Here is a 57,671-nt window from a genome sequence, read left to right as displayed (position 1 = left end):
GCCATGGGCCGCAGCGGCTCGGGCAAGACGACGATCACCCGGCTCTTACAGGGGCTGCACCAGAACTATAGCGGCCTGATCCGCATCGATGGCGTGGAGCTGCGCGAAATCGAGCTCTACCACCTGCGCACCCATATCGGTGTGGTCCTGCAAGACAGTTTCCTGTTCCGCGGTTCGATCCGCGACAATATTCTGGTCGGCAAGCCCGATGCGTCGCCGGAGGAAATGGTCGAGGCGGCGCAACTGGCCGGCGCCGACGAATTCATCGAACGGCTGCCGCGCGGCTATGACACGATGCTGGAGGAGCATGCCAGTAACCTATCCGGCGGCCAGCGCCAGCGCCTGGCGATCGCCCGCGCCCTTGTCGCCAATCCGCCAGTCCTGGTTTTCGACGAGGCGACCAGCGCGCTCGACCCGGAAAGCGAGGCGATCATCCTGCGCAACCTGCAGCGTATTGCCGCCGGGCGCACCGTGTTGATGATCTCGCATCGGCTGTCGTCGCTGGTCGATTGCGACCAGATCCTGGTGCTCGATCGCGGGCACCTGAAGGATTGCGGCACCCATGGCGAATTGCTGCGCCGCTCGACCGACTATCGCCATTTGTGGAACCAGCAGAACCGGCATCTCGGCCCAGGAATTGACCATGACCAAGACCTTATCGCTGTCGCCTGACGAACACCGCTATGCGGTGCGCACGACGGCGGAGTTTCTGTCGGAAAGCGCCGGGATCCTGCATGCGACGCCGCCGCGCAGCGCGCGGCTGACCATCACAGCTCTTGCCGCCCTGATCGCCTGCGCCATCGGCCTTGCCGTGGTCATGCCGATCGAGCGGGTCGTCAGCGCCAAGGGACGCGTCGCCTCGCAGGCGCCGCATACGGTCGTGCAGCCGCTCGAGACTTCGATCATCCGGCAGATCCATGTGCGCGAAGGACAGGTGGTGAAGGCCGGCGATATGCTGGCGACGCTGGATCCGACGTTCTCGCAGGCCGACCAGACCACTATTCGCCGCGAAGTGGCAAGCCTTACGGCCGAAGTCCTGCGACTGCGCAGCGAGATCGACGGCACCGACTATCTTCCCGCCGACGGCGACAGTTTCAGCCTGCTGCAGCGGCGGTTTTTCCAGGCGCGGCGGTCCCAGTACCGGGCGGCGCTTGAGAGCTATCGCAGCCGGTCGGCGGCTCTCTCCACCAATCGGGCGCAGCTGCAATCGGAACTGGACCTCTATCGCCAGCGGCTGGCGCTCAGCCAGGAAAGCGAGGCGATGAAGGCCGAGCTGGTCAAGAAGAAGTTTGCCAGCCGTGCCGATGCGCTGCAGGCGGCCGACCTCAGGCTTGACGTGCAAAGCACGATCGCCGAGCTTGACGGACAGCTGCAGAGCAATGTTCACGAGCTTGGCGCTCTGAAGGCCCAGGAGGAGAACTATGTCCAGCAATGGCGTTCCGATGCCATGTCCATGCTGGTCACCCAGGAGGGCAAGCTGAATACGGCGCTGGAACAGCTGTCCAAGGCCGACAAGCGCCATGATCTGATCGGCCTTCGCGCGCCGCAGGATGCGGTGGTGCTGCAGATCGGCGATATCTCAATCGGCTCGGTGGTCGAGACGGCGCAAAAGATGTTCATCCTCGTGCCGGCCGATTCGGATCTTGAGGTCGAAGCGGAAATCTCCACCCAGGAGCAGGGGTATATCCAGGTCGGCCAGGAGGTCGAGATCAAGCTCGATGCTTGGCCCTATGCGCGCCATGGCTCGCTACGCGGCCGGGTCCGCACGATCAGCGCCGACAGCCTGACGGTGTCGCAGGGCAATAGCGCCGACCGGTCCGTCTATCTGGCCAAGATCGACATCATCGATCCGACGCTGAAGACCCATCCGTCCGACTTCCGGCTGATTGCCGGCATGACGCTGACGGCCGACGTAGTGGTCGGGGACCAGACCGTGGCGGCCTATCTGTTCGACCGCGTCGTTCCGGTGGTGACGGAAGGCATGCGGGAGCCATGACGCTCAATCCCGGGCTCACAACCCAATGGGCAGCCGCCTTCCGGTTTCGCCGCGCCAAGGCAAAGCTTGCCAGCGGCAGACGGGCGCAGGCCGCCGGTCTGCTGACCCGTGCCGCCAAGGCCGGGCATGCCGAGGCGGCCTATGAACTGGCCCGACTCTACGAAAGCGGCAAGGGCGTGATCTGCGACCTGTCGATGGCGCGGCACTGGGCGAAATCGGCCGCCGACGCGGGCTTCATACCCGCCATGGCGCTGCTTGCCCGGCTTTATCTTCTGACACCGCATCCGGCCCTTGGTTCTTCGCCGGCTGCCGCACGGCTCTATCGGGGTGCGGCAAGACTGGCCGCCGAGCCCGAGGCGGCGCGGGCCTATGCGCTGAAAGCCGCAGAGGCCGGCAATGTCGATGGCATGGCGCTGGCCGGCTATCTCTTCGCCTCCGGCATCGGTGGCGAGGTCTGCGCGCAGACGGCGCTTGGCTATTACCGACCGGCGGCCGGGGCGGGCCAGATCGAGGCGCATCTCGGTCTTGGAACGCTTTTGGCCGGCGGCCATGTCGGTGAGCCGGACTATCCGGCGGCACGGCTGCATTTCCGGATTGCCTCGGACGGCGGCAACCTGACGGCACGGCACTATCTGGCCCTGCAATTGCTGAAAGGTCTTGGCGGCGAACAGGATGAACGCGGCGCGCTGCGGCTTCTGCATTCCTGCGCCCTCAAGGGCTATCGCGCTTCGATCGAGGAGCTTGCGAAAGTCTATCTTGCGCCCGGACGAACCGATGCCGACAAGGCCCGCGGCATTCGCTGGCTGTCGACCCTTGGGCGCATGGGGGACCGGCGGGCGTGCCGCGATCTGGAGCAGCGCTATCGGCACGGGATCGACGTCGCTGCGGATGCGGTCGAGGCCTTGTTCTGGCTCGAAAAGGCCGCCCTTTGCGGCGATACGGCCGCACAGTTCCAGATGGCGGTGGCCGCTGCGACGGGTGCGGCTGAGGTCAGCGAGAACCATCAGCAGGCCCGGCACTGGTTCGCCATGGCGGCGCGTAGCGGCCATACCATCGCGATGATCAATCTCGGACGTTTCCTGATGAAGGGTATCGGCGGCCCGGTGGATCTTGCCGCGGCGCGGGCGCTGCTTGAGGATGCGCTTGCCGCCGGCGACCTGGCAGCCCTGTCGGCGCTCGGCGAATTCTACTGCTTCCATGCCAATCCGCCCGAGCCGGATGCGGCCCGTCGGGTCCTCCAGCAGGGGGCGGATCTCGAGGATGCCCTGTGCCGCCAGCTGCTGCAGCGCATGGAAAACAGCCAAGCCTCCCGGGTGGCCTGACGCGGTCCATCGGTCATGCGATTGCGCTTTTCCCGCCGCTGTTTCATGATGGGCGACCGGAGACATCTGCAGGAAGTAACGTATGCGCATAGCTCTCCTGCAGATGCAGGCCGCCCTCGGCGATATCGACGGCAATCTCAAGACAATCGAACAAGCTGCCGCGGCCTCCGTCGCAGCGGGGGTGAGTTTGCTGGTTTCGCCGGAACTCTCGGTGACCGGATACGGGCTGGGCGAGACGATAAAGATCATAGCGCAGCCGCGCGACGGGGAGATCGTGTCACGTTTGCAGGGGCTGGCGGATCGGTCCGGGCTGGCAATCTGCGCCGGCTTTCCGGAACGTGACGGTGCGGACATCTATAATACCGCCGTTGTTGTGCAGCGCAGCCGATCCGCCGAATTCTATCGCAAATGCCATCTCTACGGGCCGATGGAAAAGGCTGTCTTCAGGCCGTCCGATGCCGCCCCGCATGTTTTCGATCTGGGCGGACTGAAGGCCGGGTTGCTGATCTGCTACGATGTCGAGTTTCCCGAAATGGCAAGGCATCTGGCGCTTGCCGGTGCCGACCTGCTGATCGTGCCGACAGCCCTTCCTGCCTCGCCCAACAACAGGCGGGTGTCGGAAATGATGGTGCCGAGCCGGGCGATGGAGAATCAGGTTTTTGTCGCCTATGCCGATCTGTGTGGCCGGGATGCGCTGTTTGACTATGAGGGCTGCTCGGTGATTGCGGCGCCCGATGGCGATATCCTGGCGCGGGCCGGACGCGGGCAGACGCTGCTGTTTGCCGACCTCGACCTGCAGGCCTATGCCGATTGCAAGGCCGAGCTGCCCTATCTTGGCGAGCGGCGACCCGAGCTATACGGGGCGCTTGCCAGGGTGCCTTGAGCGCACGAAGGGCGGATTGTCGGTTCCGCGCGCCCTTGCCCGGCCCGCTTGGCGAACCTACATCAGCCTTGCTGTCGAACGGAGGCCAGACATGATACTAGACGCGGCAAGGCTTGCATTGTCCAATCTTCTGGCGCCCGAGACCCGCTCGGTGTTCTGGAAGGTGATCGGCCTGACGGTCGTCGTGCTGCTCGGTCTGTGGTTCACGCTGCGGGGATTTTTCGTCAGCTTCATCCTGCCGATGTTTGACGGATTTTTTACCGGCATGCCGGAATGGGCCGGCTGGCTGACATTCCTGTTCGGCATTCTGGCGAGTATCGGGCTGGCGCTGGCTTTGGCGCTGCTGCTGTCCTCGGTGACGGCGATCATCGCCGGCCTGTTCCTCGACGATGTGGCCGAGGTTGTGGAAAAGCGGGACTATCCGACCGATCCGCCAGGGATGGCCATGCCGCTGGGCGATGCGCTTCTGTCATCGCTGAAATTCTTCGGCGTCGTGCTGATCGGCAATATCATCGCGCTGTTTCTGCTCTTCGTTCCGGGCATCAACATCATCGCCTTCTTCCTGGTCAACGGCTATCTGCTTGGCCGGGAATTCTTCGAATTCGCCGCTATGCGCTTTCGCACGCCGGCGGAAGCGCGGCTGTTCCGCTCCAAGCATTCCGGCACCGTGTTCGTCGGCGGCCTGGTGATCTCCGGTTTCCTGGCGATCCCGATCGTCAACCTGCTCACACCGCTGTTTGCCGCCGGCATGATGGTGCACCTGCACAAGCTGCTGTCGAAGAAGGATCCGCTATTCGCCGATCAGCTGCGCCGGTAGCTCGACCAGCGGGGCCGGCACGTCGCAGGTCTTTTCCGGCGATTTGCAGATGTCGGCAATGACGCAGCGCTCGCATTCCGGCTTGCGGGCCTTGCAGCAGTAGCGGCCATGCAGGATCAGCCAGTGATGGGCATGGAACAGGTAGGGTTTCGGGATGATGCGCATCAACCCGTCCTCCACTTCGTCCGGCGTCTTGCCGGGTGCCAGCCTGATGCGGTTGGCAATGCGGAAGACATGGGTGTCGACCGCCATGGTGGGGATGCCGAAGGCCATGGACATCACCACATTGGCGGTCTTGCGGCCGACACCGGGCAGCGTCACCAGCTCCTCGCGGCTCATGGGGACTTCGCCGCCATACTCGTCGATCAGCCGGCGACAGAGGGCAATGACGTTCTTGGCCTTGTTGCGGTAGAGGCCGATGGTCTTGATATAGTCGCGCACCGTGTCCTCACCGAGCGCCAGCATCTTCTGCGGCGTGTCGGCCACCTTGAACAGGGCACGGGTCGCCTTGTTGACGCCGGCATCGGTGGCCTGGGCCGACAGCGCCACGGCGACGATCAGCGTGAACGGATTGACATGCTCCAGCTCGCCCTTCGGCTCCGGCCGCTGGATCGAAAAGCGCCGGAAGATCTCTTCCAGCTCGGCCTTCGAATAGGCGCTGCGCGGCATCTGCTTCTTTCGAGCGGCGGCGGGATTTGACTTTTTCAAAGTTTGGGTGCTGGATTTCTTGATGGGAACCGTCATCCTCAATCTATAATCGCGCAGGCCAAGGGAAGGCAACGTGGACCAGACGATCGAACAACCGATTTTTGCAGCCGAACTCGTGCCGCACCGCTCGCTCGGCCGAAAAGGCTTCCGGATCCTGCTGCTGTTGACCGGCACGGTCTGCCTTGGGCACGGGCTTTTCTTCGTGATGACCGGCGCCTGGCCGATCGGCCTGTTCTTCGGCCTCGATTTCCTGCTGCTCTACGGCGCTTTTCTGCTCAACTACCGCTCCGGCCGGGCGCGGGAGGAAGTGGTGGTGTCGCGAACCCGTCTTTTGATCCGCAAGTTCACGCCGTCGGGCCGCATGACCGAGCATCGGTTCAATCCATTCTGGGCGCGCTTCTTCGTGCGCCGCCACGACGAGATCGGCATTACCTCCATGCTGGTGACCGGCGAGGGACGGCGCACCGATGTCGGATCTTTTCTCAATCCGGACGATCGCGAAAGTTTCGCCAAGGCCTTCCGCTCGGCCTTGGCCACGGTGAAACAACGCATCTGAGGCTATTCCTGCGGCAAGAAACGGGTGGCGCTTGCTGCCGGGCCGTGTTGAAGTCCTGAGACGATAGAGGACTGCACCATGACCCTTGCCCACCAGATCGACCTGTCCGCCACCACCGACATCACGCCCGACGGCGATGACTACGAGACCGTTCGCCGCGTCATCGAGATGCTGACAGTCGAATACCAGAGCCAGCCGTCGCTGGAGACGATTGCCGCGGCACTGCGCCAGTCGCCGACTCAGTTGCAGAAGACGTTTACCCGCTGGGCGGGCCTGTCACCCAAGGCCTTTCTGCAGGCGGTGACGCTCGATCACGCCAAGCGGCTGCTGCGGCAGGAAGACCTGCCATTGCTTGAGACATCGATCGAACTCGGCCTGTCAGGCCCTAGCCGGCTGCATGATCTGTTCGTCACCCATGAGGCCATGTCGCCCGGCGAGTGGAAGTCGAAAGGGGCGGGGCTCACCATTCGCTACGGCTTTCACCCGTCGCCCTTCGGCCAGGCGCTGGTCATGGCGACCGATCGCGGGCTGGCCGGCCTTGCCTTTGCCGATGCCGGCGGCGAGCAGGCCTGTTACGACGACATGGCCTGCCGCTGGCCCAATGCCCTGTTCGTGGCCGACCAGATCGCCACCGCGCCCTATGCTGCCCGGGTGTTCGATCCCGGTCGCTGGTCGCAGGAGGAGCCTTTGCGCGTCGTGCTGATCGGCTCGGATTTCCAGGTGCGGGTCTGGCAGAGCCTGCTGCGCATTCCGCTCGGCCGCGCCGTCACCTATTCCGATATTGCCCAGCAGATCGGCCAGCCCACCGCCAGCCGCGCGGTCGGGGCGGCGGTCGGCCGCAATCCGATCTCCTTCGTGGTGCCCTGCCACCGGGCGCTCGGCAAGAGCGGCGCGCTCACCGGCTACCACTGGGGCCTCACCCGCAAACGCGCCATGCTCGGCTGGGAGGCGGGGAAGGTCTAGTCGGAGAGTTTCGTCTTCAGGCAGATATTCCTTCCGCCAGCCGCAACAATTCCCGTGCTGCGCTCTCGTCGGTGATCAGGGTGTTGCAGCCGATGCGGTTGATCGTGGCGCGGATGGCGAGCGCCCGGTGGGCGCCGCCGGAGCAGATGACGATGTGTTTGGCCTTTTTCAGCGTATCGAGATCGACGGACATGACGCGCTCGTTGATCGGGTGATCGACGGAGCGGCCCTCGGCGTCGAGGAAATTGAACATGGTGTCGCAGACGCAGCCCGCGGCAATCAGCTCTTCCAGCGTCTGCCGGGAAATGAAGCCCTCCGACAGGGAGGTCGAATGGGGACCGATGTCGCCGCAGGAGACAATGGCAAGGTCGAGGTCCTCGGCAAGGTCATAGATGGTCTTCAGGCCGCATTGCTCGATCAGGGCGCGCTTGGTGGCGACCGAATCGACCAGCAATGGGGCGAGGAACATGTAGCATTCGGCGCCCAGCTGGCTGGCGAGCCGCCAAGTGTAGTCGATCGGGTTGGTCTGGTGCACGGCGACGATGCCGCCCAGCAGGGAAACGACCTTACAGTTTTCCCGGCGGGGCGGGCGGAAGCCGGCCAGCGAGGCGGTCATGGTGCGACCCCAGCCGACGCCGATCGTCGCATTGTCGGTGACCACTTCGGTGAGGAATTGGCCGAGCGCCAGCCCGACCGCCTTGGCAATGGCGCTGGCATCCTGAGCGACCGGTGCCGGCACGACGACCGCCTCATCCAACCCCAAGGCCTTTTCCAGCCGGACGGCCAGTTCCACGCAATCACCGATGCCGTCGCTGATCCAGATCTGCACCTCGGCGCGCTTCAGGGCCTCATCGAGCAGGCGGATGACGGTGCTGCGGCTGATGCCGAGACGATCGGCCACATCCTTCTGCGTCAGGCCTTGGTTGTAGTAGAGCCATGCCGCGCGCAGCCGCAGGGATGCAGCCTCCGAATAGGCGATGTGGGTTTCGCGCCTGAGCTTTGCCACGTCGTTGACGGCTCCTGTTGCAGGTGTCCGTATTATCGCTATTTGTGAGACTTATGTCAAATGAGATGCACAAATGTCTTGACTTCCCATGGGTGGAATGGCGATAATCGGGATAATGGCGCAGTGCGCATTGAGCCCGTTGCTGTGGAACAATGTGCTGGCCTGTCGGTTCAAGCACGTACCCGAAGGAAATTTGAGAATGACCTCCAAACTTGATCAGCTTCGCGCCATGACGACGGTTGTCGCCGACACCGGCGATATCGAAGCCGTCGCCCGTCTGAAACCGGTGGATTGCACCACCAATCCGTCGATCGTTCTGAAAGCACTCGGCACCGAAGCCTTTGCCGAGGCCTTCGAGGAAGCGATCACCTGGGGCAAGGCCAAGGGCGGCAAGGATGATGCGGTGGTCGGCGCGATCGCCGATCGGCTCGCCATCTCGGTCGGCGCGGCCCTGGCCGGCATCGTGCCGGGCCGTGTGTCGACGGAAGTGGATGCCGACCTGTCCTTCGACACCAAGGCCTCCATTGCCAAGGCGCATGGCATCATTGCCGGCTACAAGGAGCGCGGCATCGAGCGCGAGCGCATCCTGATCAAGCTGGCCTCCACCTGGGAAGGCATTCGCGCAGCGGAAGTGCTGCAAAGCGAAGGCATCGACTGCAACCTGACCCTGCTGTTCTCAAAGGCCCAAGCCATTGCCTGCGCGGATGCGAACGTTTTCCTGATCTCGCCCTTCGTCGGCCGTATCCTCGACTGGTACAAGAAGTCGACGGGCCAGGACTACACGCCCGAAACCGATCCGGGTGTCGTCTCGGTGCGGTCGATCTACAACTATTACAAGGTCAACGGCATCAACACGATCGTCATGGGCGCGTCGTTCCGCAACGCCGGCGAGATTATCGCCCTGGCCGGTTGCGACCGCTTGACGATCAGCCCGGCGCTGCTCGATGAGCTGGATGCCGCAACCGGCGATCTGCCGCGCGCCCTGTCGCCGCAGTCGACCACGCCGGACCCGCGGGTCTCGCTGGACGAAAAGGCGTTCCGCTGGGCCATGAACGAAGATGCCATGGCGATGGAAAAGCTGGCCGAAGGCATTCGCGGCTTTGCCAAGGATCTCGGCACGCTGCGTGGCCAGATCGCCCAGAAGCTGTCGGCCTGATCAGGCACGATTGTCTAAGAAGGTCAGAGGCGCAACGGGCAACCGTGGCGCCTTTTGTCGTCAATCACCCATCATCGCATCAGGACAGACACGGCAACGCCGTTGTGGAAAGTGACGATGGCGTTGCGACTTGGTATTAGTTGCAATCATCCAAGGGGCGGTTGCCGGACTGGTGGCAGCGGTGCGGGCTGATGGCGTCATAAATCCCTTCGGCCACGTAGTCGTCCGTGCTTGGACCCCTGTCATGCGGTATGTCGTCTTCATACAAAGCGCGGCCGATCACCCAGCCGGAGACGCGCGGCCGGTCGGTGGTGGCGATCCGGCACCAGTAGCCGCGGCTGTCTTCATTGCAGCTAAGCTTTTCGACCGGGGCGCCATCGGCAAGTGTGCCGATGATCCGGAAGTTTGTGCCGGCGCCCGAGCGGATATTGACCGGCTCGCCCGGACGGGTGCCGTAGACGTGAAAGAGATAGGGATCATCCTCGAGGGTTCCCGGCAGAGTGCCCGGCGATGCGGGCGCGGGAACGACCTGCTGTGCTACAGCCGGAAAGGCAAGGGCGAACAGCAGACAGGTTGCCAGGGCGGAAAGAGTGGGTGTCGCCTGCATGATGTACCTTTTGTCGTTTCGCTTTCCGCATCAGCATAGTCCGGCATAGGCAGGCACGCCAGCGGCGCCCCTGCCTATGGTTTACGCATTGGCGGCGATCATGCGGTGCAGAACTTTCGCAGGGCTGATCAGGCTGGCCGAGTGGCCCGCGCCTAATACCATCGATCAGATCTCCAGCGTCCGCACGACCTCGTAGAGTCCGGGATTTGCCACTGCGAGCGCTTGGTTGCGCTGCAGATACCCTTCCTCACGCAACCGGTCGATAATGCGTTTAGAAGCATCAAGGCTGTCGCTCTGGGCGTAGTTGACGACCCGGGTGCCGTCGAGGCTGCGGTGGATGCTCGCCGACATCCAGCCGGGGATGGATCTGGCAAATTCCGCTGACTCGACCAGCAGGTCGATCAGCGGTTGCTGGTTGCCCGGCGGCACGGTGAAGACATTGATCTGGGTGATGACGCCGGAATGGGCGCGGATGATCGGCATGGTTTGCTCCTTGCGTGTGGGGCTATGCCGACGGAAAGAGAGGTTCGAAGAGCCACAAGCCACAACAAGCCTCCGGCGGCAAAGCCGGTTTGCTTGTCGTGGGTTCGCCAATGCGGCGACACGGAGCTTCCCTGCAAGAGAAGCGGCCGGAATGACCTGTGCCGGCCGATATCCTTTTCGACAGCCCGATGATGCCAGACCCGGCACGCAGGGTCAACGAGAGGGCGCGGAAAGCTCTTCAATGGGCGATCATCACATGGCGTACGGCGGTGTAGTCCTCCAGCGCATAGACCGACATGTCCTTGCCATAGCCGGACTGTTTCAGGCCGCCATGGGGCATTTCGTTGCAGAGCATGAAATGGGTGTTGATCCAGGTGCAGCCATAACGCAGCTTGGCGGCGGTCTGCATGGCGCGGGAAATGTCCTTGGTCCAGACGGAGGAGGCTAGGCCATAATCGCTGTCATTGGCCCATCTGACCGCATCGCTGCTCTCTGAAAAGCGGGTGACGGAGACCACCGGGCCGAACACTTCGCGGCGCACGATCTCGTCGTCCTGCAGCGCACCGGCAATCACCGTCGGTTCGTAGAAGAAACCCTTGTCGCCGGATACCTTGCCGCCGGTGACGATTTCCATGTGCTTGTGCTCGGCGGCGCGGGTGACGAAGCTCTCGACCCGGTCGCGCTGGCGCCTGGAGATCAGCGGGCCGATTTCGTTCTGGGTGTCGTCGGCCAGGTTGAATTTCAGCGTCGAGACGGCGGAGGCGAGATCAGCCACCACATTGTCGTAGATCTTGTCGGCGACATACATGCGGCAGGCGGCCGTGCAGTCCTGGCCGGCATTGTAATAGCCGAAGGCACGGATGCCGGCGACGACGGCGTCGATATCGGCATCGTCGAAGACGATGACCGGCGCCTTGCCACCCAGTTCCAGATGGGTGCGCTTCACCGTCTTGGCGGCGGCCGCCAGAACCTTCTTGCCGGTGGCGATATCGCCGGTGATCGACAGCATGTTGATCTTGGGATGATTGATCAGCGCATTGCCGGTGCTCTCGCCGCGGCCGAGTACGACATTGACCACACCTTCCGGAAGGATATCGGCCATCACCTTGGCCATTTTCAGCGCGGTCAGCGGCGTCTGCTCGGAAGGCTTGAAGACCACCGTGTTGCCGCCGGCAATGGCCGGGGCCAGCTTCCAGGCCATCATCATCAAAGGATAGTTCCACGGTGCGATCGAGCCGATGATGCCGACCGGATCACGGCGGATCATCGAGGTATGGCCGGGCAGATATTCGCCGGCCACCGGCGCGTGCAGCGAGCGGATGGCACCGGCGAAGAAGCGGTAACAATCGACGATGGCCGGGATCTCATCGTTTAGAACCGCATTGATCGGCTTGCCGCAATTGAGGCTCTCCAGCGTGGCAAATCCCACCGCATCCTTCTCGATCGCGTCGGCAATCTGCAGCAGATAGGCCGAGCGCTGGGCCGGCGTGGTTGCCGACCAGGTGTCGAAGGCCTTTTCCGCCGCATCGACGGCGGCATCGATCTGCGCCAGCGAGGCTTCCGGCAGATCGAGAATGGTCTCGCCGGTCTTCGGGTTGAGGATCTTTTCCTCCGTTTCGGTGCCGGCCTCGAATGTCGAGCCAATCAGCATTTTCGTGTCCATACCGTTCTCCCTTGTCTTTTTAGATGTAAACGGGGCGACGCGCGGCGTGCGGCGTCGCAAGATTGCTTGTCGTCATTTGCCGCTGCCGGAAATCTGGTCGGTGTCGCGGGTCAGGTAATAGGCCGCCAGGATCGGCAGGAAGGTGACGATCACCACCACCATGGCCACCACATTGGTCACCGGGCGCTGGCGGGGACGGATCAGTTCCTCAAGCATCCAGATCGGCAGCGTTGCCTGCTGGCCGCCGGTAAAGGTGGTGACGATCACCTCGTCGAAGGACAGCGCGAAGGCCAGCATGCCGCCGGCCAGAAGTGCTGTGGCGATATTCGGCAGGATCACATAGCGGAAGGTCTGGAACCCGTCGGCGCCGAGATCCATCGAGGCTTCGATCAGCGAGCCCGAGGTGCGGCGGAAGCGGGCGACCGCGTTGTTGTAGACCACCACGACGCAGAAGGTGGCGTGGCCGAGGATGATCGTCCACATGGAATAGGGGATCTCGGCCAGCGAGAAGGCCGAGCGCAAAGCAATGCCGGTGATGATGCCGGGGAGCGCGATCGGCAGGATGACCAGCAGCGAGATTGCCTCGCGGCCGAAGAAGGCAGTGCGCGCCACGGCAGCCGCCGCAAGCGTGCCGAGCACGAGCGCGATCACGGTGGAGATCGAGGCGACCTTGACCGACAGCGCCAAGGCTTCCCAGACATCGGGACGATTCCAGGCAACCGCGAACCACTTGGTGGTGAAGCCCGGCGGCGGCCACTGGAAGCTCTTTTCCTCGGTGGTGAAGGCATAGACGAAGATCAGCAGGATCGGCAGATGCAGGAAGAGCAGGCCCACGCCCGCGGCGATCTTCAGCGGCCAGCCGGCGTCATTGGAGCGATCAGAGCGCATTGAAGGCCCCCATGCGTTTGGCAATCCAGAGATAGACGCCCATGATGACGATCGGCACGACGGTGAAGGCCGCGGCGAGTGGCACATTGCCGGCGGTGCCCTGCTGGGCGTAGACGGCCTGGCCGATGAACAGGCGCGACGAACCGACGATCTGCGGGATGATATAGTCGCCCAATGTCAGCGAGAAGGTGAAGATCGAGCCGGCGACGATGCCGGGCAGGGCGAGCGGCAGCAACACATGGCGGAAGGTCTGGCCGGGGCGGGCGCCGAGATCGCCTGAGGCTTCGATCAGGTTGCCGGGCACGCGCTCCAGCGCTGCCTGAGTCGGCAGGATCATGTAGGGCAGCCAGACATAGACGAAGACCAGAAAGGTGCCGATATAGCTGATCGACAGGGAATTGCCGCCGATCACCGGGATTGCCAGGATGGCATCGAGCAGAGAGGTCAGGCCCAGCTTCTCGAAAATCCAGGTGAGGATACCCTCCTTGGCGAGGATCAGCTTCCAGGCATAGACCTTGACCAGATAGCTCGACCACAGCGGCAGCATGACGCCGAGATAGAACAGGGCCTTCCATTTGCCGGTCGCATAGCGGGCCGCATAGTAGGCAACCGGAAAGGCGATCACGGCGGACGCGACGGTGACGGCCGCAGCCATCAGCACGGTGCGCAGGATGATGTCGAAATTCGACGGGATGAGCAGTTGCCGATAGGTCGACAGCGTCAGTTCATGAGTGATCAGCCCGGAAAAATCGTCGATCGAAAAGAAGCTCTGCAACAGCAGGGCCAGCAGCGAGCCGATATAGATCACGCCGAGCCAGAGGAGCGGCGGCGCGAGCATCAGGGCGAGCAGCACGCCCGGCCGGCGCCAGAACAGGTCCGAGAGACGAGCCAGCACGCCGGTTCTGGCGGGAAGGATGGTGGCGGTTCCCTCGCTCATGCCGTGCCGTCCATATAGTGCAGGTCGGCGGCATTCCAGGACAGGCCGGTGTCCGCCCCTTCTGCCGGGACGGGCTGGCCGGCCGGAACCATGACCGAAAGGCTGATATTCCCGACCGAAACATGCAGGCGGGTGGCGCTGCCAAGGAAACTCGAGGAGCGGACCTTGGCCGTTAGGCCGCCGGTGGCGCCGATGCGGATGGCTTCCGGCCGCAGGCTTGCCCATTGTGCCTCACCGCCAAGTTTCTTCATGTCGGTGGGCGCAATCACATTGGACGAGCCGACGAAATCGGCGACGAAACGGGTCTTGGGACGCTGGTAGATTTCCTCCGGCGTTCCGGCCTGGACAATTTTTCCGTCGTTGAAGACAGCGACCCGGTCGGCCATGGACAGCGCTTCCCCCTGGTCATGGGTGACGAAGATGAAGGTGATGCCGAGCGAACGCTGCAGGCTTTTCAACTCCTCCTGCATCTGTTCGCGCAGCTTGAGATCGAGCGCGCCAAGCGGTTCGTCGAGCAGCAGCACTTTCGGCTTGTTGACCAGCGCTCGGGCCAGCGCCACGCGTTGGCGTTGGCCGCCGGACAATTGCCCCGGCTTGCGGGCACCATAGCCCGGCAGCTTGACGAGATCGAGCGCCTGTTCGGCCATGGCATGGCGTTCGGATTTCTCGACGCCCTTGACCATCAGCCCATAGGCGACATTGTCGAGAATGGAGAGATGCGGGAACAGGGCATAATCCTGGAAGACGGTGTTGACCTGGCGGCGATAGGGCGGCACGCCCTCGGCCGTCTCGCCGAAGATTTCGATATGGCCGGAGGTTGGCTGCTCGAAGCCGGCGATCAGCCTGAGGCAGGTGGTCTTGCCGGAGCCGGAGGGCCCGAGCATGGCGAAGAATTCGCCGGGCGCAATCTTCAGATCGACGCCGTCGACGGCTTTGACAGCACCAAAATGGCGCGACACCTGCGAGAATTCAACGGCTGCGGTCATGGGGACTCCGGGAAAGCAAGGCGCTGGTTGCAAGGCCGGCGCGGGATATCACCCTCCCCTTGAGGGGGAGGGTCGGACCGAAGGTCCGGGGTGGGGTGACATCTCTGTGCATCCCATAAGGCAGAAGGATCACCCCACTCGCGCGTTCGCGCGACCTCCCCCCTCAAGGGGGAGGTGGGAAGATCAGCGGCCGCCGATGACGCCGATATAGTCGGAGACCCAGCGGTGATAGGGTACGCACTCGCCCTGGCTTTCGCATTTCGATACCGGCGTCTTCCAGAAGCGGATCTTCTCGAAGTCGTTGTAGCCGTTGGCGGCGCAGCCCTCGTCGGTCAGCAGTTCATTGCCCTTGCAGGCGGCCGGAACCGAAGGCACCGTGCCGAACCAGGCGGAGACGTCGCCTTGCACCTTGGGCGACAGCGAATGCTCCATCCACATATAGGCGCAGTTGGGATGCTCGCTATCGGCATGCAGCATGGTCGTGTCAGCCCAGCCGGTGGCGCCTTCCTCCGGGAAGGTGGAGGCGATCTTGGTGTTCTCGGCCTTCATCATGTTGACCTGGAAGGGCCAGGAGCCGGAGGCGACGACGCCTTCGTTCTTGAAGTCGTCGATCTGGATCATCGCGTCATGCCAGTAGCGGCCGACCAGGGTGCGCTGGACGCGCAGCAGGTCAAGCGCTGCCTTGTACTGGTCCTCGTTGAGTTCATAAGGGTCCTTGATGCCGAGTTCCGGCTTGTGGGCCATCAGGTAGAGGGCGGCGTCGGCGACATAGATGGGACCGTCATAGGCCTGGATGCGGCCCTTGTTGGATTTGCCGTCGGGCAGGGTCATTTCCTCGAAGACGACTTTCCAGCTCTTCGGCGCTTCGTCCTTGAAGGCATCGGTATTGTACATCAGCACATTCGGGCCCCAGACATAGGGCGTGCCGTAGTGCACATCCTTGACCGTGTGCCACGGGGCGTTCTGCAGGCGTTCGTCGATGGTCGACCAGCTGGGGATCAAAGCGGTGTTGATCGGCTGGACGCGTTTGCCGGCGACCAGGCGCAGCGAGGCGTCGCCGGAGGCGGTCACGAGGTCGAAGCCGCCTTCGTTCATCAGGGCGACCATTTCATCCGATGTGGCGGCGGTCTTCACCGAGACCTTGCAGCCGGTGTCGGCTTCGAACTTGGTGACCCAGTCGTAATTCTTGTCGGTTTCGCCGCGCTCGATATATCCGGCCCAGGCGACGATGGAGAGCGCGCCCTCGCCCTTGCCCAGTTCTTTCAACGGCTCCTGGGCAACGGCGTTAAAGGCAAAGCTGAAAATGGCTGTGATGGCAGTGCAGGACTTCAGGATAGTCTTCATGTCGATTTTCTCCCGGTTCGGAGCCGCCGTTTCGCGGCATTTGTTCCCGATCGTGAGAGTGGCGCTATTTCGCCGCATTCGCAAATTCATTTGTCAGAAAGCCGGTATCGGAATTTCCGAACGCAGCGAAACTTTGCTGACGGGTTGCCGGGATGCTCCGGCTCTCCTATCCTCACCGGGCCTGCGAGTGGCGCTCCATCCGGTGAGCGGGTTTGCCGGTGCCCGAGGGAAAGCCGGACCGACGATGCAGATCGAATTGATCGAGACCTATCTGGATCTCATGGAGACCCGCAGCTTCAATCGCACGGCCGAACGCCTGAACCTCACCCAATCGACCATTTCCCACCGGATCAAGGCGTTGGAGACGGCGCTGACCCGCAGGCTGTTCACCCGCAACAAGGGCGGTACGGTTCCGACATCGGCGGGCCTGCGCTTTCTCGATCATGCCCGCGCGCTGCAGCGCCAGTGGCACGAGGCGGCCAGGGCGGTGGAAAGTGCCGGCGCTTATGAGCATGCCATGCGCATCGGCGTGCAGCAGGATGTGGCCGAGCGGCTGGCCGGTCCCTGGCTGGCGGCGATCCGCGCCGATCTTCCGGCCACGTCGATCTATATGGAGGTCGATTATTCCGGCCAGATGAACCGGGATCTGGCCAGCGGCGATCTCGACCTTGCCATTCTCTATACGCCGCATCATCTGCCGGATCTGCATTATGAGCGCATCGGCGAGATGACCTATGTGCTGGTCAGCACCCTCTCGGCGCTGGCTGTGGATCTGCGGGTCGAGACCTATATCTATGCCAATTACTCGCCGGCCTTTGACCGGGCGCAGCGGCTAGCGCTGCCGCAATTCGTCGGTGCTCCGTTGGCCTCAGGCCAGAATATCGCGATTGCCGGACTGTTGCGCAGTCTGGGTGGTGCCGCCTTCGTCAGTAAACCGACGGCGGATGACCTGGTCGAGAGCGGTGCGGCGCGGATCGTTGCCGACGTCATGCCGATCGCCCAGACGGTCTATGCGGCCACCGGCATCCGTACCCGGCATGCGCCGCAGCACCGGCGCATCATTTCGGCCATGGCCGATCTGCTCAACCGTTAGGATCTAATGCCGCAAGCTCGCGGTTGCGCCGTAGCACGACATGTTCGCGCCAGGCTGTGAAAATACCGGCCGCAACGACGATGATAGCGCCGACCACCATGTTGAGGCGCAGGGTCTCGCCGAAGATCACGACGCCGATGCCCGAAGCCAGCACCAGTTGCAGATAGCTGATCGGCTGGACGACGACGGCGTTCAGGTTCTCATAGGCCTTGATCAGCGAGTAATGGCCGACAATGCCGGTGAAGCACAGAAACAGCATCCATTTCCAGTCTTCCGGCGCGATCTCCACCCAGAAGAACGGGCCGGCGATGGTCAGGGCCACGGCGCCGACGACGCCGATATAGAAGAAGCTGGTGGTCGGGCCATCGACGCGGCTGACCAGGCGCGTGGTCAGCCCATAGATCGCGCCGATGAAGGCGACGATCAACGGCAGCACGACAAGGACATTGAAGCTGGCGCCGGTCGGTCCAAGGATCAGCAATACGCCGCAGAAACCGACACCGATCGCCGTCCAGCGCCGCCAGCCGACCTTCTCGCCGAGGATCGGCACCGACAGCAGTGCGACGATCAGCGGACCCGATGCAAAGATCGCCTGGGATTGCGCGAGGCCGACGAGCGTGAAGGCATTGATGGCAATCGGGATCTGCGAGGCAAGCAACAGGCCCCGAAAGATCTGCAGGAAGGGCCGCTTCGACTTTATAGCAACGGACAGGCCGCCGCGGCCGCGCATCGCCAGAAGAATGGCGAAAGCGGCAAAGGCCCAGTAACGGATCATCGCCACGACCACGGCCGGATAGGCTGCCCCCAGATGTTTGGAGACGCCGTCCTGCGCAGAAAAGACCACGAACGCGAGCAGGGCGAAGGCGTAACCGATAGCCGTGGATTTCATGGGGGAACTTCAGACAATAAAGACGGTGCACCATCAAGGTGCGCACCGCTGGCGGCAGGAAGGCGAAACCAGATAGTATACGTCTCTTGATTTTTGCAAAGGGTTTTCCGCGCAAGGCAGCGATGCAGGAAAAGGGCAAGGGTTCAACTCGTGCCCGCAGATGGCGCCTGTCATGCCGGTTCGGCGGCGGCAACTTGGGCCACGCGTTCCGCTTGCCCTTGGCGTGTCCGGCGTGTTCTAAAAGCCCATGGCCTTCACACTTCGACAATTGCAGTATTTCGTCGCCGTGGCCGAGCAGGGCTCGGTGACGCGGGCGGCACAGAACCTGTCGATTTCGCAATCCTCGGTCACCGAGGCGATCAAGGAGCTTGAGGGCGATTTGAGCGTCGAGCTGTTCGAGCGCCATCCGCGCGGCTTGACGATCACCCACAACGGCCATCAGTTCCTGCGCCATGCGACGAAAATCCTCGCCACGGTATCGGATGCCCGCAATTCCTTTTCGATCACCAAGCCGGATGCCGGCGGCACGCTGAATATCGGCGTGACCTCGCTGGTCGCCGGTTATGTCCTGTCGGATCTGCTGGCTCGCTATCGCCGCGCCTGTCCGGGCGTCGAGATCAGCGCCATCGAGGACAACGGCTCCTATCTCGAGCATCTGCTGATCGGCGGCGAGCTGGACGTTGCCGTCATGGTGATTTCCAACCTGCGCGATCGCATGGCGCTGCAGGCGGAAATCCTGGAGACCTCGCCCTATCGCCTCTGGCTGCCGATGGGCCATCCGCTGGTCTCGGCCGATATCATTTCCGTGGCCGATATCGCCCGCGAACCGCTGATCATGCTGACGGTCGACGAAATCGAGGAAAATACCGGCAAATTGCTGTCGGCGCTCGGCGCCCGGCCGCATGTCGCCTTCCGTACCCGGTCCGTCGAGGCGGTGCGCAGCCTGGTGGCGACCGGGGCGGGCGTGGCGCTGCTGCCCGATCTGGTCTATCGGCCGTGGTCGCTGGAAGGCGACCGGATCGAAAGCCGCGACGTGTCCGGCGCCCTGCCGGTGGTGCAGGTCGGCATGGTCTGGCGCAAGGGATCGAGCCTGCCGCAGTCGGCGCGCGATTTCGTCGGCGTTGCCGAGGCGCTACGTTCCGGCCGGCCGCGCTGACGGGCCAGCCTCAGGCCGCGTTCAAGCTTTCGACAGGTCAGCGAGTTTCTCCACACCGACCGGCGCTTCGCTGCAATATCCCAGCGCATAGACCCGTTTCGCCAAGGTATCACGGACTCGTTCGATCTGGACGCGCTCGCCCTTGAGCCGGGCCCGCAGCAGCGGATCGCGGGTTCCGGCAGCCGTCATGCTGCGGTTGATCACCCAGCCATAAGGCTCGATGCCGGCACGGCGCAGGTCCTCCTGCAGGGCACCGGCTTCGGACACCGGCGTGGTCTCGGGCAGGGCGACCAGGATGACGCGGGTATAGTCGGGATCCTGCAGCCGCATCAGGGGCGTGATCAGCCGGCCGGGTGCATCGGCTTCCAGATGCCGGGTCATCTGCCGGTGATAGGCGCCCGTTGCGTCGAGCAGCAGCAGGGTATGGCCGGTCGGCGCCGTGTCGATCACCACGAAGGCGCTGCGCGCCTCGCCGACGACGCGGGAAAAGGCGTGGAAGACGGCGACTTCCTCGGTGCAGGGCGAGGCAAGGTCTTCCAGCAGCAGGGCCTTGCCGTCGTCGTCCAGTTCGCGGCCGCGGCTTGCCATGATCTTGTCGATATAGCGTTTGGTTTCCGCCGCCGGATCGATGCGGTCGACGGTGAGGCCGGGCATCGCACCATCGACGACGAAGGCGACATGGGCGGCGGGGTCGGTGGTGGTGAGGTGCACGGAATGGCCGCGGGCTGCAAGGCCGACGGCGATGGCTGCGGCAATCGTCGTCTTGCCGACGCCGCCCTTGCCCATGACCATGACAAGACCCTTGGTGCCGGCGGCGATCTCGTCGACCAGGCACGACAGCCGCGGCAGGTCGATGCCGTCCGGCACATCATCGCCGTTGACAGCGGGTATCGCCGCTGCCGGCGTCAGCAAAGCGCGCAGGGCTGGCAGGCCGACCATGTCGAAGGCGAGCAGCGCAACCTCGTCGCGCGGCAGGCGGGCAAGGCTTGCCGGCATGGCCGACAAGGCTTCGTCCTGCTCGCGGGCAAAGGCGGCAGCGATCGGGTCCGTGGTGTCGCTGGCATGGAACCGTCCGTTGACGGCCAGCAACTGGTTCGACAGCCCGAGCGCATCCAGTTCGCCCGATGTGCGGGCCGCCTCGCGGATGGCGCCCTTGTCGGCGCGGGTGACCAGGATGATGGTGGTGCGGGCGGCGTCGCCGAGACACTCGAGAGCTTCGCGAAACCGGTCCTCCTGCATCTTCAGGCCCGAATGGGGACCGAGGCAGGAGGCGCCGCGATCGTTGTTTTCGAGAAAGCCGGTCCAGGCTTTCGGCAGGCTCAACAGCCGCAAGGTGTGGCCGGTCGGCGCCGTGTCGAAGACGATATGGTCAAAACCCTGCTCGTCGCCCGACAGAAGGCCGGCGAATTCGTCGAAGGCGGCAATCTCCGTGGTGCAGGCGCCGGAGAGCTGTTCCCGGACGGTCGATTTTTCCGCGTCGCTGGCGGCCGGTCCCAATTGCTCGATGACGCGACGGCGGTAGTCGTCGGCCGCCTGTTCGGGGTCGATGTTCATGGCAAACAGGCCCGGCACGTCGGGCACGGCGACGGGGCTGTCGGACAGGGCAACGCCCAGCATCTCATCGAGATTGGAGGCCGGATCGGTGCTGACCAGCAGGATGCGCAGGCCGCGGTCGGCGAGGGTGATGGCGCTGGCGCAGCTCAGCGACGTCTTGCCGACGCCGCCCTTGCCGGTGAAGAACAGGTATTTCGTCGGGGCGTTCAAGGCGCGGAACGAAGCCATGGCACATTCTCTTCCAGCTGAGGATTGTTGGCTGCACCCTATCACCCGCCCTGCGACCGCGACTTGATCTTTCGCAAGGGACGCCAAGACAAACTAATCGAAGTCTTCGATCAATAAAGCCGTTTTGCGCGGCTTGATGACTGTCAGTTTCGGCGTCACAACTTCTCACAAAACAAGGGAGCAGTCATGTCAGGTTTGCCGTCGCATGCGCGCGTCGTGATCATCGGAGGCGGGGCTGTCGGGGCCTCCTGTCTCTACCATCTGGCCAAGGCCGGCTGGAGCGACTGCGTGCTTCTGGAGAAGAACGAGCTGACGGCGGGCTCGACCTGGCATGCGGCCGGCAATGTGCCGACCTTTTCGTCCTCCTGGTCGATCATGAACATGCAGCGCTATTCCGCCGGGCTCTACCGCGAGCTCGGCACGCTGGTCGATTATCCGATGAACTATCACGTCACCGGCTCGGTGCGGCTTGGCCATTCGAAGGAGCGGCTGCAGGAATTCAAGCGCGTCGTCGGCATGGGCCGCTATCAGGGCATGGATCTCGACATTCTGTCGCCGGACGAGATCAGGTCGAAATATCCCTTCGTCGAGACTCATGACCTGACCGGCGCGCTCTATGATCCCTATGACGGCGATATCGATCCGGCGCAGCTGACCCAGGCGCTGGCCAAGGGCGCGCGCGATCTGGGCGCAAGAATCTTTCGCTTCTGTCCCGCCACCGGGGTGCGCCGCGAAAACGACGAGTGGGTGATCTCGACGCCGCAGGGCGAAATCCGTTGCGAGAAGGTGGTCAACGCCGCCGGCTATTATGCGCGCGAAGTGGGCAAATGGTTCGGCCGCGATGTGCCGATGATGGTGATGAGCCATCAATACATGTTGTTTGAGGAAATCCCGGAACTGGCGGCCTGGTCGAAGGAGGTCGGGCACAAGCTGCCGCTATTGCGCGATGTCGACAGCTCCTATTACCTGCGCCAGGAAAAGACCGGCATGAATCTCGGTCCCTACGAGAAGAACTGCAAGGCGCATTGGGTGACGCCGGATGATCCGATGCCGGAGGATTTTTCGTTCCAGCTGTTTCCCGACGATCTGGAGCGGCTGGAATGGTATCTGAACGATGCCGTCGAGCGGGTGCCGATCCTCGGCACGGCGGGCCTGTCGAAGATGATCAACGGCCCGATCCCTTACGCGCCGGACGGCAATCCGCTGATCGGCCCCATGCCCGGCGTGCCGAACGCATTCGAGGCCTGCGTCTTCACCTTCGGCATCTGCCAGGCCGGCGGCGCCGGCAAGGTGCTGGCGGAATGGGTGACGGAGGGTCAGACCGAATGGGACATGTGGTCCTGCGATCCGCGCCGGTTTACCAGCTTTGCGACCCAGGACTATTGCGTGGCAAAGGGCATGGAAATCTACGGCCATGAATATGCGATGCATTTTCCCAAGCACGCCTGGCCGGCCGGCCGCAACCGGAAGCTCTCGCCGATCCACGACCGGATCGCCGCACTTGGCGCGCAGTTCAAGCCCTACAATGGCTGGGAGCGCGCCAACTGGTACGTCAAGCCGGGCGACGATACGTCCGAGGAGTCCACGCAGACCTGGAACCGGGCGGGACCGTGGGCGGCGCGGATCGAGGAGGAGTGTCTGGCGGTCACCCATGCTGCCGGCATTCTCGATCTGCCGGGCTTTTCCCGCTATCGGCTGAAAGGCGAAGGCGCGCGCGCCTGGCTGCTTGATCTCACCACCGGCAAGGTGCCGAAGCCCGGCCGCATCGGCCTTGCCTATTTTTCCGACGACAAGGGCCGCATCGTGACGGAAATGTCCGTCATGGCGCTGGAGGAGGATTTCTTCTTCCTGATCACGGCGGCAACGGCGCAGTGGCACGATTTCGAATGGCTGCAGAAACACCTGCCCGAAGATGCGGCCTTCACGCTCGATGACGTGACCGAGGATTTCTCCTGCCAGATCCTGTCCGGCCCCAAATCGCGCGATATTCTGGCAGACGTGTCTGACGCTGATCTCGCCAAGGGTTGGCTGACCCATCAGAGCTGCCAGATCGCCGGGCGCTGGTGCCAGCTGGTGCGGGTGTCCTTTGCCGGCGAACTCGGCTGGGAAATCCATACGAAAATCGATGACACCGCCGTGATCTTCGACGCCGTCTGGGCGGCCGGCCAAAGACACGGTCTCAAACCCTTCGGTATGGAAGCGCTGGATTCGCTGCGCATCGAAAAGGGCTATCGCGCCTGGAAGGGCGATCTGTCGACCGACTACACCATCCTTCAGGGCGGGCTGGAACGCTTCATCGACTGGAGCAAGCCCGATTTCAAGGGCCGCGCGGCATTGGAGCGCGAGAAGCAGACCGGCGTTTCGAAGCGGTTCGTGACGCTGGTGGTGGAGGCCGGCGATTGCGATGCGTCTTATATGTCGACGCTCTGGCACGGTGGCCAGGTGGTCGGCGAGACGACATCGGGCAATTGGGGCTACCGGGTCGGCAAATCCATTGCGCTCGGCATGCTGCGGGCCGATCTGGCCGTGCCCGGCACGGAGATCGAGGTGGAGATCTTCGGCGAGCGCTTCAAGGCCGTGGTCCAGGTCGACCAGCCGCTGTTTGATCCCCAGAATGAAAGATTGCGCGCATGACGAAGGCCGTCCCCAAAAAGGCGAGAGCCGTGATCATCGGCGGCGGTGTGTCCGGCTGCTCGGTTGCCTATCACCTGGCCAAGCTCGGCTGGAGCGATGTGGTGCTGCTGGAGCGCAAGCAGCTGACATCAGGCACGACCTGGCATGCGGCCGGGCTGATCGGCCAGTTGCGCGGCAGCCAGAACATGACGCGGCTCGCCAAATATTCGCGCGATCTCTATGTGCGGCTGGAGGAGGAGACCGGCATCGGCACCGGCATGAAGCAGAACGGCTCGATCACCGTGGCGCTGACCGAAGAGCGCCGCGAGGAGATCTACCGCCAAGCTTCGCTGGCCCGCGCCTTCAACATCGATGTGCGCGAGATTTCCCCTGACGAGGTCAAGGCGATGTATCCGCATCTCAACGTCTCCGACGTTGTGGCGGCCGTGCATCTGCCGCTCGACGGCCAATGCGATCCGGCCAATATCGCCATGGCGCTGGCCAAGGGGGCGCGCCAAAGCGGTGCTTCGATCATCGAGGGCGTCAAGGTGACGGCGGTGCATCAGACGGATGGACGCGTCACAGGCGTCGCCTGCGAGCAGAACGGCGAGAGCTACGTCATCGAGACCGACCATGTGGTCAATGCGGCCGGCATGTGGGGGCGGACGCTGGCCAACATGTCCGGCGTGACGCTGCCGCTGCATGCCTGCGAGCATTTCTATATCGTCACTGAGCCGGTGGCCGGCCTCAAGCAATTGCCGGTGCTGCGCGTGCCGGACGAGTGCGCCTATTACAAGGAGGATGCCGGCAAGATGCTGCTCGGCGCCTTCGAGCCTGTCGCCAAGCCGTGGGGCATGGAGGGCATCCGCGAAGACTTCTGCTTCGACCAGCTGCCGGAGGATTTCGATCATTTTCAGCCGATCCTCGAGCAGGCGATCAACCGCATGCCGATGCTGGAAACCGCCGGCATCCACACCTTCTTCAACGGTCCGGAGAGTTTTACTCCCGACGACCGCTACTATCTCGGCGAGGCGCCGGAGCTGAAGAACTATTGGGTGGCGGCCGGCTACAATTCCATCGGCATCGTCTCGTCGGGCGGCGCCGGCATGGCGCTGGCGCAGTGGATGAACGACGGTGAGCCGCCGTTCGATCTCTGGGAGGTCGATATCCGCCGGGCGCAGCCATTCCAGAAGAACCGCACGTACCTCAAGGAACGCGTCAGCGAAACGCTGGGGCTGCTCTATGCCGATCACTTTCCCTATCGCCAGATGGCAACCGCCCGTGGCGTTCGCCGTTCGCCGATCCATGAGCATCTGAAACGCCGCGGCGCGGTGTTCGGCGAGGTGGCTGGCTGGGAGCGGGCCAACTGGTTTGCGAGAGACGGCCAGGAGCGCGAATACCGCTACAGCTGGAAGCGGCAGAACTGGTTTTTGAACCAGCGCGACGAACATCTGGCGGTGCGCAGCGGCGTCGGGCTGTTCGACATGACCTCGTTCGGCAAGATCCGCATCGAGGGCCGCGATGCGCTGTCCTTCCTGCAGCGGCTTTGTGCCAATCAGATGGATGTGGCCACCGGCCGCATCGTCTATACGCAGATGCTCAATGCGAAAGGCGGCATCGAGAGCGACCTGACCGTGACGCGTCTGTCGGAGACGGCCTTCCTCGCCGTCGTGCCCGGCGCCACCCTGCAGCGCGACCTTGCCTGGTTGCGGCGGCATATTGGCGATGCCTTCGTGGTGGTGACCGACATGACAGCATCGGAATCGGTGCTGTGCGTCATGGGGCCGAAATCGCGCGATCTCCTGCAAAAGGTCAGCCCCAACGATTTCTCCAATGCCGCCCACCCGTTCGGCACGGCACGGGAGATCGAGATCGGCATGGGGCTCGCCCGCGCCCATCGCGTCACCTATGTCGGCGAGCTTGGCTGGGAGCTCTATGTCCCGACCGACCAGACGGCGCATGTGTTCGAGGCGCTGGAGGAGGCGGGCTCGCAAGTCGGCCTGAAGCTCTGTGGCCTGCACACGCTGGACAGCTGCCGCATCGAAAAGGCGTTCCGCCATTTCGGCCACGATATCACCGACGAGGATCATGTGCTGGAGGCCGGGCTCGGCTTTGCGGTTCGCACAGTAAAGGGCGATTTCATCGGCCGGGATGCGGTGCTGGCCAAGCAGGAGGCAGGCCTCGACCGCCGGCTGGTGCAGTTCCGCCTGACCGATCCGGAGCCGCTGCTGTTCCACAACGAGGCGGTGGTGCGTGACGGCCGGATCGTCGGCACGGTTACTTCAGGCAATTACGGCCACCACCTCGGCGGCGCCATCGGCCTTGGCTATGTGCCCTGTGCCGGCGAGAGCGAGGCTGATGTGCTGGCCTCACACTATGAGATCGAGATTGCCGGCGTGCGGGTCCAGGCGGAGGCGTCCTTGACGCCGATGTATGATCCGAAGGCGGAAAGGGTGAGGGCATGATGCAAGACACACCAGCATTTGCCAGAGTTACCGCACGCTCTTCAGTTTGGAGAAAATCCCATGCTCGCACCTGACATCACCACCCCGCCCACAACTGACCGCCTCGACCAACTGGTCGCCGCCCACACGCCCGGTCATGGCCTCGCCCGGCCTTTCTATCTCGATCCCGAGATCTATGAGCGCGATCTTCAGCGAGTGTTCTTCCGTCACTGGCATTGCGTTGCCCATGAGAGCGTCATCCCCAACGCCAACGATTTCGAAGTGTTCCGCATGGCGTCGGAACAGGTGATCGTGACGCGCGGGGCGGATGGCCAGGTGCATGCGATCCTCAATGTCTGTCGGCATCGTGGCGCCGAGGTCTGCACGAAGGACAAGGGCAATGCCCGGGTCTTCGTCTGTCCCTATCATGCCTGGACCTATGGCAATGACGGGGCGCTGAAGGCCGCCCGGCTGATGCCGAAGGAGTTCAAACGGGAGGATCACGGGCTGAAGCGGCTGCAGGTTCGGGTGGTCGAGGGGCTGATCTTCATTTCCTTTGCTGAAAATCCGCTGGATTTTTCCGAGGTCGAAAACCTGCTGCATGCGACCTGCGGGCAATATGGCTGGGCGTCGGCCAAGGTGGCGCATCGCCAGAGCTATTTGCTCGATGCCAATTGGAAGCTGGCGGTCGAGAATTATGTCGAGTGCTATCACTGCGGCCCGGCGCATCCCGAATATTCGCAGACCCATGCGCTGGAACAGCCGCTGCCGATGATCGAGGCGCTGAATGCGGCGATGGAGGAACGCACCTGCGCACTCGGCATCGAAGTCGGCTCCGGCGATCACTGGCAGACTTCTGAGAATGGACGAGAGACCATCCATGCCTTTCGCTATGCGCTCTATGATGGCGTGAAGACCGGCAGCCAGGATGGATCACCTTTGGCGCCCCTGATGGGCCGCTTCAGCGAATACGACGGCGGCGTCACCTCCGTGCATCTCGGCGGCACGTCCTTCCTGGTCTGCTATCCCGACCACGGTATGATCTACCGCTTCATTCCGAAGGGGCCGGAATCCTGCGAGATGGAGCTGATCTGGCTGGTCGATGGCAAGGCCGAACAGGGTGTCGACTACGATTTCGACAAGCTGACATGGCTATGGACTGTCACCACCGACGAGGACAAGGCGATCATCGAACACACCTCGCGCGGCGTGCGGTCGCATTTTTTCGTGCCCGGTCCGATCGCGCCGATGGAGCAGAACGAGCTGCGCTACATCAACTGGTATCTCGACGAGATCAGCCGTCCGTAATGGCGGCTCCTTCCTTGTCCGCCGCGTGGGCCTTCCAAACCGTGCGGACAAAGGCGGCGATGAACATGGCGGTCATCAAGAGCACGATGGTCGGGGCCGGGGCGCTGTCGATGTAGAAGCTCAGATAGATGCCGGACAGCGTGGCACTGACTGCGACCAGGACGGCGGCGACCAGCATGCTCTGGAAGCGCCGGGTGATCAGGAAGGCAATGGCGCCGGGCGTCACCAGCATGGCGACCGACAGAATGATGCCGACCGCCTTCAGCGCGCCGACCACGGTCAGCGACAGCACCGCCAGAATGCCGTAGTGCAGAAGCCGCACCGGCAGGCCGATGGCGCGGGCATGCTGTGGATCGAAGGCATGGGCTAGCAGATCCTTGCGCAGGATGACGAGAAAGGCTGTGGCCGCCAGGGCGATCAGGCCGGTTTCCAGCAAATCCGACGGCAGGATGCCGAGCATGTCGCCGAACAGGATATGGTCGAGATGCACGTCGCTTTCGACCTTCACATAGAGCACGAGACCAAGGCCGAACATGCCGGAAAAGACGATGCCGAGAACGGTGTCTTCCTTGATGCGGCTGTTTTCCTTCAGATAGCCGGTCGCCAGCGCGCAGGTCATGCCGGCGACGAAGGCGCCGACGGCGAGCGGCAGGCCGACGACATAGGCGATGACCACGCCCGGCAGGACGGCATGGGAGACGGCGTCGCCCATCAGCGACCAGCCCTTCAGCACCAGAAGACACGAGAGCAGGGCCATCGGCACGGCAATCATCAGCGTGACGATGAAGGCATATTGCATGAAGGGCAACTGGAACGGCAGGATCAGCATCGCAAAGGTATCGCTCATGCCGCATCCTCCAGGGCGAGCCGCGCCTTGCGCTTGCTTGCCAGCAGCCCGTGCTTCGGGGCGAAGACGAAAGCAGCGAGGAAGATCAGCGTTTGCAGCACGACGATGATGCCGCCGGTAGCGCCGTCGAGGAAATAGCTGAGATAGGCGCCGACGCCGCTGGTGCCGGCGCCGATGCAGAAGGCCATGACGATCAGCCGCTGGAAACGGTCGGTCAAGAGATAGGCGGTGGCGCCCGGGGTGACGACCATGGCGACGACGAGAAAGGCGCCGACGGTCTGCAGGGCGGCCACTGTCGATGCGGCCAGCAAAGTGAAGAACAGCACTTTCAGGAGCGCCGGCTTCAGGCCGATCGAGCGGGCATGATCCTCATCGAAGAAGGTGACCATGAAGTCCTTCCATTTGAGCGTCAGGATGACCAGGCTGACACCGCCGATGATCACGAGCTGCAAGGTGTCCTCCGGGGTGATGGCGAGGATATTGCCGAGAACGATGGTCTGGATGTTCACCGACACTGGCGACAGCGACACCATGAACAGGCCGAGACCGAAGAAGGAGGTGAAGATCAGGCCGATGATGGCATCTTCCTTCAGCCGGGTGCGCTGATTGAGGAAGAGCATGGCGCCGGCGGCAAGGCCGCCCGAGAGGAAGGCGCCGGCGGCAAAGGGCAGGCCCAGCATATAGGCGCCGGCGACGCCCGGTACGATGGCGTGGGACAGCGCATCGCCGATCAGCGACCAACCTTTCAGCATCAGATAGGCGGACAGAAAGCCGCAGACGCCGCCGACCAGGGCGCTGACCCAGATGGCGCTGACCATGTACTGGTAGGAGAAGGGTTCAAGCAGCAGGATCATTGCTCACCTTCTGTGCTTGCGGATCGCGATAGATCACGAAGGGCCGTTCGTCGTCGGTGATCACCTTGACCTGGCGGGCATCCGCATCGTCATGCAGATCGCTGCCGGACAGCACGAAGTGCCGCAGCGCGCCGCCGAAGGCCAAGTGCAGGTTTTCCTCGGTAAACGTGTCTTCCGTCTTGCCGGAGGCGATTACCGTGCCCTTGACGAAGACGGTACGATCGCAGAAATCCGGGACGCTGCCGAGATTGTGGGTCGAGACCAGCATGACCCGGCCTTCACGGCGCAGGTCTTTCAGGAGGGCGACGATCTGCTCCTCTGTCGTCACGTCGACGCCGGTGAAGGGTTCGTCAAGCAGGATGACCTGGCCTTCCTGGGCGAGTGCGCGGGCCAGAAAGACGCGCTTGCGCTGGCCGCCGGAAAGTTCGCCGATCTGGCGCTTGCGATAATCGAGCATGCCGACGCGACCAAGCGCCTCGTCGACCATGGCCTTGTCGCGACGCGACGGGATGCGGAGAAAATTCATGTGGCCATAGCGGCCCATCATCACGACGTCTTCGACCAGAACCGGGAAGTTCCAGTCGACCTCCTCGCTCTGCGGCACATAGGCGACGAGGTTCTTCTTCAGCGCCTCGCGCACCGGCATACCGAGAATGGTGATGTCACCGCGGGCGAGCGGCACGAAGCCCATGATCGCCTTGAAGATCGTCGACTTGCCGGCGCCGTTGACGCCGACCAGCGCGGTGATCGTGCCCTTGGGGATGGTGAAGCTTGCATCCTTGAGAGCGGTATGGCCGTTGCGATAGGTGACCGTGATGTTGTTGGCCGTCAGGCCATCCAGCCGCTGGCCGGCGCTTTTGCCCATGATCATGCGGTCAACCCTTCAACGATGGTGGAGACGGTGACCTTGAGCAGATCGAGATAGGTCGGAACCGGTCCGCCTTCTTCGCTGAGCGAATCCACATAGAGCACGCCGCCATATTTGGCGCCGGTCTCTGCGGCGACCTGGCGGGCCGGCTTGTCGGACACGGTGCTTTCGGAGAAGATCACCTTGATCTGATGCTCGCGCATGGCATCGATCACGGCGCGAACCTGCTGCGGCGAGCCCTGGCTGTCGGCGTTAATCGGCCAGAGGAACAGTTCCTTCAGGCCGAGATCGCGGGCGAGATAGGAGAAGGCGCCTTCGCTGGTGGCCAGCCACCGTTCCTGCTCCGGCAGTTTGGCGATTTCGGCCTTTAGCGGTTCGATCTCCGCCTTGATCTTGTCGGAATAAGCGGCGGCGTTGGCGGCATAGAGATCGGCATGGTCGGGGTCGATACCGGTCAGTGCCTTGCGGATGTTCTCGACATAGATCAACGCATTCTCCGGCGACATCCAGGCATGCGGGTTCGGTTTGCCGTCATAGGCGCCGCCGGCAATGCTCATCGGGGTCACGCCTTCCGAGATGACGGCGTTCGGAACCGAGCCGAGATTGCCGAGGAATTTCTCAAACCAGAGTTCGAGGTTGAGGCCGTTCCACAGAACCAGATCGGCGTCGCGGGCTTTCAGAATATCGCGGGGTGTCGGCTGGTAATTGTGGATCTCGGCGCCGGCCTTGGTGATGCTTTCGATATCGGCTGCATCGCCGGCGACGTTCTTGGCCATATCGGCAATCACGGTAAACGTCGTGATGACCTTGGGTTTGTCCGCCGCCGCTGCCGACAAGGGCAGAAGGGAGAGGGCAACTACCAGAATTCCCGCAATTCGTTTCAGCATGATCGACTCCAAAAGGCTTTTGCAACTCATTCGCAATCTAAGCTAATGCGTTTGCGGCGTTTGTCAAACGCTATTGCAACTCATTCGCAAAAGGAGTGCCGCGAAAGAGCGGCCTTGTGCCGAAATGGGAAATCTTCGCTGCAATGCACAGGGCGTAGATTAAAGTTTCCTCAAGAACAGTGTGGCAAGGTCAGCCTAAGTTTTGCGTATGTGTATGGAGTGACTTGATGCCGGAGTTGTTGGCGTGAAGGGTCTTGTCGGCAAGTTCCGGTTATCCCGTAAATTGGTTCTGATTTCCGGCAGCGTCCTGGTCCTGTTGGGCGGAACGGGAGCAGCCGCCGTGTTTATTGGCACGGAAGCGATCCTTGGTCCCTCCTACAAGCAGATCAATGGGTTGGAATGCACCGAAGTGACGTCGGTCACCATCAAGAAGCAGGATCGCTTCTGGGTGCGCAAGTTCGTCACCACGGAACCGACCGACGGCCTGACGCGGGTGAAGACGGCGCTTCGGGTCGCCAAGGCCGTGCAGGAGGCCGAAAAGGCCGATCTCGTCCAGGTGGTGGTGCTCGACGCGAAAGGGCCGACCAAACGGGCTGATATGCGCGGACGGGCGGTCGGCGCGGATGTCGTCTATGTTCCTGATCCGAGCAAGATTCCCGAAGAGGCCAATGGCCAGGTTTTTACGGCCCGCTACGTGGAAAAGCCCGCCAATGGCAGCGGCCAGTTCTACGGCGAGAAGATTTCGATGACGCCGGATGATATCGACCATCTCGTGGCCAGCCTCGACGACACGGCCAATTGCGTGAAGCCGGAAGTGGTCCTGCCGGAGGGCCATGCCGCTCCGAGCGGCCATGGTGAAGCGCCTGCTGCCCACGGCGAAGCACCGGCGCATGGCGAGGATGCGGCACCGGCAGAAGGGCATGGCGAAGCGCCAGCCGGGCATGGTGAGACACCAGCCGGGCATGGCGAAGCGCCAGCCAGCGACGAAATTGCATCGGCCGATGGCCATGGCACGGCTCCGGCGGAAACCGGCGGCTGGTTTGCGTCCCTGAAGGGCATGGTGTTCGGGGCAGAAGAGACCCCGGCCGCCGAAGGACATGCGGCCACGCCTGTGGCGGAGGGGCATGGCGCTGCCCCTGTTGCGGAAGGACATGGCGAGGTTGCTGCCGATCACAACGCAACGCCGTCGCATGAGGCACCAGCTACCCCCGCGGCGGGACATGAGGAGCAGGCCATCAAGGAAGAGGCGCCTGCCCATGCGGCGCTTGTGGCGCACGGCACAGAGCCTGCCGCCGCGAACGAGCATTCGACGGACCAGGCGGCAGCGCCGAGCCACGAGCCCGTGGTTGAAGCCGACAATGGCGGCTGGCTGTCCTCGGTGAAGAGCATGGTGTTTGGCGGTGGTGAAGAAGCGGCAGTGCCTGTAGAGGCGCAGGGCGAGGCGGCCGCAACACCCTCATCTCATGGCGAACCGGTGCCTCCGGTCTCAAAGGAACACGTCGCGGCAACGCATTGACGTCAGGGGCGCTCCTTTCGTTCGGAAAGGAAACCAGGTCCAGGATATAACAGGAGCCGGGAGAAGGGGCATGCCCCCTGGTCTTCCGGCTCCTTTTTTGTTCGGCCCCAATTGCTTTGGCGTTCAGGTCAGGCTCTGCGCGAGATTGGCAAGGATGGCGCTCCAGCCCTTCTCGTGGCCATTGCGTGAGTCTTCGCTGCGAAACTTGACGTGCCGTAAGGTGACTTCGGTCGTTGTCGCGTCGATTTCGGCCAGATCGATGGTGACGACGCTGTCGTCGAGCGAATGGGGCGATTCCCAGGTGAAGGACAGGTGCGAGACTGGATCGATCTCCAGATAGGTGCCGGCATGTGGCACGTCTTTTTCCGGGGTCACCATGACGATCGAGAAACGCCCGCCCTTGATCGGATCGTTCGACACCCTGGACGGCGCCGTGCTGCCGTTCGGCACGGCCATGAATTTGGCCATCATGGCGGGCGAAAGCCAGGCGTTGAATACTTTTTCGCGCGGTGCGGAGATGGTCCGGCTGACTGTCAATTCCAGTTCACTCATGATCGTCGTCCTTTGCGTTCAACAGTTGATCGAGCGCCGCAAGGCGCAGTTCCCATACGGACTTTAGCTGCTCGAACCACTGTTCCGTCTGCTTCAACGGTTCGAGTTCTGCCGCGATAAAATGTTCGCGGCCCAAAGTCCGGCGAGAGACCAGTCCCGCCTCCTCCAGCACCTTGATGTGCTTGGAGACCGAGTTGAGGGACATATCGAAATGGGCGGCGAGCGCCGTCACCCTCAACGCGCCCTCCTGGACCAGCAGCGTCAAGATGCGTCGCCGGGTCGTATCGCCGGCGGCTTTCAGAATTCGTGACAGAGCATCTTCGTCCATTTGTTCTCCCGAATGGTTGAATATAGGAGCGGCGACAATTAGTCAACCGTATGGTTGAATGTTGTTGAAATTATTTCGGATATGTCGGCCAACGGGAAGGGCCAAGGCCAAGCAATCGCTCATCAAACGCAAAAGGCCCGAAATGCGGGTCAAGCGCTTCGGGCCTTTCAAAGGGATGCAGGACGCGATCAGTCGTTCTTGTTGCGGCGGGCCGGGAACAAGATGATGTCTCGGATCGAGGGGGAATTGGTGAGCAGCATGATCAGGCGGTCGACGCCGATGCCGAGGCCACCGGCCGGCGGCATACCCTGGTCGATCGCATCGAGGAATTCCTCGTCCAGTTGCTTGTCCTTCTCGCCGCGGGCGTGGGCCTGCTCCAGCTGCTCGACCATGCGGGCGCGCTGCTCTTCCGGATCGTTGAGTTCGGAAAAGGCATTGCCGATTTCCCAGGCATTGCAATAGGTTTCGAAACGCTCGACGAGGCGCGGTTCGCCCGGCACTTCCTTGGCAAACGGCGAGATGTCCTTCGGGAAATGGGTGACATGGGCCGGCTGGATCAGCGTGCCCTCGACCTTTTCTTCGAAGATGAAGGCCAGGCACTCGCCCCAGGTCCAGTCCTTCTCGACAGCAAAACCGGCAGCCTTGGCCGCCGCGCGGGCTTCCTCGTCGGTCTTGATGGCCAGGAAGTCGATGCCGGTCACGTCCTTGACGGCGTCGGGCATCGGCACGCGGCGGAACGGACCCTTGAAGGAGATTTCATTGTCGCCGAAGGTGAATTCGGTTGAGCCGTGGATGCGGGTCGCGAGGTCAGCGAACAGCCGCTCGACGAGGTCCATGATGTCCTCGTAATCGGCATAGGCCCAGTAGCATTCCATCATGGTGAATTCGGGATTGTGTCGTGTCGAGACGCCTTCGTTGCGGAAGTTACGGTTGATCTCGAACACCTTGTCGGACAGGCCCGAGACCAGCGTGCGCTTCAAAAACAGTTCCGGCGCGATGCGCAGGTACATGTCGAGCTTGAGCGTATTGTGGTGGGTCTTGAAGGGCTCGGCCGTGGCGCCGCCATAGATCGACTGCAGCATGGGCGTTTCGACTTCCATGAAGCCGTCGTTTTCCATGAAGCGACGGATGCCGGAGACGATCTTCGAGCGCTGCTGGAAGCGCAGCTTGCTGTCCTCGTTGGTCATGATGTCGAGATGACGCTTGCGGTAGCGCGTCTCGATATCGGTGACGCCATGCCACTTTTCCGGCATGGGCAGCAGCGCCTTGGTCAGCATGGTGATCTCCTGCGCGTTGATCGTCAGCTCGCCGCGCTTGGTGCGGCGAACCATGCCGGTGACGCCGACAATGTCGCCGAGGTCGATCAGCGGCAGCAGCGCGCGGGCGCTTTCGGGCGTGGTGTCCTTGTGGCTGAAGATCTGGATCTTGCCCGAGGCGTCATGAATATCCATGAACATGCCGGAGTTGCGCGAGGAATAGACGCGGCCTGCAACGGTCACGACATCGCCGGACTCGGTATCGAGCTCCAGGCCGGCATATTTCTCGGCCAGTTCGGCATTGGTCATGGTCCGGTGGAAATGGGCCGGATAGACATCGCCGATGAGTTCGCGCAGCATTTTCAGCTTCTGGGCACGCACTTCCGTGACGTCGGAGGAGAGGGCGGTTTCGGTCTTCGTTTCGGTCATTTTTCGATTCCGTCGGTGTTCTTTTTTTCCGTCGTTCTGGCGAAGTACTCGCGGGGCATTTCCCCGTACTCCATTTCTCGGCGAAGAATATCCTGAAGATATTTTTCGTCTTCGACGTCCTCTGTTCCCAGAAATTGCGACATCTCGATGTGATCATCATCGAATACCGAAATCTCTATGCGCTTACCTACAAGCGTGACCGTCACATCAATCGTGTCTGGACGATGCCGCTGAAGGTAATAATGAATCTTGGCATCATCCAGCTGTTTTAGCAGGCGATATATAGCAGCTGTCATGTCCTCTCCCTGAATTGGAGTGGAAATCAATGTCAGTTAGACGTCAATTGCCGCTACCCACCATCGACGCCACCACGGCCGCGGCGACCTTCAGGCGCTGGCGCACGACCGAACGGCCGAGCAGGGCCATCGAGTCAAACAGCGGCAGCGAGCGCGACGATCCCGAAACGGCGACGAACAGCGGCGGGGTGACCACGCGCAGCTTCTTGCCGAGGCGTTCGGAAATGGCGCGCAGTTCCTCGTCGATGGTGGCAACGTTCCATTCGAGGATCTTTTCGAGATCCGTCTGGACGGTGTTGAGGATCTCCAGCGTCTCGGCCGGGCTGGTCTTCAGGCCGGCAAACGAGGCCGGCGTCAGGCCGACGTCATTGGCGAGCAGGAAGCCGGTCAGCTGCGGCAATTCGCCGAGCTTGGAGATGCGGCTCTGGGCGAGCTTCAGGCCTTCCGTCAGGCGGTCGTTTTCCGCCGACCAGTCGAAGACGCGGGCCAGGAACTCGTCCGGCGTCAGCTTTTCGCGCAGCCAGCGGCCGTTCAGCCAGTCGAGCTTCTGGATGTCGAAGATCGCGCCGGCCTTGGACAGGTTGTCCGGATCGAATTTTTCCGCCAGCTCGTTCATATCCAGCAGTTCTTCGCCTTCGGCGATCTGGATGAAGAACAGGCCGAGGAAGTTCATCAGGGCTTCCGGCAGGTAGCCGAGCGCCGAGTAGTAGGAGATCGAGGTCGGGTTCTTGCGCTTCGACAGTTTTGACTTGTCGGCATTGCGCATCAGCGACAGATGCATGAACTTCGGCTCGTCCCATTCGAAATAGCGGTAGAGCAGGATATGCTTGGGCACCGAGGCCAGCCATTCCTCGCCGCGCGCCACATGGGTAATCTTCATCAGATGGTCGTCGATGACGTTCGCCATGTGATAGGTCGGCATGCCGTCGGCCTTCATCAGCACCTGCATGTCGACCGAATCCCACGGGATCGAGACGTCGCCATAGACCCCGTCGTTGAAGTCGCAGGAGCCTTCGGCCGGGATCTTCATGCGCACCACGGAGGCTTCGCCGGAGGCGACCCGGGCGGTGACTTCCTCGGCCTTCAGATGCAGGCAGAGGCCGTCATATTTCGGCGGCTTGCCGCTGGCGCGCTGGGCTTCGCGCATTTCGGTCAGGCGCTCGGGCGTGCAGAAACAGCGGAAGGCATGGCCCTTGTCGAGCAGGTCCTGGGCGAAGGGCTGGTACATATCCTTGCGGTCGGACTGGCGATAGGGACCGTAGGGGCCGCCGACATCCGGGCCTTCCGACCATGTCAGACCGGTCCATTTCAGTGCGTCGAGCACTTTCTGCTCGAATTCCGGCGTCGAGCGCGTCGCATCGGTGTCCTCGATGCGCAGGATGAACTCGCCGCCCATCTTCTTGGCGAAGAGATAGTTGAACAGGGCGATGTAGACGGTGCCCACATGGGGTTCGCCGGTCGGGGAGGGTGCGATGCGGACGCGGACGCCTGATGTGTTCATTTGAATTCGTGCTCGTGGTAACGTGCGGATGACCGGGCCGTGCTTTTGCGCGATCAAGGGATTGGCTGAAACTCTCGGAAACGCGGACAAAACCGGCTCATTCCCGGCGTTTCCGCAGTGTTCCAATGCGAGGCCTTAGGCCATATTCAGCGCCAAGCGTCAAGGAAAACTGCCGCCTGGCCGCGCCCCGGAAGTCGATGCACCGTAAAAAATCGATGGCGGCGCATTTTTTTCAAGGTGTCCGGGAACCATTTTTGATCGGCCGCGTTGAGGCTGCGGAATGATTGTCGTGCCCACCGGACGCAACGGAGGAGAGAAGACGGGGACTGTGTCCGGATTCTTACCGTAGCCAACGAGAAGGCAGGGAACCCCTACCCCGACTTTCATTCACATTCCCCGTCCCCCGCCCGAAAGCCTGCGTCCCGCCCGACGCAGGCTTTCTCCTTTTGCAGGCGGGCTTGCCGATCGGCCTATTGAATCGGCCAGACCAGAAGCAGCATCGGGATTGCCACGACGATGATGAGCAGCGACAGCGGCAGGCCGAGACGCGGGTAGTCGCTGAAGCGATAGCCGCCCGGTCCCATCACCAGCGTGTTGCATTGGTGGCCGATCGGGGTCAGGAAATCGCTGCCGGCGCCGATCGCCACGGCCATCAGGAAGGCATCCGGCCGGAAACCGAGGTTGGCGGCAAAACTGGCGGCAATCGGTGCCATGACCAGAACAGTTGCGGCATTGTTGAGGAAGGGCGTGACGGCCATTGCCGTGACCAGGATCAGCGTCAGCGCGCCATAGGCCGGCAGGCCGTGGGCCACATGGCCCAGCCATTCGGCGATCTTCTCGCTGGCGCCCGTGGTGCGCAGGGTTTCGCTGACCGGAATGAGGGCGGCCAGCATGATCAGGATCGGCCCATCGACGGCGCGGTAGATCTCGCTCAACGGGATGACGCGGAATAGCACCATGGCAAGGGCGGCGGCAAAAAAGGCCACCGCGACCGGTGCCAGACCAAGCGCCGTCGACCCCATCGCGGCGACCAGTATGGCGATCGGAACCAGGGCGCTGCGCGACGTTCCAAGCAGGATCTCCCGCTCGGCCAGTGGCAGGCAGCCGAGTTCCTGCAGGGCGGCCGGAAGCGCCTTGCGCTGCCCTTGCAACACCACGACATCGCCGGAGCGCAGGGTCAGTTCACCCAGCCTTTCCTTGATGCGCTTGCCCTGGCGGCTGACGGCCAGAAGGTTGATGCCATAGGTATTGAACAAGGAGACATCGCGTGCTGAAAGGTCCACCAGCGTCGAACTGGGGGCAATCACGGCCTCGATCGTGCTGATTTCTCCCTTTCTGCTGCCGCTTTCGGCTATCGGCTTGCCGGACAAGCTCAACTGGGCCTGCGACACGATCCGATCCAGCGCCTCGGACGGGCCTTCCAGCATCACCGTGTCGCCTTCCTTCAGCGCGACATCCGGAAACGGCGACATGCGGGTGTGTCCGCGCAGAATGGAGGTGGCGATCACTTCGCCGGAGGCGAGCGTCAGCAGGTCGTTCAGTTCCTTTCCGACGAACGGCGATTGCCTGGTCAGCGTGGCGTCGGTGGCATAGGTGGAACTTTCCAGAGCCTCCTGCATGGACGGGTTCTGGTTTTCGCGCCGCGGCACCAGCCAGTAGAAGAACATCAGGAAGATCGTGCCGGTGACGGCCAGCGTTGCGCCGACGGGCGTGAAATCGAACATGGTAAAGGCTTCGCCGGTGATTTCCTTGCGCAGGCCCGAGACGACGATGTTCGGCGAGGTGCCGATCTGCGTCATCAATCCGCCGAGCAGGGCACCGAAGGCCATGGGCATCAGGAAGATCGACGGCGGGCTGCTGGAGCGGCGTGCGAATTGGAAGGCGACCGGCATCATGATGGCGAGCGCGCCGATATTCTTGATGAAGGCCGAGAGGATCGTCACCGTGACGATCAGCAGCAGCATCTGGCCGCGGATCGATTTCAGCCGCGGGAAGAAGCGCTTGATGGCCGCATCGACGATGCCGGACCGCGCCACACCGGCGCTGACCACGAGAGCGGCGCCAACGATGATGACGATATCGTCGCTGAAGCCGGAGAAAGCCTTGTCGACCGGGACGAGACCGAGGGCGACTGCCGCCACGAGCGTGACGCAGGCTACAATGTCATACCGGAACCGATCCCACATGAAGGCGGCCATCATCAGGCCAATGACCGAAAACGCAAGGATTTGCTCGGTGGACATGGGGCTCCAGTCAATTTTGATGTCGGGATAGGGATGGGGGATGAACGGCAGAAATCGCAAACAGAATGCAAACGGCCACGACTTTGTTCCCAGCCAAGGCTACCGCCAGACACGAAACAGGCCCGCGGAGATATCCGCGAGCCTGCTGTGGTCGATCAGGCGCGGCCTGTCAATGCAAGCGCTTCTTGTCCCGGTCGGCCTGCTTCTTGCGACGGGCGAACATGTTGAGTACTTCCACGAGACCCGAAAAGGCCATGGCAGCGTAAATGTAACCCTTCGGAACATGGAAGCCCATGCCGTCGGCAATCAGCGTCATGCCGATCATCAGCAGGAAGCCGAGTGCCAGCATGACGACGGTCGGGTTCTTCTCGATGAAATTGGCCAGCGGGTTTGCTGCCAGCAGCATGACCGACACGGCGACAATGACGGCAACCACCATGATCGGCAGGTGATCCGTCATGCCGACGGCGGTAATGATGCTGTCGACCGAGAAGACCAGGTCAAGCAGCAGAATCTGGCCGATGGCTGCCGTCATGGTGGCATTGGTCGTGGAGGCGATGAAGTCGCCGTCCTTGTCTTCCGGATCGACGCTGTGGTGGATTTCCTTGGTGGCCTTCCAGACCAGGAACAGGCCGCCGGCGATCAGGATCAGGTCCTTCCAGGAGAAGCCGTGATTGAACAGGACGAAGAGCGGCGTGGTCAACTGGACGATCCAGGCGACGGTGCCGAGCAGGACAAGACGCATCACCAGCGCCAGACCGATACCGATGCGGCGGGCGGATTCGCGCTGATGCTCAGGTAGCTTGTTGGTGAGGATCGAGATGAAGACCAGATTGTCGATGCCGAGAACGACCTCCATGACAATCAGGGTGACCAGGGCGATCCATGCGGCTGGATCCTGAAGAAGTAGGGCAATGTCCTGCATTTGGCTCTTCCGGTTGGCGGTGGCTTGGCGATAGCATCAAATGGCGCTAGCGGGAAGCATCGACAAGGTGTCGCCCGGAGAAGAATAGTAAAAAGTCGAGGGCCGCTATTGCGGCACTGTCTGGGCAGCCTCGTTGCAGGGCGGCGCGTAGGCAGCCAAGAAGACGCGCAAGGCGCTGTTGACGATCCGATCGATTTCCTTCGTATCCGGGACGCAGGTCATTTCACCGAACAGTCGGCGCTTGAAAAGAATGCTGGTCGACAGGTCGATGAACTGGCGTGATGCCAGGTCGGCATCCTCGACGCGGAGCGTGCCTGCTTGCGCCTGGCGCTCAATGTAGTCCTGCAGAACGGTCTGGGCGTTGCTCGGCGTGCTGGCAAAAAAGCGTTTGCAAAGGCTCGGCATGCGATCGATCACGCCGATCACGGTGCGCATGGCGGGAACCATGTCGCTGTTGACCACGTGACGGGCATAGGTCAGGCCAAACTGCAGCAGCCGATCCTCGACGGAGCCGTCGCGGGCCAGAAGGTCGCGCAGTTCTTCGGCAAAGCGGCCCTTTTCCCGTTCGATCAGCGAGGCAAACAGGTCTTCCTTGCTCTGGAAATAGACATAGATCGTTCCCTTGGAAACGCCGGCTTCCCGCGTCACGTCGTTCATGCTGGCGGCATCGAAGCCGAGCTTCATGAAAACCCGCTTGGCGCCGTCGAGAATCTGCTCACGCTTGGCTGGATCCGCACCCGCCGCAAAACGGCCCGAAATAGGCGCGCACATGTAGGGAGGGCCGGTTTCATCCTCCTCCGCCACACTATTTTTGTCTGCTGCTTCGCTCATTTCCAACCTAAAATTAACGCTATCGAACCCACAGGTTCTTTATGGCTTGATATGTGGTATAAAACGCCCTATGTCAAATCGAACCGAACGGTTCAGTTCGATATTTCTTCACAATCTACTCTCTATGGTAACCAAAATGTCAGGCACGCAGAGAACTGGCGCCGTCCGCGCCGTCGATCTTAAGACTACGCCGGAGCCCGGCGCTGATGGTGAAACGGCCAAGCTCGACGAATCCGGCACGGAAGCTCATGCTGCCGGCTCCGCGAGCCCGGTCGCAGCCGAAAAGCCGAAGGCCAAGCGGCGTAGCCTGGTCCTCCCGACGATCCTTCTGGCTCTGGTGTCGGCCGGCGGCTGGTACGGTTATTCCTGGTGGACGGACGGGCGCTTCATGGTTTCGACCGAGGACGCCTATATCGAAGGTGACATCGCGATCATCTCGCCCAAGGTTTCCGGCTATGTCACGCAGGTCAATGTGACGGACAACCAGATGGTCAAGGCTGGCGATCCCCTGGTGACGCTCGACAATGGCGACTACCGCATTGCGCTCGAGCAGGCCGAGGCTGCCATCGATACCGAGATGCTGTCCCTGAAGCGCATCGATGCGCAGATCGTCGGGGCGCAGGCAGCTCTTGAGCAAGCCGAAGCGCAGAAGGTCGCGCTGGAGGCCGCGGTGCGCGGCGCCGGTATCACCCAGCGCCGGGCAGGCGAGTTGCAGTCCAAGTCCGTCGGCACCGTCGCGTCGTTCGACAATGCGCAGGTGGCTCTCGATCAGGCACGCGCCAACCTGGTTGCGGGCGATGCGAGCATTTCGTCGGCCAAAGCCAATATCGACCTGTTGAAGGCGCAGCGCGCCGAGGCGGAAAGCTCCGTGCGGTCGTTGGAATTGTCGCGTCAGAAGGCGCAGCGGGATTTCGATTTCACCATTCTGAAGGCGCCCTACGACGGTGTCGTGGGCAACCTGGCGGTGCAGACCGGCGATCTGGTCTCCGTCGGCAAGCGGCTCGCAGCATTGGTTCCGGTCAAGGAACTCTATATCGACGCCAATTTCAAGGAAACCCAGATTGGCCACCTCGTGCCCGGCTCCAAGGTCAACATCCATGTCGATGCCTTTGAGGACGAGCCGCTGATCGGAACGGTGACCTCGATTGCGCCAGCGTCCGGTTCGGTGTTCTCCATGCTGCCGGCTGAAAATGCCACGGGCAATTTCACCAAGGTCATCCAGCGCGTGCCGGTCAGGATCGCTTTGCCCGAAGAAGCCTTGGCGCAGGGACGCCTCAGGGCGGGCCTCAGCGTCGTGGTCGATGTCGACACCCGCACAGCGCCCGATGATGGCGCGGCGATTGCTGCCAAGTAACGCGTCAAGAGGCCCGGAACGACGATGGCGACGACAGTGACCCCAGGCGCGGGCGGCATGGCCGTCCCGAATGCCGAAGAACGCATGGATCCCAAGCGCATCATCGCATTTTTCGCGATGGTGTTCGGGATGTTCATGTCGATCCTCGACATTCAGATCGTGTCCGCCTCGCTGTCCGAGATCCAGGCGGGCCTTGGGGCCGGTTCGGACGAGATCGCCTGGGTGCAGACGTCCTATCTGATCGCTGAAGTCATCATGATCCCGCTGTCGGGTGCCCTGGCGCGCATCGTGTCCACCCGCGTGCTGTTCTCGGTCTCGGCGGCCGGCTTTACGCTTGCCAGCGCGCTGGCGGCCACGGCCACCAATATCGAGCAGATGATCGTCTACCGCGCCATACAGGGTTTCATCGGCGGCGGCATGATCCCGTCCGTTTTTGCGGCGGCCTTCACGATCTTTCCGCCCTCCAAGCGCAATATCGTCTCGCCGATCATCGGTCTCGTCGCGACGCTGGCACCCACCGTCGGGCCGACGATCGGCGGCTATATCAGCCATGCCATGTCCTGGCACTGGCTGTTCCTGATCAATGTCATCCCCGGCATCATCGTGACCGCCGTGACCTGGAGCCTGATCGATTTCGACAAGCCGGAATACAGCCTGTTCAAGAAATTCGACTGGTGGGGATTGCTGACCATGGCGGTCTTCCTCGGCTCGATGGAATTCGTGCTGGAAGAGGGCAATTCCAAGGACTGGTTCAACGACGAGCATATCGTCATGGGCACGATCGCCATGGTGATCGGCGGCATGATCTTCTTCTACCGGGTGTTCAGGGTGGATTTCCCTGTGGTGGATCTCAGGGCATTTGCCAACCGCAATTTCGCCTTCGGCTCGCTGTTCTCCTTCGTGATGGGCGTCGGCCTCTATGGCCTGACTTATCTCTATCCGCTCTATCTCGGCCGCATCCGCGGCTACGATTCCCTGATGATCGGCGAGACCATGTTCGTCTCGGGTCTGGCCATGTTCCTGACCGCGCCGGTCGCGGGTGCCCTTTCCAGCCGGCTCGATCCGCGGGTGATGATGATGGCGGGTTTTGCCGGCTTTGCCGCCGGCACGTTCCTGATGACCCAGATGACGGCGGACTGGGATTTCTACGAATTGCTGGTGCCGCAGATCCTGCGCGGCTGCTCCTTGATGATCTGCATGGTGCCGATCAACAATATCGCGCTCGGCACTCTGCCGCCCGACCGGATGAAGAACGCCTCCGGCCTGTTCAACCTGACGCGCAACCTCGGCGGTGCCGTGGGTCTGGCGATCATCAATACCATGCTGACGCAGCGCACGGACGATCATTACGCCCGGCTCTCCGAGCATGTCACCTGGAGCAATCCGGCAGCCGTCAGCTGGCTCGACAACGTCGGTGCCAATTACGATTCCTACGGGCTCGACGGCACGTCGACTGCTCTTGCCAAGCTTTCGGGCCTGGTGACACAGCAGGCCTGGATGTTGTCCTTCATCGACGTGTTCCTGGGGCTGACGGCGTTGTTCGGCGCGCTGGTCTTCATGGCCATGCTGATCCAGAAACCCAAGGCCGCGCCGCCGCCCGGCAGCGGCCACTAAACCTTTCTGAAATCCACCGCAGCGCAAAAAGGCCGTCGTCTCAAAGCGACGGCCTTTTCGCGTGCTGCCCAGGCCGTGTGTCGGTCTGATGACGTACGTGCATCAAAAAATGATTTACGTACCTCAGAAACTTCGCTAGGACTCGGCACCGGAGGAGATATGAAGCCTACAGTGCACGATATCGCGGCCCATGCGGGCGTCAGCCTGGCAACCGTCGACCGGGTCTTGAACCGGCGCGCCGGCGTGCGGGCGGAAACCCGCGAGCGCGTCGAAGGGGCGATCAGTGAGCTCGGCTACGTGCGCGATCTGGCCGCGGCCAATCTGGCCAAGGGCCGGGTCTATCCGCTGGTCTTCATTCTGCCCTCCAACGACAATTCCTTCATGAGAACCCTGCGCCGCGAGGTGGAAGGCGCCAGGGCCCGTTCCGGACAGGAGCGCACGACCATCTCTATTGTCGAGGTGCCGCCCTTCGATCCGCAGGCGATTGCCGCGGCGCTGCAAGCCGTGCTGGCCGATGGTCCGGCCGGTGTGGCGCTGGTGGCGGTCGATGCGCCGGAGGTCCGCGCGGCGATCGACGATCTGGTTGAGGCCGGCATTCCTGTCGTGACGCTGGTGTCGGACCTGCCGGGATCGCTGCGGCATCATTATGCCGGCATCGACAATATGGCGGCGGGCCGCACGGCGGCCAGCCTGCTAGGGCGTTTCCTGGCCGGGCGACCGGCAACGGTGGCGGTGATCGCCGGTTCGATGCTGGTACGGGACCACCGCGAACGGTTCGAGGGGTTTCGAGCCGTGATGGCTGCAGAATTCCCGCAGGTTTCGCTGCTGCCGGTTCTGGAGGGGCGCGACGATCCGGCACTCGTCGAGGACATCGTCACCGATCTGTTTGCCGCACAGCCGGATCTGGCGGGCCTCTACAGCCTGGGAGCCGGCAATCGCGGCCTGGTGCGGGCACTGGAGGCGGCACGCCTTCCGGTCCGGCCGGCGGTGATCGCCCATGAACTGACCGAGACGACGCGGGCAGCGCTTCTGTCCGGCCGGATCGATGCGGTGCTGAACCAGGATGCCGGCCACGAGGTGCGCAGCGCCATCCGGCTCCTGAAGGCCAAGGCGGACGGATTGCCGGTGGTCAGCGCGCAGGAGCGCATCCGGCTCGATATTTTTCTGCGAGACAATCTGCCCTGACGGGCCAGGCATGGAGACGAATGATGTATTTGGGACTGGATCTCGGCACTTCGGGTGTCAAGGCGCTGTTGATCGACGGCGATCAGCGAGTGATCGGTTCGGCCAATGGGGCGCTCGATGTGTCGCGACCGCATCCCGGCTGGTCGGAGCAATATCCGGTCGACTGGATCCGCGCCACACAGGAGGCGATCGCCGGCCTGAAGGCCAGCCATGGACGCGAGCTTGCGGCCGTCAAGGGCATCGGCCTGTCCGGCCATATGCACGGCGCCACATTGATCGGCAGCGACGGCGAGGTGCTCCGGCCCTGCATCCTGTGGAACGACACGCGCAGCCATGTGGAGGCCGCCGCACTCGACGCCGATCCTCGCTTCCGCGCCCTGACGGGCAATATCGTCTTTCCCGGCTTTACCGCGCCGAAACTCGCCTGGGTCGCCAAGCATGAGCCGGAGATTTTTGCCAAGGTCGCCAAGGTGCTGCTGCCCAAAGACTACCTGCGTTTCTGGCTGAGCGGCGAATACCTGTCCGACATGTCGGATTCGGCCGGCACGGCCTGGCTCGACACCGGCAAGCGCGCCTGGTCGAGCGTCCTGCTCGAGGCGACGGGGCTCACTGAAAGCCAGATGCCGGGGCTCGTTGAGGGCACGGAACAGGCCGGTCTCTTGAAAGCCGAACTGGCTGCCCAATGGGGCATGGGTGCGGGTGTGGTGATTGCCGGCGGGGCAGGGGACAATGCGGCTTCCGCCTGCGGCATGGGCACGGTCGCCGCCGGCCAGGCCTTTGTGTCGCTCGGCACGTCGGGCGTGTTGTTTGCCGCCAATGGGTCCTATCTGCCGAAGCCGGAAAGCGCCGTGCATGCCTTCTGCCACGCGCTGCCCGATACCTGGCACCAGATGGGCGTGATCCTGTCGGCGACCGATGCCCTCAACTGGCATTCCCATGTCACCGGCAAATCGGCCGGCGACCTGACCGGCGAACTCGGCGACACGCTGAAAGCGCCGTCAAGCGTGACGTTCCTGCCCTATCTCTCAGGCGAGCGCACGCCGCACAATGACGCAAAGATCCGCGGCGCCTTTATCGGCCTTGGCCACGAGTCGGACCGGGCGGTGCTGACCCAGGCGGTGCTGGAGGGTGTGTCGTTTGCCATTCGCGACAATCTCGAAGCGCTGAAATCGGCCGGAACCTCGATCGGCCGGGTCACCGCGATCGGCGGCGGCTCGCGCTCGCGCTACTGGCTGGCCTCGATCGCGACCGCTCTCGATATGCCGGTCGATATCCCGGCCGACGGCGATTTCGGCGCCGCCTTCGGTGCCGCCCGCCTCGGCCTGATTGCCGCGACCGGTGCCGACCCCGTCTCGGTCTGCACGGCGCCGGCAACATCGGAGACGATCGAGCCGGTGGCGGGGCTTGGCGCGGATTACGCGGCAGCCTACCAGCGCTATCGCTCGGTCTATCCGGCGATCAAGGCGCTGAACCCATCATGACGATTTGCCCCTCACCCTCTCCCCGCCTGCGGGGAGAAGGTGCCGGAAGGCGGATGAGGGGCTGCAAATGCTAGACATTCAACAGGAGGATACCCCATGACGACAGGCTTTTTCGGCGATACGCCCAAGATCCAGTATGAAGGCCCTGATAGTACCAATCCGCTGGCCTTCCGCCACTACAATCCCGACGAAATGGTTGCCGGCAAGCGGATGGAAGACCACCTGCGCTTTGCGGTCGCCTATTGGCATACGTTTACCTGGCCGGGCGGCGATCCGTTCGGCGGCCAGACCTTCCAGCGGCCGTGGTTTGACGACAGCATGCAGGCGGCCAAGCTGAAGGCCGATGTGGCTTTCGAATTCTTCTCGCTGCTCGGCTCGCCCTACTACTGCTTCCACGATGCCGACGTGCGCCCGGAAGGCCGCAATTTTGCGGAAAACACGAAGAACCTCAACGAGATCGTCGACTACTTTGCCGAGAAGCAGGCGGCCACCGGCGTCAAGCTGCTGTGGGGTACGGCGAACCTGTTTTCCCACCGCCGCTTCATGAGCGGCGCCTCGACCAATCCCGATCCGGATGTCTTCGCCTTCTCCGCGGCGACGGTGAAGACCTGCCTCGATGCGACAATGAAGCTTGGCGGCGAAAATTACGTGCTGTGGGGCGGTCGCGAAGGCTATGAGACGCTGCTCAACACCGACCTGTCGCGCGAACTCGACCAGATGGGCCGCTTCCTCAACCTGGTGGTCGAATACAAGCACAAGATCGGCTTCAAGGGCACGATCCTGATCGAACCGAAGCCGCAGGAGCCGACTAAGCATCAGTATGACTACGATGTCGCCACCGTTTACGCCTTCCTGCAGCGGCATGGTCTCGACAAGGAAGTGAAGCTCAATATCGAGCAGGGCCACGCCATCCTCGCCGGCCATTCCTTCGAGCATGAACTGGCCATGGCCAATGCGTTTGGCATTTTCGGCTCGATCGACATGAACCGCAACGACTACCAGTCCGGCTGGGATACCGACCAGTTCCCCAACAACGTGCCGGAAATGGCGCTGGCCTATTACCAGGTTCTGGCGGGTGGCGGCTTCACCACCGGCGGCACCAATTTCGACTCCAAGTTGCGCCGCCAGTCGCTCGATCCGGCCGACCTCTTGATCGGCCATATCGGCGGCATGGATTGCTGCGCTCGCGGCCTGAAGGCAGCGGCCAAGATGATTGAGGACGGCGCCCTGTCGACGCCGCTCAAAGAGCGTTACGCCAAATGGGACAGCCCGGAGGCGCAGAAGATGCTGCGCGGCGAACTCTCGCTCGACGCGATTGCCGAGACGGTGGAACGCGAGGATATCAACCCCGAGCCGAAGTCAGGCCGCCAGGAATATCTGGAGAATGTGGTGAACCGGTACGTGTGATATCGGTTTGACGAGGATGGGTAGCCGGGGCGTGGAAGCGCTCCGGTTTTTGTTGTGTTGACTATTGGCTAGAGGCTACGCATTCTTTTACTGGGGGAAGGCGGCGACCCATCGGACCGCTAGGGCAAGCTTTGATTGAAAGTGGCAAAAAACTTGAGGAGTGGCGCCATCTAATTGAGCAGCCAAAAAGCATATTTGCCTGGCCGTCTTGGAAAACACAAAAGGTTGTTCGAGAAAATACGGCGAAGGCAAAGGCTGCTGAACGACAGCCGTTTTATTCTGTGGCGGCCGAACGGATAGAATTGCTCATCCAACTTATGGATGAAAACGATATTTCAATTGAGATCGTTCGAATTCGTTTACAGGCTTGGACGCAGAGGCCAATGGAAGATATTACGGCTACGTTTGAAGTGTTGCATCAGGACCGCTGGGTATGTATTTCTCGGATCGATTTTGCACCGTCGGCCCCGCATACAAATGTCAATTGGCGAAAATTTCGGCTGTCGCCAGAAGTTAACGGTTCACACATTCACTTGTATGAGGATAATGCAAAGTTGGGTGACGAGGCCTTCAAGCCTTCGGCAAACCTTCCTAACGCGTCACCGCTTCAGGCGGAACCCCAGTCGTTTCGCGATGTGGCAAAGGAAATAGAACAGCATTTCCATATCTCTGGGCTGAGTGAGTTACCGCCGCCGGATTGGAGTGGGAGGCTTTTATGATCGACGCTTTATCGCTAAACCAGATTGCCGAAGAGGTTGCACGCGCCCTGGCGTACTCAAAGAGCACCAACGGCAGCGCAATGGTCGTGACGCCGCTGCTCTATCCTGGTGGAGTGCGTGTCGTTCTGAGGTTCGAAGACAGCCCCGGGGGGTATTTCATATCAGACGGTGGCGCCGGGCGACGAGAGGCCGATCTTATGGGCGGGCGCGCATTGTTTACGCGGATCGCCAGAGATGCGGCAGATCGCTTTGGGGTCCGATTTGACAGTGACATGGTTTTCGATCTTGAAGTGCCGCGAGAGGCACTAGTTGCAGCGTCAATTGCTGTGGCGAACGCTTCGAAGGCAGCGGTTGATGCTACGGCGGAAAAGTTATCAGAACAGCATGCAGCGGATCAGCGTGAGAAGCTTTGGTCAAGACTTGAGGCTGCGTTTCCAGGTGCGTATGTCGCACGCGAGGCTGCATTTATCGGGGCCAGCGCCGAATGGAAGTTTGATGCTATGATCGAGCAATCTGAACGGATAGCTGTTTATGATCTGGTGTCGCCACACGCAAATTCTGTTCATGCTGCCGTTTCCAAATTTCTTGACGTGAGGGATTTGGGTGAAAAAGCACCAACGCGAGTTGCTGTGACACTGAGCAAGGAGAACACACCACATCTGCCCTTGCTAGGTCGAACGGCAAAAATCATTGACATTTCAGCAAGGGCTGAAACGTTTAGGATGGCTGCTTAGCTATACCCGAGGTGCACGATTGCGACCGCGGCTATGTCCGCATTTTTGACTCACCGCCGCCCCGGCGGCCCGACCGAATTCCTGACCACCAGATCTGGCCGCAGCAGGATTTCGGTCTCGGCGGGTTTGCCATCGGAGAGCAGTTCCAGCAGCAGCGCCATGGCATGTTTGCCGATCGCCGTGCGGGGCTGGCGGATGGTGGTGAGCGACGGGGTCATGAAGCTTGCCTGCGGCACGTCGTCGAAGCCGGTCACGGAGAAATCGCGCGGCACGTGATAGCCACGGGCCGACAGGCCGATCATCACGCCGATCGCCGTCTGGTCGTTGACGCACATGAAGGCGGTCGGCAGTGTGTCGCGCATGAACAGTTGCTCGACGGCCAGCCGGCCGCTCTCGATCGTGCCATCGCCTTCGAGGATAATGCGCAGGCTGTCGGGCACGTTGGCCGCGTCCAAGCCCGCCTCGTAGCCGAGCCGCCGGCGGTGATAGGCAAGCCTTGTCTTGCTGTCACCGATGAAGGCGATCTTACGGTGGCCTTCCGACAGCAGCAGGTCGACCGCCTTGCGGGCCCCTTCGATATCGTCGACGCCGACATAGGGAATGCCGCCGTTGAACACCGGCTCGAACACGCCGACCGAGGGCGGCAGGCGGGCGGTCATGGTCTGGTGGCCGAAGGGCAGGATGCCGGTGAACAGGATGAGGCCGGCAGCCTGGTTGGAATTTAAGAATTTCAGATATTCGAGGCCGCGCTGCGCGTCGTTCTGGGTATGGCCGATCAGCACGCCATAGCCGTGGGAGCGCGCCTCGTTCTCAAGGCCGACCAGAATGCTGGAAAAATTGGGGTCGCCGATATCGGGTGCCACGACGAGGATCATGTTGGAGCGGCCAAGCCGCAGGCTGCGGGCCATGGCATTGGTGGTGTAGCCGGTGATGGCGATGGCCTGGTTGACCTTCAGCCGCGTCGAATTGGCCACTTTCTCCGGCATGTGAATGGCCCGCGATACCGTGGCGATCGAAACCTCGGCGATCCGGGCGACGTCTTCGATGGTGGCGGGTGAGGAATTCGACACTGCGTTCTGCCTTGGAGTCTCGTTGCGCGGGACACTACACAGACTGGCTTGAAGGTCAAAGCGTGTACATGGAAAATCCACGTTATGCCTCTATGTAAACCTTTACAGTGGTCATGTAAAGGTTTACATCATCTCTCGAGCGGATGGGAGCCGCGGGGAGGCCAGCATGAATTCCGAGACGATAGACGACCGTGCGGTGGTGCTTCGGGCGAAGCGGATCAGCAAGTCGTTCAGTGGTGTACAGGTGTTGTTCAGCGTCGATTTCGATCTGCGTGCCGGCGAGATCCATGCGCTGATGGGCGAAAACGGTGCCGGCAAATCGACCCTGGTCAAGATCCTGTCCGGCTTCGAGCAGCCGACCTCCGGCGAAATCCTTCTCGACGGCAAGCCGATCAAGCTGCCGGCCAATGGTGCCGCCGAGGCGCTGGGCATTGTCATCATCCACCAGGAATTTAATCTTGCCGACCATCTGACCGTGTCGGAAAGCCTGTTTCTCGGCCGCGAGCTCACCCGGTTCGGCGTGCTCGACCGCAAGCGCATGCGCGCCGAGACGCGCCGTGTGCTGGATACGCTGGGCTCGCATGTCGACGAGAACCAGCTGATCAGTTCGCTGACCGTTGCCGACAAGCAGATGGTGGAAATCGCCAAGGCGATCAGCCGCGATGCGCGCGTCGTGTTCATGGACGAGCCGACCGCGGTCTTGTCACGCGAGGAAACGCGAGTGCTGTTCCAGCAGGTGCGCAAGCTGCGCGACAAAGGTACCAGTTTCGTCTTCGTGTCGCACAAGCTCGACGAGGTGATGGAGCTGACCGACCGCGTCACGGTTCTGCGCGACGGGCAATGGGTGAAGACGGCGCAAACCTCGGTGCTCGATGGCGAATCCATTGCCCAGTTGATGGTCGGTCGCGAGCTGTCCAGCCTTTATCCCGCCAAGCACGAGCCGGATGTGGACGGCGAGGTTGTGCTGTCGGTGCGCTCGGTGTCGACGGGTTATGTCCGGGATGCCAGCTTCGAGGTGCGTCGTGGCGAGGTGTTCGGGTTTTCCGGGCTGATGGGGTCCGGCCGCACCGAACTGATGGAAGCAGTCGTCGGGCTGCGGTCGCGGACATCGGGCGAGGTCGTGGTCTATGGCAATGCCATGCCGGCCCATAATGTCGATGCCGCAACCGGTGCCGGCCTTGCCTATATGACCAAGGACCGCAAATCCAAGGGCCTGCTGCTCGGCTCCGGCATGACGGTGAACCTGACGCTGCAATCGCTGGCCCAGCACAGCCGGTATGGTTATCTCCAGCCCAGAAGCGAGGCGGCGGCGATGGTGCGGGCGCAGCGGCGTTTCGATATCCGGGTGCGCGACGACCGGGTGGTGGTGGGGCGCATGTCGGGCGGCAACCAGCAGAAGCTGCTGCTGGCCAAGGTCATGGAGACCGAGCCGCAGATCATCATCATCGACGAGCCGACGCGCGGCATCGATGTCGGGACAAAACAGCAGATCTATCATTTCATCTCGGCCCTGGCGCGCGAAGGCCGGTCGATCATCGTAGTGTCCTCGGAATTGCAGGAGGTGATCGGCCTGTGCACCCGCGTCGCGGTGATGCGCGAAGGCCGCATGGTCGGCGTGCTGGAAGGCGACGAGATCAACGAGCAGGAAATCATGCGCTACGCCGCGGGCCTGAAGCAGAAGCAGGCGGCCTGAGGCGAGGGTGCGTGAAGGCTAACAGAATACAGGACAGGCCCGGAGAGCCCGGCAAGGGACGCGGAGGGCGGGAGGTTGAGTGTGGACACGAGCATGAATGACGAGCCGAAAGGTTTGGAGACAAGGCGCCGCACATGGCGGGATGTGGACCTCAGGGCCGTAGCACCCTTTGCAGCGCTTGCCCTGCTGCTGCTGGTGGGCGCGCTGGTCAATCCCAATTTCATCGGCATCACCAATCTGGCCAATGTGGCGACACGCTCGGCCTTCATCGCCATCATCGCGGTCGGTGCCACCTTCGTCATTTCCTCGGGCGATCTCGACCTGTCGGTCGGCTCGATGGTGGCCTTCGTCGCCAGCCTGATGATCCTGTTCATGAATTCCGGCGTGATCGTCGACAGTGGCCTGATGCTGGCGGCGGCCGTCGTGCTGACGCTCGTCATCGGGGCTGCCTGTGGCCTGGCCAACGGCCTGATCACCACGGTTGGCCGCATCGAGCCGTTCATCGCCACGCTCGGCACCATGGGTATCTATCGCGGCCTGACCACCTGGCTGTCGCAGGGTGGCGCCATCACGCTGAAATCGCCGCAGCTGCAGGACCTCTATCGTCCGGCCTATTTCGGCACGGTCGCCGGCGTTCCGTTCCCGATCGTCATCATCTTTGCCGTCACGGCGATTGCCGCCTTCGTGCTCTATCGCACCCGCTACGGCCGGCATGTGGTGGCCGTCGGCTCCAACCGCGACGTGGCGCGCTATTCCGGCATCAGCGTCGACAAGGTGCGCACCGCAGCCTTCGTCATCCAGGGGCTCTGCGTGGCCATTGCCGTGCTGCTTTATGTGCCGCGGCTCGGCTCCACTTCGGCGACCACGGGCATCCTCTGGGAGCTGCAGGCGATCACCGCGGTGGTGGTCGGCGGCACGGCGCTGAAGGGCGGGGCAGGCCGCGTCTGGGGCACGATCTGCGGCGCCTTCATCCTCGAGCTGGTCGGCAACATCATGCTGCTGTCCAATTTCATCAGCGAATATCTGATCGGCACCATCCAGGGATCCATCATCATCATCGCGATGCTGGTGCAGCGTTCCCTGGTGCGCAAATCTTAGCCGGTCGCATCAATTGAGCCAGGTCCTCGGGTCGCCCGGCTCCTTTCAAAGACCAAAGACCCCGGCATTGCACTAGGGAGAGAGAAATGCTGAAACGATTGATAGGAGTAGCCTTTGTCGCGGCGGCCATGGCCGGCACGGCACTGGCGCAGGAGGCCAAGACCATCGGCGTGTCCATTCCGGCGGCCGACCACGGCTGGACGGCGGGCGTCGTCTACCACGCCGAGCGCGTCGCCGAACTGATCCGCAAGGAACATCCGACCGCTACCGTGATCGTCAAGACCTCGCCGGATGCGGCAAGCCAGGCCAATGCCATCCAGGACCTGGCCATCCAGGGCCTCGACGCGCTGGTCATCCTGCCGACCGATCCGGATCCGCTGGTCAACGCGATCAAGGAAGTCAAAGCCAAGGGCACGTTCGTCACCATCGTCGACCGGGCCCCGAGCGTCAACGACAGCTCGGTGCGCGATCTTTACGTGGCCGGCAACAATCCGGCTCTCGGCGAAGTGGCCGGCACCTATATCAAGGACACCACGCCGGACGCCGAAGTCGTCATCATCCGCGGCATGCCGATCCCGATCGACCAGCAGCGCCAGGACGGGTTCGACAAGGGCATTGCCGGTTCCAACGTCAAGGTTCTCGACCGCCAGTTCGGCAACTGGAACCGCGACGACGCCTTCAAGGTGATGCAGGACTACCTGACCAAGTACCCGAAGATCGACGTGGTCTGGTGCCAGGACGACGACATGGCCGTCGGCGTGCTGCAGGCCATCGAGCAGGCCAAGCGCACCGACATCCAGTATGTCGTGGCCGGTGCCGGTTCCAAGGACATGATCAAGAAGGTCATGGACGGCGACAAGATGATTCCCGTCGACGTTCTCTATCCGCCGGCCATGGTCGGTACCGCCATGGAACTGACGGCGGCTGCCGTACTCAACCAGGTTCCGGTGTCGGGCACCTATACTCTGGATGCGACGCTGATCACCAAGGACAATGCCGAGAACTATTACTTCCCGGATTCGCCTTTCTAAGTCACGTCGTGTGGGAACCGCCCGGGACATGATGACCCGGGCGGGATTCTCCGCACTATTTCGCGGTTAAAAAAATCCGGCGGCGCGGCTTGTCGGACGAGGTTTGGACGGTTAGCCTTCTGGCTCCTGCAACGTTACAGGTCGAGGGGCTGGATTGGCGCCTCAAGAGTCTAGAGATAAGAGGGATCCGGCCTCAGACGAGCGGCACGGTTCCAAGGGAGGATGTGAAGCGATGAAGACCATCAAGGGCCCGGCCCTGTTTCTCGGCCAGTTCGCCGGCGATACTGCACCGTTCGACACATGGGACGGCATTACCAAATGGGCAGCCGACAAGGGCTATCTCGGCGTTCAGGTTCCAACCTGGGCCGGCCAGCTGTTCGACCTGAAAAAGGCGGCCTCCTCGAAGGATTATTGCGACGAATTCTTAGGCGTGGCGCGCGGCAACGGCGTCGAGGTCACCGAGCTGTCGACCCATCTGCAGGGCCAGCTGGTCGCCGTCCACCCGGCCTATGACGAGGCCTTCGACGGTTTTGCGGCGCCCGAAGTGCGCGGCAATCCCAAGGCGCGCCAGGCCTGGGCGGTCGAGCAGGTCAAGATGGCCATCACCGCCTCGCGGCATATGAGCATTTCCGCCCATGCAACCTTTTCCGGCGCGCTTGCCTGGCCCTTCATCTATCCCTGGCCGCAGCGCCCGGCCGGCCTGGTCGAGGCTGCCTTCGACGAGCTGGCCAAACGCTGGACGCCGATCCTCGACCATGCCGAGGAACATGGTGTCGACGTGTGCTACGAGATCCATCCGGGCGAAGACCTGCACGACGGCGTAACCTTCGAGATGTTCCTGGAGCGGGTGAAAAACCATCCCCGCGCCAACATGCTCTACGATCCCTCGCATTATGTGCTGCAGTGCCTGGATTATCTCGACAATATCGACATCTACAAGGACCGCATCAAGATGTTCCACGTCAAGGACGCGGAGTTCAATCCGACCGGCCGGCAGGGCGTCTATGGCGGCTACCAGGGCTGGGTCGGACGGGCCGGGCGCTTCCGGTCGCTCGGTGATGGTCAGGTGGATTTCGGGGCGATCTTCTCCAAGATGGCCGCCAATGATTTCGACGGCTGGGCCGTGGTTGAGTGGGAATGCGCGCTGAAACACCCTGAAGACGGCGCCCGCGAAGGGGCTGAATTCGTCAAGCACCACATCATCCGCGTCACCGAAAAAGCCTTCGACGACTTTGCCGCCAGCGGCACCGACGATGCGGCCAACCGGCGGATGCTGGGGCTGTAATCTGCCCCTCACCCTAACCCTCTCCCCGCAAGCGGGGCGAGGGGACGCAGAACGCCGGCGGCGGAATTTCGCTAAGGCGGGCGGGAGGCTTACGGCATGCTTCCTTCGCCCCGCCTGCGGGGAGAAGGTGGCGGCAGCCGGATGAGGGGCAGCAGGGCGGGGATGAGAGGGGTGAACCCCTCGGTAGAACGATAGATTTCAAAGGAGAAAACCCATGGCAATCGAAGCCGGCAAGACAGAATCGCGTGCCCCGAAAATCCGTCTCGGCATGGTCGGCGGCGGGGCGGGGGCGTTTATCGGCGGCGTGCATCGCATGGCGGCGCGGCTGGATGGCGAATTCGACCTGGTGGCCGGCGCGCTGTCGTCGACGGCGGAAAAGTCGGTCGCCTCGGGCCTTGAGCTCGGCCTCGATCCGGCCCGCTGCTATGGCAGCTTCGAGGAGATGGCGGAGAAGGAAGCGGCGAGGCCCGACGGGATCGAGGCGGTGTCGATCGTCACGCCCAACCATGTGCATTATCCCGCGGCCAAGGCCTTTCTGGAGCGCGGCATCCATGTGATCTGCGACAAGCCGCTGACCTCGACGCTCGAGGATGCGCTGAAGCTGAAAGCCGTGGCCGACCAGTCCAAGGCGCTGTTCATCCTCACCCACAATTACACCGGCTATCCCATGGTGCGCCATGCCCGCGAGCTGGTCGAAAGCGGTGCGCTCGGCGAGATCCGGCTGGTGCAGATGGAATATCCGCAGGACTGGCTGACCGAGGCGGTCGAGCAGACCGGCGCCAAGCAGGCGGTGTGGCGCACCGATCCGGCGCAATCGGGCCTCGGCGGCTCGACCGGCGATATCGGCACCCATGCCTATAATCTCGGCTGCTTCATCTCAGGCCTCACCCTCGACGAGCTGGCCGCCGACGTGCACACCTTTGTCGAAGGCCGCAGGCTCGACGACAATGCCCATGTCATGCTGCGCTTCAAGGGAGGCGCCAAGGGGTTGCTGTGGTGCAGCCAGGTGGCGCCGGGCAACGAGAACGGCCTGAAGGTGCGCGTCTATGGAGCCAAAGCCGGCCTCGAATGGGTGCAGGCCGATCCGAACTATCTGTGGCTGACGCGGCTGGGCGAGCCCAAGCAGTTGATCACCCGCGGCGGGACCGGTGCCGGCAGTGCCGCCGCCCGCGTCACCCGCATCCCGGGCGGCCATCCGGAAGGCTATCTCGAAGCCTTTGCGACGATCTACACCGAGGCCGCCAAAGCCATCCACGCCGCCCGCACCGGGGCTCCCGTCGACCCGGCGGTCATCTATCCGACCATTGACGATGGTGTGAAGGGGGTAGCGTTCGTGACGGCCTGCGTGGCGTCGTCGAAGGCGAATGGGGTGTGGGTGAAGGTGTGAGGGGGGGCGAAGCGGCCTAAACAATGTTCCCCCTATGAGTCCGTGAATTGCACAAATTTACTGAGTATAGCAACAGACACGCGTGTGTTATACGCGGGGGATGATGGCGCTGTGCAATGTTTCGCTATGAACGCAACTGCGCCCAAAAATGTATACTGTACCTAAATGAAGTTCATGCGATAGGTGTTTGGATAACCGTGCACATCGGACAATTTACGTGAGCGACACAGATTTCTTCCTTGATACTGGCCTTCCAATTATCCTCAACAGCGTGGGCTTTGTCACTGCCATGCTTGCGGCACTTTTCTGGTATCAATCTGCAAAGGCCGAAGTACCCTTTGACCACAATGAAATCGACCGGAATGGGATGCATGCGGGAGGTATCATCATCGAGCATAAGGACGGACGTCAAATCGACCCATTTGCATCTGCTGCTCGCGCGAACGTGTTGAATGCACGAGCGGCAATCTGTGCTGCTATCGCGGCGGCATCTCAGGCGTCGGTCTACTTTTTCCCTGCACGAAACGTTATAATCTCAACAGCAACTGATTTATGGCGCCAACTAGTGGCTTGCGTCCCTTTCTTTTAGCGTTCTCGCATGAACAGAGACTCAAGAGAGGGTGTCACGAAGACCGTTCATTGTCTGCCGGTCTGCGCCATCCCCCTTGCCAACCCCACCC

At 62.3% G+C, this 57,671-nt stretch carries 51 protein-coding genes (1 of these 51 running past the window's edge); 27 read left to right on the top strand and 24 right to left on the bottom strand.

Translation table 11 applies throughout. The features are described 5' to 3' along the window. From HFC70_RS23780 to HFC70_RS23760, 5 genes are all read left to right on the top strand, one after another. Positions 1–672: the 3' end of a peptidase domain-containing ABC transporter gene (locus HFC70_RS23780; RefSeq protein ID WP_168475790.1), read on the top strand. The gene continues 1,542 nt to the left of window position 1, outside the view; only the last 672 of its 2,214 coding nucleotides appear in the window; its start codon lies beyond the left edge, outside the window; the stop codon is at positions 670–672. Continuing rightward, positions 644–1,996, top strand: a complete 1,353-nt coding sequence (locus HFC70_RS23775; protein ID WP_168475789.1) for an HlyD family type I secretion periplasmic adaptor subunit — start codon at positions 644–646, stop codon at positions 1,994–1,996. The genes HFC70_RS23780 and HFC70_RS23775 overlap by 29 nt, the downstream gene beginning before the upstream one ends. Further along, entirely contained in the window at positions 1,993–3,318 is a 1,326-nt protein-coding gene (locus HFC70_RS23770) for a tetratricopeptide repeat protein (RefSeq protein ID WP_168475788.1), read from the top strand. The genes HFC70_RS23775 and HFC70_RS23770 overlap by 4 nt, the downstream gene beginning before the upstream one ends. An 82-nt stretch (positions 3,319–3,400) precedes the next feature. Next, positions 3,401–4,201, top strand: coding sequence for a carbon-nitrogen hydrolase family protein (locus tag HFC70_RS23765; protein WP_168475787.1), 801 nt, complete (start codon positions 3,401–3,403; stop codon positions 4,199–4,201). A 91-nt stretch (positions 4,202–4,292) separates the two neighbouring features. After that, positions 4,293–5,018 carry a sulfate transporter family protein gene (locus tag HFC70_RS23760; RefSeq protein ID WP_168475786.1) on the top strand — a complete coding sequence of 242 codons (726 nt, stop codon included), beginning with the start codon at positions 4,293–4,295 and terminating at the stop codon, positions 5,016–5,018. Here the strand turns inward: HFC70_RS23760 and nth are convergent. Further along, complete coding sequence (gene nth / locus HFC70_RS23755) at positions 4,992–5,762, bottom strand: endonuclease III (protein ID WP_168475785.1); 771 nt, start codon at positions 5,760–5,762, stop codon at positions 4,992–4,994. The two genes, HFC70_RS23760 and nth, sit on opposite strands and share 27 nt — an antisense overlap. A 37-nt stretch (positions 5,763–5,799) precedes the next feature. On the opposite strand from nth, the gene HFC70_RS23750 reads away from it, so the two are divergent. Further along, positions 5,800–6,282: a DUF2244 domain-containing protein gene (locus HFC70_RS23750; protein ID WP_168475784.1), complete on the top strand. Its 483-nt coding sequence runs from the start codon at positions 5,800–5,802 to the stop codon at positions 6,280–6,282. Positions 6,283–6,360: 78 nt separating this feature from the next. Continuing rightward, entirely contained in the window at positions 6,361–7,245 is an 885-nt protein-coding gene (locus HFC70_RS23745; protein ID WP_168475783.1) for a bifunctional helix-turn-helix domain-containing protein/methylated-DNA--[protein]-cysteine S-methyltransferase, read from the top strand. A gap of 16 nt (positions 7,246–7,261) precedes the next feature. On the opposite strand, the gene HFC70_RS23740 is transcribed toward HFC70_RS23745, so the two are convergent. After that, positions 7,262–8,251 (bottom strand): sugar-binding transcriptional regulator, encoded by a 990-nt coding sequence (locus HFC70_RS23740; RefSeq protein WP_168475782.1) that lies wholly within the window; start codon positions 8,249–8,251, stop codon positions 7,262–7,264. Positions 8,252–8,450: 199 nt separating this feature from the next. Between HFC70_RS23740 and tal the strand changes: the two genes are divergently transcribed. Then, on the top strand, positions 8,451–9,407 hold the full coding sequence (gene tal, locus HFC70_RS23735; RefSeq protein WP_168475781.1) for a transaldolase: 957 nt from the start codon (positions 8,451–8,453) through the stop codon (positions 9,405–9,407). A gap of 136 nt (positions 9,408–9,543) precedes the next feature. Here the strand turns inward: tal and HFC70_RS23730 are convergent, their stop codons facing one another. The 7 genes from HFC70_RS23730 to HFC70_RS23700 form a co-directional block, all read right to left on the bottom strand. Next, positions 9,544–10,014, bottom strand: a complete 471-nt coding sequence (locus HFC70_RS23730) for an SH3 domain-containing protein (protein ID WP_168475780.1) — start codon at positions 10,012–10,014, stop codon at positions 9,544–9,546. A gap of 165 nt (positions 10,015–10,179) precedes the next feature. Then, positions 10,180–10,497 carry an antibiotic biosynthesis monooxygenase family protein gene (locus HFC70_RS23725; RefSeq protein WP_168475779.1) on the bottom strand — a complete coding sequence of 106 codons (318 nt, stop codon included), beginning with the start codon at positions 10,495–10,497 and terminating at the stop codon, positions 10,180–10,182. 238 nt (positions 10,498–10,735) lie between these two features. Next, entirely contained in the window at positions 10,736–12,160 is a 1,425-nt protein-coding gene (locus HFC70_RS23720; protein ID WP_168475778.1) for a gamma-aminobutyraldehyde dehydrogenase, read from the bottom strand. Between the two features lie 72 nt (positions 12,161–12,232). Then, positions 12,233–13,048: an ABC transporter permease gene (locus HFC70_RS23715; protein WP_168475777.1), complete on the bottom strand. Its 816-nt coding sequence runs from the start codon at positions 13,046–13,048 to the stop codon at positions 12,233–12,235. Continuing rightward, positions 13,038–13,985 (bottom strand): ABC transporter permease, encoded by a 948-nt coding sequence (locus HFC70_RS23710; RefSeq protein ID WP_168475776.1) that lies wholly within the window; start codon positions 13,983–13,985, stop codon positions 13,038–13,040. The genes HFC70_RS23715 and HFC70_RS23710 overlap by 11 nt, the downstream gene beginning before the upstream one ends. Further along, complete coding sequence (locus tag HFC70_RS23705) at positions 13,982–14,971, bottom strand: ABC transporter ATP-binding protein (RefSeq protein WP_168475775.1); 990 nt, start codon at positions 14,969–14,971, stop codon at positions 13,982–13,984. The genes HFC70_RS23710 and HFC70_RS23705 overlap by 4 nt, the downstream gene beginning before the upstream one ends. A gap of 183 nt (positions 14,972–15,154) precedes the next feature. After that, positions 15,155–16,315, bottom strand: a complete 1,161-nt coding sequence (locus HFC70_RS23700) for an ABC transporter substrate-binding protein (RefSeq protein WP_168475774.1) — start codon at positions 16,313–16,315, stop codon at positions 15,155–15,157. Between the two features lie 244 nt (positions 16,316–16,559). Here HFC70_RS23700 and HFC70_RS23695 point away from each other — a divergent pair, with 244 nt between their 5' ends. Continuing rightward, on the top strand, positions 16,560–17,408 hold the full coding sequence (locus HFC70_RS23695; RefSeq protein ID WP_168475773.1) for a LysR family transcriptional regulator: 849 nt from the start codon (positions 16,560–16,562) through the stop codon (positions 17,406–17,408). Here HFC70_RS23695 and HFC70_RS23690 read toward each other — a convergent pair. Next, positions 17,398–18,297 (bottom strand): DMT family transporter, encoded by a 900-nt coding sequence (locus tag HFC70_RS23690; protein ID WP_168475772.1) that lies wholly within the window; start codon positions 18,295–18,297, stop codon positions 17,398–17,400. The two genes, HFC70_RS23695 and HFC70_RS23690, sit on opposite strands and share 11 nt — an antisense overlap. 247 nt (positions 18,298–18,544) lie before the next feature. Here HFC70_RS23690 and HFC70_RS23685 point away from each other — a divergent pair, with 247 nt between their 5' ends. Continuing rightward, entirely contained in the window at positions 18,545–19,453 is a 909-nt protein-coding gene (locus tag HFC70_RS23685) for a LysR family transcriptional regulator (RefSeq protein WP_168475771.1), read from the top strand. A gap of 21 nt (positions 19,454–19,474) precedes the next feature. Here HFC70_RS23685 and arsA read toward each other — a convergent pair whose 3' ends face one another. Beyond that, a complete protein-coding gene (arsA, locus tag HFC70_RS23680) occupies positions 19,475–21,235 on the bottom strand; it encodes an arsenical pump-driving ATPase (protein WP_168475770.1) in 1,761 nt (586 codons plus the stop codon). Between the two features lie 186 nt (positions 21,236–21,421). Here arsA and HFC70_RS23675 point away from each other — a divergent pair, with 186 nt between their 5' ends. Genes HFC70_RS23675 through HFC70_RS23665 form a run of 3 tightly spaced genes read left to right on the top strand, consistent with a single transcriptional unit; the run spans position 21,422 to position 27,600 of the window. Then, complete coding sequence (locus HFC70_RS23675; RefSeq protein WP_168475769.1) at positions 21,422–23,869, top strand: FAD-dependent oxidoreductase; 2,448 nt, start codon at positions 21,422–21,424, stop codon at positions 23,867–23,869. Beyond that, on the top strand, positions 23,866–26,313 hold the full coding sequence (locus HFC70_RS23670; protein WP_168475768.1) for an FAD-dependent oxidoreductase: 2,448 nt from the start codon (positions 23,866–23,868) through the stop codon (positions 26,311–26,313). Before HFC70_RS23675 ends, HFC70_RS23670 begins: the two co-directional genes overlap by 4 nt. 60 nt (positions 26,314–26,373) lie before the next feature. Next, positions 26,374–27,600, top strand: a complete 1,227-nt coding sequence (locus HFC70_RS23665) for an SRPBCC family protein (protein WP_168475767.1) — start codon at positions 26,374–26,376, stop codon at positions 27,598–27,600. On the opposite strand, the gene HFC70_RS23660 is transcribed toward HFC70_RS23665, so the two are convergent. Genes HFC70_RS23660 through HFC70_RS23645 form a run of 4 tightly spaced genes read right to left on the bottom strand, consistent with a single transcriptional unit; the run spans position 27,587 to position 31,056 of the window. Further along, the gene (locus HFC70_RS23660) at positions 27,587–28,447 is read right to left on the bottom strand and encodes a metal ABC transporter permease (protein ID WP_168475766.1); all 861 of its coding nucleotides are present in this window, start codon (positions 28,445–28,447) and stop codon (positions 27,587–27,589) included. The two genes, HFC70_RS23665 and HFC70_RS23660, sit on opposite strands and share 14 nt — an antisense overlap. Next, a complete protein-coding gene (locus tag HFC70_RS23655) occupies positions 28,444–29,301 on the bottom strand; it encodes a metal ABC transporter permease (RefSeq protein WP_168475765.1) in 858 nt (285 codons plus the stop codon). The genes HFC70_RS23660 and HFC70_RS23655 overlap by 4 nt, the downstream gene beginning before the upstream one ends. Then, positions 29,285–30,172 carry a manganese/iron ABC transporter ATP-binding protein gene (locus HFC70_RS23650; protein ID WP_305792534.1) on the bottom strand — a complete coding sequence of 296 codons (888 nt, stop codon included), beginning with the start codon at positions 30,170–30,172 and terminating at the stop codon, positions 29,285–29,287. The genes HFC70_RS23655 and HFC70_RS23650 overlap by 17 nt, the downstream gene beginning before the upstream one ends. Then, the gene (locus HFC70_RS23645) at positions 30,169–31,056 is read right to left on the bottom strand and encodes a metal ABC transporter substrate-binding protein (RefSeq protein ID WP_168475764.1); all 888 of its coding nucleotides are present in this window, start codon (positions 31,054–31,056) and stop codon (positions 30,169–30,171) included. The genes HFC70_RS23650 and HFC70_RS23645 overlap by 4 nt, the downstream gene beginning before the upstream one ends. 244 nt (positions 31,057–31,300) lie before the next feature. Here HFC70_RS23645 and HFC70_RS23640 point away from each other — a divergent pair, with 244 nt between their 5' ends. Next, entirely contained in the window at positions 31,301–32,572 is a 1,272-nt protein-coding gene (locus HFC70_RS23640) for a hypothetical protein (protein WP_168475763.1), read from the top strand. A gap of 123 nt (positions 32,573–32,695) precedes the next feature. Here HFC70_RS23640 and HFC70_RS23635 read toward each other — a convergent pair whose 3' ends face one another. The 8 genes from HFC70_RS23635 to HFC70_RS23600 all read right to left on the bottom strand — a co-directional run bounded on the left by HFC70_RS23635 (position 32,696) and on the right by HFC70_RS23600 (position 40,873). Beyond that, positions 32,696–33,124, bottom strand: coding sequence for an SRPBCC domain-containing protein (locus HFC70_RS23635; protein ID WP_168475762.1), 429 nt, complete (start codon positions 33,122–33,124; stop codon positions 32,696–32,698). Beyond that, on the bottom strand, positions 33,117–33,452 hold the full coding sequence (locus HFC70_RS23630) for a helix-turn-helix transcriptional regulator (protein WP_168475761.1): 336 nt from the start codon (positions 33,450–33,452) through the stop codon (positions 33,117–33,119). The genes HFC70_RS23635 and HFC70_RS23630 overlap by 8 nt, the downstream gene beginning before the upstream one ends. 188 nt (positions 33,453–33,640) lie before the next feature. Continuing rightward, complete coding sequence (gene lysS / locus HFC70_RS23625; protein WP_168475760.1) at positions 33,641–35,137, bottom strand: lysine--tRNA ligase; 1,497 nt, start codon at positions 35,135–35,137, stop codon at positions 33,641–33,643. Next, complete coding sequence (locus tag HFC70_RS23620) at positions 35,134–35,433, bottom strand: hypothetical protein (protein WP_246735931.1); 300 nt, start codon at positions 35,431–35,433, stop codon at positions 35,134–35,136. The genes lysS and HFC70_RS23620 overlap by 4 nt, the downstream gene beginning before the upstream one ends. Before the next feature lie 43 nt (positions 35,434–35,476). Further along, complete coding sequence (gene gltX / locus HFC70_RS23615) at positions 35,477–36,934, bottom strand: glutamate--tRNA ligase (protein WP_168475759.1); 1,458 nt, start codon at positions 36,932–36,934, stop codon at positions 35,477–35,479. A 470-nt stretch (positions 36,935–37,404) separates the two neighbouring features. Beyond that, positions 37,405–39,177 carry an SLC13 family permease gene (locus tag HFC70_RS23610; protein WP_168475758.1) on the bottom strand — a complete coding sequence of 591 codons (1,773 nt, stop codon included), beginning with the start codon at positions 39,175–39,177 and terminating at the stop codon, positions 37,405–37,407. A 169-nt stretch (positions 39,178–39,346) separates the two neighbouring features. Then, entirely contained in the window at positions 39,347–40,102 is a 756-nt protein-coding gene (locus tag HFC70_RS23605; RefSeq protein ID WP_168475757.1) for a TerC family protein, read from the bottom strand. A 105-nt stretch (positions 40,103–40,207) separates the two neighbouring features. Further along, positions 40,208–40,873 carry a TetR/AcrR family transcriptional regulator gene (locus tag HFC70_RS23600; protein WP_168475812.1) on the bottom strand — a complete coding sequence of 222 codons (666 nt, stop codon included), beginning with the start codon at positions 40,871–40,873 and terminating at the stop codon, positions 40,208–40,210. A gap of 196 nt (positions 40,874–41,069) precedes the next feature. Here HFC70_RS23600 and HFC70_RS23595 point away from each other — a divergent pair, with 196 nt between their 5' ends. The 7 genes from HFC70_RS23595 (at position 41,070) to HFC70_RS23565 (ending at position 49,427) form a co-directional block, all read left to right on the top strand. Continuing rightward, positions 41,070–42,287 carry an HlyD family secretion protein gene (locus HFC70_RS23595; RefSeq protein WP_168475756.1) on the top strand — a complete coding sequence of 406 codons (1,218 nt, stop codon included), beginning with the start codon at positions 41,070–41,072 and terminating at the stop codon, positions 42,285–42,287. A 24-nt stretch (positions 42,288–42,311) separates the two neighbouring features. Then, entirely contained in the window at positions 42,312–43,901 is a 1,590-nt protein-coding gene (locus HFC70_RS23590; RefSeq protein WP_168475755.1) for a DHA2 family efflux MFS transporter permease subunit, read from the top strand. A gap of 159 nt (positions 43,902–44,060) precedes the next feature. After that, positions 44,061–45,086, top strand: a complete 1,026-nt coding sequence (locus HFC70_RS23585; protein ID WP_168475754.1) for a LacI family DNA-binding transcriptional regulator — start codon at positions 44,061–44,063, stop codon at positions 45,084–45,086. A 23-nt stretch (positions 45,087–45,109) separates the two neighbouring features. After that, on the top strand, positions 45,110–46,567 hold the full coding sequence (xylB, locus tag HFC70_RS23580) for a xylulokinase (protein WP_168475753.1): 1,458 nt from the start codon (positions 45,110–45,112) through the stop codon (positions 46,565–46,567). A 96-nt stretch (positions 46,568–46,663) separates the two neighbouring features. After that, on the top strand, positions 46,664–47,974 hold the full coding sequence (gene xylA / locus HFC70_RS23575) for a xylose isomerase (protein WP_168475752.1): 1,311 nt from the start codon (positions 46,664–46,666) through the stop codon (positions 47,972–47,974). Positions 47,975–48,105: 131 nt separating this feature from the next. Then, positions 48,106–48,693, top strand: a complete 588-nt coding sequence (locus tag HFC70_RS23570; RefSeq protein WP_168475751.1) for a hypothetical protein — start codon at positions 48,106–48,108, stop codon at positions 48,691–48,693. Then, positions 48,690–49,427: a hypothetical protein gene (locus HFC70_RS23565; protein WP_168475750.1), complete on the top strand. Its 738-nt coding sequence runs from the start codon at positions 48,690–48,692 to the stop codon at positions 49,425–49,427. Before HFC70_RS23570 ends, HFC70_RS23565 begins: the two co-directional genes overlap by 4 nt. Before the next feature lie 50 nt (positions 49,428–49,477). Here the strand turns inward: HFC70_RS23565 and HFC70_RS23560 are convergent, their stop codons facing one another. Then, on the bottom strand, positions 49,478–50,497 hold the full coding sequence (locus tag HFC70_RS23560; protein WP_168475749.1) for a LacI family DNA-binding transcriptional regulator: 1,020 nt from the start codon (positions 50,495–50,497) through the stop codon (positions 49,478–49,480). A gap of 166 nt (positions 50,498–50,663) precedes the next feature. On the opposite strand from HFC70_RS23560, the gene HFC70_RS23555 reads away from it, so the two are divergent. The 6 genes from HFC70_RS23555 to HFC70_RS23530 all read left to right on the top strand — a co-directional run bounded on the left by HFC70_RS23555 (position 50,664) and on the right by HFC70_RS23530 (position 57,580). Then, positions 50,664–52,190 carry a sugar ABC transporter ATP-binding protein gene (locus HFC70_RS23555; protein WP_168475748.1) on the top strand — a complete coding sequence of 509 codons (1,527 nt, stop codon included), beginning with the start codon at positions 50,664–50,666 and terminating at the stop codon, positions 52,188–52,190. Between the two features lie 93 nt (positions 52,191–52,283). Continuing rightward, a complete protein-coding gene (locus tag HFC70_RS23550) occupies positions 52,284–53,288 on the top strand; it encodes an ABC transporter permease (protein WP_168475811.1) in 1,005 nt (334 codons plus the stop codon). 86 nt (positions 53,289–53,374) lie between these two features. Beyond that, positions 53,375–54,319 (top strand): substrate-binding domain-containing protein, encoded by a 945-nt coding sequence (locus tag HFC70_RS23545; protein ID WP_168475747.1) that lies wholly within the window; start codon positions 53,375–53,377, stop codon positions 54,317–54,319. Between the two features lie 232 nt (positions 54,320–54,551). Next, positions 54,552–55,604 carry a sugar phosphate isomerase/epimerase gene (locus HFC70_RS23540; protein ID WP_168475746.1) on the top strand — a complete coding sequence of 351 codons (1,053 nt, stop codon included), beginning with the start codon at positions 54,552–54,554 and terminating at the stop codon, positions 55,602–55,604. Positions 55,605–55,818: 214 nt separating this feature from the next. Continuing rightward, positions 55,819–56,991, top strand: a complete 1,173-nt coding sequence (locus HFC70_RS23535; protein WP_168475745.1) for a Gfo/Idh/MocA family protein — start codon at positions 55,819–55,821, stop codon at positions 56,989–56,991. A gap of 217 nt (positions 56,992–57,208) precedes the next feature. Continuing rightward, a complete protein-coding gene (locus tag HFC70_RS23530; protein WP_168475744.1) occupies positions 57,209–57,580 on the top strand; it encodes a hypothetical protein in 372 nt (123 codons plus the stop codon). Positions 57,581–57,671 lie beyond the last annotated feature (91 nt).

Source organism: Agrobacterium sp. a22-2 (assembly GCF_012276985.1).
In the GTDB taxonomy this organism is placed as follows: domain Bacteria; phylum Pseudomonadota; class Alphaproteobacteria; order Rhizobiales; family Rhizobiaceae; genus Allorhizobium.
Note: the sequence above shows the minus strand (reverse complement) of the source record. Positions and strands in the feature narration are given on the sequence as shown.

Coding starts and splice junctions, on each gene's coding strand:
- HFC70_RS23775 (WP_168475789.1), top strand. CDS start 644: ATGACCAAGACCTTATCGCTGTCGCCTGACGAACACCGCTATGCGGTG.
- HFC70_RS23770 (WP_168475788.1), top strand. CDS start 1,993: ATGACGCTCAATCCCGGGCTCACAACCCAATGGGCAGCCGCCTTCCGG.
- HFC70_RS23765 (WP_168475787.1), top strand. CDS start 3,401: ATGCGCATAGCTCTCCTGCAGATGCAGGCCGCCCTCGGCGATATCGAC.
- HFC70_RS23760 (WP_168475786.1), top strand. CDS start 4,293: ATGATACTAGACGCGGCAAGGCTTGCATTGTCCAATCTTCTGGCGCCC.
- nth (WP_168475785.1), bottom strand. CDS start 5,762: ATGACGGTTCCCATCAAGAAATCCAGCACCCAAACTTTGAAAAAGTCA.
- HFC70_RS23745 (WP_168475783.1), top strand. CDS start 6,361: ATGACCCTTGCCCACCAGATCGACCTGTCCGCCACCACCGACATCACG.
- tal (WP_168475781.1), top strand. CDS start 8,451: ATGACCTCCAAACTTGATCAGCTTCGCGCCATGACGACGGTTGTCGCC.
- HFC70_RS23730 (WP_168475780.1), bottom strand. CDS start 10,014: ATGCAGGCGACACCCACTCTTTCCGCCCTGGCAACCTGTCTGCTGTTC.
- HFC70_RS23725 (WP_168475779.1), bottom strand. CDS start 10,497: ATGCCGATCATCCGCGCCCATTCCGGCGTCATCACCCAGATCAATGTC.
- HFC70_RS23720 (WP_168475778.1), bottom strand. CDS start 12,160: ATGGACACGAAAATGCTGATTGGCTCGACATTCGAGGCCGGCACCGAA.
- HFC70_RS23715 (WP_168475777.1), bottom strand. CDS start 13,048: ATGCGCTCTGATCGCTCCAATGACGCCGGCTGGCCGCTGAAGATCGCC.
- HFC70_RS23710 (WP_168475776.1), bottom strand. CDS start 13,985: ATGAGCGAGGGAACCGCCACCATCCTTCCCGCCAGAACCGGCGTGCTG.
- HFC70_RS23705 (WP_168475775.1), bottom strand. CDS start 14,971: ATGACCGCAGCCGTTGAATTCTCGCAGGTGTCGCGCCATTTTGGTGCT.
- HFC70_RS23700 (WP_168475774.1), bottom strand. CDS start 16,315: ATGAAGACTATCCTGAAGTCCTGCACTGCCATCACAGCCATTTTCAGC.
- HFC70_RS23695 (WP_168475773.1), top strand. CDS start 16,560: ATGCAGATCGAATTGATCGAGACCTATCTGGATCTCATGGAGACCCGC.
- HFC70_RS23690 (WP_168475772.1), bottom strand. CDS start 18,297: ATGAAATCCACGGCTATCGGTTACGCCTTCGCCCTGCTCGCGTTCGTG.
- HFC70_RS23685 (WP_168475771.1), top strand. CDS start 18,545: ATGGCCTTCACACTTCGACAATTGCAGTATTTCGTCGCCGTGGCCGAG.
- arsA (WP_168475770.1), bottom strand. CDS start 21,235: ATGGCTTCGTTCCGCGCCTTGAACGCCCCGACGAAATACCTGTTCTTC.
- HFC70_RS23675 (WP_168475769.1), top strand. CDS start 21,422: ATGTCAGGTTTGCCGTCGCATGCGCGCGTCGTGATCATCGGAGGCGGG.
- HFC70_RS23670 (WP_168475768.1), top strand. CDS start 23,866: ATGACGAAGGCCGTCCCCAAAAAGGCGAGAGCCGTGATCATCGGCGGC.
- HFC70_RS23665 (WP_168475767.1), top strand. CDS start 26,374: ATGCTCGCACCTGACATCACCACCCCGCCCACAACTGACCGCCTCGAC.
- HFC70_RS23660 (WP_168475766.1), bottom strand. CDS start 28,447: ATGAGCGATACCTTTGCGATGCTGATCCTGCCGTTCCAGTTGCCCTTC.
- HFC70_RS23655 (WP_168475765.1), bottom strand. CDS start 29,301: ATGATCCTGCTGCTTGAACCCTTCTCCTACCAGTACATGGTCAGCGCC.
- HFC70_RS23650 (WP_305792534.1), bottom strand. CDS start 30,172: ATGATCATGGGCAAAAGCGCCGGCCAGCGGCTGGATGGCCTGACGGCC.
- HFC70_RS23645 (WP_168475764.1), bottom strand. CDS start 31,056: ATGCTGAAACGAATTGCGGGAATTCTGGTAGTTGCCCTCTCCCTTCTG.
- HFC70_RS23635 (WP_168475762.1), bottom strand. CDS start 33,124: ATGAGTGAACTGGAATTGACAGTCAGCCGGACCATCTCCGCACCGCGC.
- HFC70_RS23630 (WP_168475761.1), bottom strand. CDS start 33,452: ATGGACGAAGATGCTCTGTCACGAATTCTGAAAGCCGCCGGCGATACG.
- lysS (WP_168475760.1), bottom strand. CDS start 35,137: ATGACCGAAACGAAGACCGAAACCGCCCTCTCCTCCGACGTCACGGAA.
- HFC70_RS23620 (WP_246735931.1), bottom strand. CDS start 35,433: ATGACAGCTGCTATATATCGCCTGCTAAAACAGCTGGATGATGCCAAG.
- gltX (WP_168475759.1), bottom strand. CDS start 36,934: ATGAACACATCAGGCGTCCGCGTCCGCATCGCACCCTCCCCGACCGGC.
- HFC70_RS23610 (WP_168475758.1), bottom strand. CDS start 39,177: ATGTCCACCGAGCAAATCCTTGCGTTTTCGGTCATTGGCCTGATGATG.
- HFC70_RS23605 (WP_168475757.1), bottom strand. CDS start 40,102: ATGCAGGACATTGCCCTACTTCTTCAGGATCCAGCCGCATGGATCGCC.
- HFC70_RS23600 (WP_168475812.1), bottom strand. CDS start 40,873: ATGTGCGCGCCTATTTCGGGCCGTTTTGCGGCGGGTGCGGATCCAGCC.
- HFC70_RS23595 (WP_168475756.1), top strand. CDS start 41,070: ATGTCAGGCACGCAGAGAACTGGCGCCGTCCGCGCCGTCGATCTTAAG.
- HFC70_RS23590 (WP_168475755.1), top strand. CDS start 42,312: ATGGCGACGACAGTGACCCCAGGCGCGGGCGGCATGGCCGTCCCGAAT.
- HFC70_RS23585 (WP_168475754.1), top strand. CDS start 44,061: ATGAAGCCTACAGTGCACGATATCGCGGCCCATGCGGGCGTCAGCCTG.
- xylB (WP_168475753.1), top strand. CDS start 45,110: ATGTATTTGGGACTGGATCTCGGCACTTCGGGTGTCAAGGCGCTGTTG.
- xylA (WP_168475752.1), top strand. CDS start 46,664: ATGACGACAGGCTTTTTCGGCGATACGCCCAAGATCCAGTATGAAGGC.
- HFC70_RS23565 (WP_168475750.1), top strand. CDS start 48,690: ATGATCGACGCTTTATCGCTAAACCAGATTGCCGAAGAGGTTGCACGC.
- HFC70_RS23555 (WP_168475748.1), top strand. CDS start 50,664: ATGAATTCCGAGACGATAGACGACCGTGCGGTGGTGCTTCGGGCGAAG.
- HFC70_RS23550 (WP_168475811.1), top strand. CDS start 52,284: ATGAATGACGAGCCGAAAGGTTTGGAGACAAGGCGCCGCACATGGCGG.
- HFC70_RS23545 (WP_168475747.1), top strand. CDS start 53,375: ATGCTGAAACGATTGATAGGAGTAGCCTTTGTCGCGGCGGCCATGGCC.
- HFC70_RS23540 (WP_168475746.1), top strand. CDS start 54,552: ATGAAGACCATCAAGGGCCCGGCCCTGTTTCTCGGCCAGTTCGCCGGC.
- HFC70_RS23535 (WP_168475745.1), top strand. CDS start 55,819: ATGGCAATCGAAGCCGGCAAGACAGAATCGCGTGCCCCGAAAATCCGT.